At 70.3% G+C, this 57,671-nt stretch carries 40 protein-coding genes (1 of these 40 only partly in view); 9 read left to right on the plus strand and 31 right to left on the minus strand.

Going from position 1 to position 57,671, the window contains the following annotated elements; all coding sequences use genetic code 11:
- The coding region (locus tag WBN91_RS00360) for a CHAT domain-containing protein (protein ID WP_337721830.1) at nt 1-3,626 on the minus strand (3,626 nt) is incomplete at its 3' end.
- Nucleotides 3,627-3,861: 235 nt separating this feature from the next.
- Here WBN91_RS00360 and WBN91_RS00365 point away from each other — a divergent pair.
- The 3 genes from WBN91_RS00365 (at nt 3,862) to WBN91_RS00375 (ending at nt 10,209) form a co-directional block, all read left to right on the plus strand.
- Entirely contained in the window at nt 3,862-7,908 is a 4,047-nt protein-coding gene (locus tag WBN91_RS00365; protein ID WP_337729352.1) for a CHAT domain-containing protein, read from the plus strand.
- A gap of 96 nt (nt 7,909-8,004) precedes the next feature.
- The gene (locus tag WBN91_RS00370; protein ID WP_337721832.1) at nt 8,005-8,883 is read left to right on the plus strand and encodes a macro domain-containing protein; all 879 of its coding nucleotides are present in this window, start codon (nt 8,005-8,007) and stop codon (nt 8,881-8,883) included.
- 258 nt (nt 8,884-9,141) lie between these two features.
- A complete protein-coding gene (locus WBN91_RS00375) occupies nt 9,142-10,209 on the plus strand; it encodes an AraC family transcriptional regulator (protein WP_337721833.1) in 1,068 nt (355 codons plus the stop codon).
- Nucleotides 10,210-10,212: 3 nt separating this feature from the next.
- Here the strand turns inward: WBN91_RS00375 and WBN91_RS00380 are convergent, their stop codons facing one another.
- The 5 genes from WBN91_RS00380 to WBN91_RS00400 are packed head-to-tail and all read right to left on the minus strand — an operon-like array spanning nt 10,213 to nt 18,357.
- Nucleotides 10,213-11,616, minus strand: coding sequence for an aldehyde dehydrogenase family protein (locus tag WBN91_RS00380; protein ID WP_337721834.1), 1,404 nt, complete (start codon nt 11,614-11,616; stop codon nt 10,213-10,215).
- Complete coding sequence (locus WBN91_RS00385; protein ID WP_337721835.1) at nt 11,613-12,953, minus strand: flavin-containing monooxygenase; 1,341 nt, start codon at nt 12,951-12,953, stop codon at nt 11,613-11,615. Before WBN91_RS00385 ends, WBN91_RS00380 begins: the two co-directional genes overlap by 4 nt.
- Before the next feature lie 59 nt (nt 12,954-13,012).
- Complete coding sequence (locus tag WBN91_RS00390; RefSeq protein WP_337721836.1) at nt 13,013-14,185, minus strand: MFS transporter; 1,173 nt, start codon at nt 14,183-14,185, stop codon at nt 13,013-13,015.
- Between the two features lie 38 nt (nt 14,186-14,223).
- Nucleotides 14,224-17,421, minus strand: a complete 3,198-nt coding sequence (locus WBN91_RS00395) for a bifunctional cytochrome P450/NADPH--P450 reductase (protein ID WP_337721837.1) — start codon at nt 17,419-17,421, stop codon at nt 14,224-14,226.
- Between the two features lie 60 nt (nt 17,422-17,481).
- Nucleotides 17,482-18,357 (minus strand): SDR family NAD(P)-dependent oxidoreductase, encoded by an 876-nt coding sequence (locus WBN91_RS00400; RefSeq protein WP_337721838.1) that lies wholly within the window; start codon nt 18,355-18,357, stop codon nt 17,482-17,484.
- A gap of 392 nt (nt 18,358-18,749) precedes the next feature.
- Between WBN91_RS00400 and WBN91_RS00405 the strand changes: the two genes are divergently transcribed.
- The 3 genes from WBN91_RS00405 to WBN91_RS00415 all read left to right on the plus strand — a co-directional run bounded on the left by WBN91_RS00405 (nt 18,750) and on the right by WBN91_RS00415 (nt 23,220).
- Nucleotides 18,750-20,204, plus strand: coding sequence for a family 43 glycosylhydrolase (locus tag WBN91_RS00405; RefSeq protein WP_337721839.1), 1,455 nt, complete (start codon nt 18,750-18,752; stop codon nt 20,202-20,204).
- A gap of 110 nt (nt 20,205-20,314) precedes the next feature.
- Entirely contained in the window at nt 20,315-21,796 is a 1,482-nt protein-coding gene (locus WBN91_RS00410; RefSeq protein ID WP_337721840.1) for a family 43 glycosylhydrolase, read from the plus strand.
- A 38-nt stretch (nt 21,797-21,834) separates the two neighbouring features.
- Entirely contained in the window at nt 21,835-23,220 is a 1,386-nt protein-coding gene (locus WBN91_RS00415; RefSeq protein ID WP_337721841.1) for a glycoside hydrolase family 43 protein, read from the plus strand.
- Nucleotides 23,221-23,338: 118 nt separating this feature from the next.
- Here WBN91_RS00415 and WBN91_RS00420 read toward each other — a convergent pair whose 3' ends face one another.
- From WBN91_RS00420 to WBN91_RS00495, 16 genes are all read right to left on the minus strand, one after another.
- Nucleotides 23,339-24,691, minus strand: a complete 1,353-nt coding sequence (locus WBN91_RS00420) for a hypothetical protein (protein WP_337721842.1) — start codon at nt 24,689-24,691, stop codon at nt 23,339-23,341.
- A 213-nt stretch (nt 24,692-24,904) separates the two neighbouring features.
- Complete coding sequence (locus WBN91_RS00425; protein WP_337721843.1) at nt 24,905-26,050, minus strand: GTP-binding protein; 1,146 nt, start codon at nt 26,048-26,050, stop codon at nt 24,905-24,907.
- A gap of 150 nt (nt 26,051-26,200) precedes the next feature.
- Nucleotides 26,201-26,521: a hypothetical protein gene (locus WBN91_RS00430; RefSeq protein WP_337721844.1), complete on the minus strand. Its 321-nt coding sequence runs from the start codon at nt 26,519-26,521 to the stop codon at nt 26,201-26,203.
- A gap of 29 nt (nt 26,522-26,550) precedes the next feature.
- Nucleotides 26,551-27,348 carry an ABC transporter permease gene (locus tag WBN91_RS00435; RefSeq protein WP_337721845.1) on the minus strand — a complete coding sequence of 266 codons (798 nt, stop codon included), beginning with the start codon at nt 27,346-27,348 and terminating at the stop codon, nt 26,551-26,553.
- Nucleotides 27,345-28,109, minus strand: a complete 765-nt coding sequence (locus tag WBN91_RS00440) for an ABC transporter permease (protein ID WP_337721846.1) — start codon at nt 28,107-28,109, stop codon at nt 27,345-27,347. Before WBN91_RS00440 ends, WBN91_RS00435 begins: the two co-directional genes overlap by 4 nt.
- The gene (locus tag WBN91_RS00445; protein ID WP_337721847.1) at nt 28,109-29,053 is read right to left on the minus strand and encodes an ABC transporter ATP-binding protein; all 945 of its coding nucleotides are present in this window, start codon (nt 29,051-29,053) and stop codon (nt 28,109-28,111) included. Before WBN91_RS00445 ends, WBN91_RS00440 begins: the two co-directional genes overlap by 1 nt.
- Entirely contained in the window at nt 29,050-30,159 is a 1,110-nt protein-coding gene (locus WBN91_RS00450; protein ID WP_337721848.1) for a hypothetical protein, read from the minus strand. Before WBN91_RS00450 ends, WBN91_RS00445 begins: the two co-directional genes overlap by 4 nt.
- Nucleotides 30,156-31,325, minus strand: coding sequence for a M16 family metallopeptidase (locus tag WBN91_RS00455; RefSeq protein ID WP_337721849.1), 1,170 nt, complete (start codon nt 31,323-31,325; stop codon nt 30,156-30,158). The genes WBN91_RS00450 and WBN91_RS00455 overlap by 4 nt, the downstream gene beginning before the upstream one ends.
- Nucleotides 31,322-32,158, minus strand: coding sequence for a hypothetical protein (locus WBN91_RS00460; RefSeq protein ID WP_337721850.1), 837 nt, complete (start codon nt 32,156-32,158; stop codon nt 31,322-31,324). The genes WBN91_RS00455 and WBN91_RS00460 overlap by 4 nt, the downstream gene beginning before the upstream one ends.
- 368 nt (nt 32,159-32,526) lie before the next feature.
- Nucleotides 32,527-34,149 (minus strand): B12-binding domain-containing radical SAM protein, encoded by a 1,623-nt coding sequence (locus tag WBN91_RS00465; protein WP_337721851.1) that lies wholly within the window; start codon nt 34,147-34,149, stop codon nt 32,527-32,529.
- Nucleotides 34,150-34,205: 56 nt separating this feature from the next.
- Complete coding sequence (locus WBN91_RS00470) at nt 34,206-34,655, minus strand: GNAT family N-acetyltransferase (protein ID WP_337721852.1); 450 nt, start codon at nt 34,653-34,655, stop codon at nt 34,206-34,208.
- Nucleotides 34,648-35,301, minus strand: coding sequence for a dTMP kinase (locus tag WBN91_RS00475; RefSeq protein ID WP_337721853.1), 654 nt, complete (start codon nt 35,299-35,301; stop codon nt 34,648-34,650). The genes WBN91_RS00470 and WBN91_RS00475 overlap by 8 nt, the downstream gene beginning before the upstream one ends.
- A gap of 29 nt (nt 35,302-35,330) precedes the next feature.
- Complete coding sequence (locus WBN91_RS00480) at nt 35,331-36,341, minus strand: M20/M25/M40 family metallo-hydrolase (RefSeq protein WP_337721854.1); 1,011 nt, start codon at nt 36,339-36,341, stop codon at nt 35,331-35,333.
- Nucleotides 36,338-37,132, minus strand: coding sequence for a GNAT family N-acetyltransferase (locus tag WBN91_RS00485; protein WP_337721855.1), 795 nt, complete (start codon nt 37,130-37,132; stop codon nt 36,338-36,340). The genes WBN91_RS00480 and WBN91_RS00485 overlap by 4 nt, the downstream gene beginning before the upstream one ends.
- On the minus strand, nt 37,132-38,577 hold the full coding sequence (locus WBN91_RS00490; RefSeq protein ID WP_337721856.1) for a coproporphyrinogen-III oxidase family protein: 1,446 nt from the start codon (nt 38,575-38,577) through the stop codon (nt 37,132-37,134). Before WBN91_RS00490 ends, WBN91_RS00485 begins: the two co-directional genes overlap by 1 nt.
- Before the next feature lie 485 nt (nt 38,578-39,062).
- A complete protein-coding gene (locus tag WBN91_RS00495) occupies nt 39,063-39,371 on the minus strand; it encodes a hypothetical protein (protein ID WP_337721857.1) in 309 nt (102 codons plus the stop codon).
- A 15-nt stretch (nt 39,372-39,386) separates the two neighbouring features.
- Here WBN91_RS00495 and WBN91_RS00500 point away from each other — a divergent pair, with 15 nt between their 5' ends.
- A complete protein-coding gene (locus WBN91_RS00500; RefSeq protein ID WP_337721858.1) occupies nt 39,387-39,602 on the plus strand; it encodes a hypothetical protein in 216 nt (71 codons plus the stop codon).
- Between the two features lie 177 nt (nt 39,603-39,779).
- On the opposite strand, the gene WBN91_RS00505 is transcribed toward WBN91_RS00500, so the two are convergent.
- Both WBN91_RS00505 and WBN91_RS00510 read right to left on the minus strand, forming a co-directional pair.
- The gene (locus tag WBN91_RS00505) at nt 39,780-40,244 is read right to left on the minus strand and encodes a lysyl oxidase family protein (protein ID WP_337721859.1); all 465 of its coding nucleotides are present in this window, start codon (nt 40,242-40,244) and stop codon (nt 39,780-39,782) included.
- Nucleotides 40,245-40,496: 252 nt separating this feature from the next.
- Nucleotides 40,497-41,255, minus strand: coding sequence for a GAF and ANTAR domain-containing protein (locus WBN91_RS00510; RefSeq protein ID WP_337721860.1), 759 nt, complete (start codon nt 41,253-41,255; stop codon nt 40,497-40,499).
- Nucleotides 41,256-41,594: 339 nt separating this feature from the next.
- Here WBN91_RS00510 and WBN91_RS00515 point away from each other — a divergent pair, with 339 nt between their 5' ends.
- Nucleotides 41,595-43,304 carry an EAL domain-containing protein gene (locus WBN91_RS00515; protein WP_337721861.1) on the plus strand — a complete coding sequence of 570 codons (1,710 nt, stop codon included), beginning with the start codon at nt 41,595-41,597 and terminating at the stop codon, nt 43,302-43,304.
- A 55-nt stretch (nt 43,305-43,359) separates the two neighbouring features.
- Here WBN91_RS00515 and WBN91_RS00520 read toward each other — a convergent pair whose 3' ends face one another.
- The 5 genes from WBN91_RS00520 to WBN91_RS00540 form a co-directional block, all read right to left on the minus strand.
- Nucleotides 43,360-44,151, minus strand: coding sequence for a HEAT repeat domain-containing protein (locus WBN91_RS00520; RefSeq protein WP_337721862.1), 792 nt, complete (start codon nt 44,149-44,151; stop codon nt 43,360-43,362).
- Between the two features lie 153 nt (nt 44,152-44,304).
- A complete protein-coding gene (locus tag WBN91_RS00525; RefSeq protein ID WP_337721863.1) occupies nt 44,305-50,448 on the minus strand; it encodes an RHS repeat-associated core domain-containing protein in 6,144 nt (2,047 codons plus the stop codon).
- A 772-nt stretch (nt 50,449-51,220) separates the two neighbouring features.
- On the minus strand, nt 51,221-51,457 hold the full coding sequence (locus WBN91_RS00530) for a hypothetical protein (protein WP_337721864.1): 237 nt from the start codon (nt 51,455-51,457) through the stop codon (nt 51,221-51,223).
- The gene (locus WBN91_RS00535; protein ID WP_337721865.1) at nt 51,457-52,146 is read right to left on the minus strand and encodes a hypothetical protein; all 690 of its coding nucleotides are present in this window, start codon (nt 52,144-52,146) and stop codon (nt 51,457-51,459) included. Before WBN91_RS00535 ends, WBN91_RS00530 begins: the two co-directional genes overlap by 1 nt.
- A gap of 335 nt (nt 52,147-52,481) precedes the next feature.
- Nucleotides 52,482-52,997, minus strand: a complete 516-nt coding sequence (locus WBN91_RS00540) for an SgcJ/EcaC family oxidoreductase (RefSeq protein WP_337721866.1) — start codon at nt 52,995-52,997, stop codon at nt 52,482-52,484.
- 449 nt (nt 52,998-53,446) lie between these two features.
- On the opposite strand from WBN91_RS00540, the gene WBN91_RS00545 reads away from it, so the two are divergent.
- Nucleotides 53,447-53,641 carry a helix-turn-helix domain-containing protein gene (locus WBN91_RS00545; protein ID WP_443217637.1) on the plus strand — a complete coding sequence of 65 codons (195 nt, stop codon included), beginning with the start codon at nt 53,447-53,449 and terminating at the stop codon, nt 53,639-53,641.
- 123 nt (nt 53,642-53,764) lie between these two features.
- On the opposite strand, the gene WBN91_RS00550 is transcribed toward WBN91_RS00545, so the two are convergent.
- Nucleotides 53,765-54,472, minus strand: a complete 708-nt coding sequence (locus WBN91_RS00550) for a hypothetical protein (RefSeq protein WP_337721867.1) — start codon at nt 54,470-54,472, stop codon at nt 53,765-53,767.
- Between the two features lie 48 nt (nt 54,473-54,520).
- Nucleotides 54,521-57,671, minus strand: partial view of a protein kinase domain-containing protein gene (locus WBN91_RS00555; protein ID WP_337721868.1) — the 3' portion only. The gene runs 359 nt beyond the window's last position; the window shows 3,151 of its 3,510 coding nt (coding positions 360-3,510); its start codon lies beyond the right edge, outside the window; it ends in the stop codon at nt 54,521-54,523.

Here is a 57,671-nt window from a genome sequence, read left to right on the forward strand (position 1 = left end):
CCTCGCGCCACCGCCAGATCGCCGAGCTTGTTGTGGCTGATGCTGAGGTCGCGCTGGTATTCGGCGTTGTCGGGGTCAGCCGTGGCCAGGCGCTGGGCAATGCCCAGGCCGGTTTGGTAGTGCTGTTCGGCCTTGTTGGTGTCACCTCGCGCCACCGCCAGATCGCCGAGCTTGTTGTGGCTGATGCTGAGGTCGCGCTGGTATTCGGCGTTGTCGGGGTCGGCTGAGGTCAGGCGCTCGCGGATGTCCAAGCTGGCTTGGTAGTGCTGTTCAGCCTTGTTGGTGTCACCTCGCGCCACCGCCAGCTCACCCAGCCTGTCGTGGCTGATGCTGAGGTCACGCTGGTATTCGGCGTTGTCGGGGTCAGCCGTGACCAAGCGCTGGGCAATGCCCAGGCCGGTTTGGTAGTGCTGTTCGGCCTTGTTGGTGTCACCCCGCGCCACCGCCAGATCGCCAAGCCTGTCGTGGCTGATGCTGAGGTCACGCTGGTATCCGGCGTTGTCGGGATTGCCGACGGCACGTTGGACGGCAATGGTGTGGAGGTTGTGGAGGCGTTGGGCTGTGGCGGTCGCGAGTCCTAGTGCGATGAGTGCTTGGCATTCGCGGTCGGCGAGGGCGAGGTAGCCGGCATGGCTGGTGGGGATGAGAGGGGTGATCTCGGCGAGCAGGGCAGCGATAGCGACTTGTCCACGAAAGGTGTTACAAGCGGCGAAGGTCGTTGCGACGGCACGGTCGTAGTCGTGACTGCCGGCCAGGTGGCGGATGTATTCGGTGATGTCTGCCGGGCGACCGTGTGCCGTGTTGCTGAGGCGGTGCTTGCGCATGGCTGCGCCTCGTCGGTGGCGGTCGATCAGGTCGTTGTCGGTGTGGGTGAGTGAGGCGGCGACCCAGGGGTGCATGAGCAGTTCGTCGTCGGTGGTGGTGGCGAGGAGGGTGAGGTCGCGTAGACGTTCCACGTCCTGGTCGACGGTGTGGAGTTGTTGCGGGGTGGGGTCTGGGCCGTGGCGGGTGTGTGCCAGGTCGCGGAGGGTCAGTGAGGCTCGGGCGAGTGAGGCTTGCAGGGTGAGTTCGTGTTGGTCCGGGGTTAGTTGCGCCAAGAGGGCGCTGAGGAGGATGTCGCGGGTGCCCAGGCGGACCGTGTCGGCGATGCCGGTGGTGAGGTCGCGGTTCGGCCTGAGGTCGATGTGTTCGTGGCGTGCGAGGTCTCGGAGTTTTGTGGTGATGTGGCGGAAGTCCGCCGCGGTTCCTTTGCGCAGCAGCACGTCGAGGAACTCCAGCAGCCGGGGGTGGCCGCCGATGGTCGCGTTGACCAGTTGTCTGTCTTCTGTGGACAGTGTGCGCAGGGCGGGCAGTCGCAGGAACAGGCGTCGTTGCTCGGCCGGTGAGAGCGGTGGTAGGTCGACGCGGAGGAGGGTGTCGCCGTCGGGGACCGGGTGTCGGCAGGTGACCAGGAGGCGCCCGGCTCGGGTGTTGTCGCAGAGCAGGCCGAACAGTTCCGCGAAGCCGGGGTCGTGGAATCGGCCCTCGGGGTCGAGGTTCTGTTCGAAGTCGTCGAAGAGGAGCAGGAGTTTCGTCGTGGCCAGCAGCCGGACCACGACGCCGATCTTCGCGGTGGTGTCGACCTCGGGAGCGCGCAGGATGGCGGCGAAATCGCCGTGGTGTGCGGAGGTGAGGGCCTCGGCGACCGCGTCGGCCAGGGCGTCGGGGTTCCAGACACCGACGTGTTCGGCGACGGTCCAGCCCTGCTCGCGGGCGCGGGTGGCGATGCGGCCGGCGACCGCGGTTTTGCCGATGCCGCCGATGCCGGTGAGCACGACGCCTGCCCAGTCCCCGACCTTCTCCCTGTCGCGCGTGGTGCCGCGCAGTGCGGACATGGCAGTGCGGGTCTGGCGGCGTCGTCCGATGAGCCGTCCCAGGGGCAGTTCCCGCAGCCCGGTGCCGCCCGGCACGAGGGTGGGGCGCTCCAGTGGCTGCGGCTGGCCGGTGGTGGCGCGCAGGGGGCCGTCGACGCCGCTGTGGATCAAGGTCGGGATCGCGGACTCGGGTCGTGGCGGTGGGCCGCCGCTCTTGCGGGCGCGGTCGGCGAGGCGGTCGGAGGCTTGACGGCGGGCGGTGGCCAGAGCGGAGGAGGCGGTCGCGTCGGGGGTGCGGGCCAGGTGGGTGTAGAGGTCGCGAGCCAGTTCGGTGGCGTAGGTGTCGGTGATGGAGGTTTGCATGGCGATGACCCGTTCGGCGCCGTGTCGGACCAGCGCGGCGGCGAGACCGGCGGTGCCGCCCGCAGCGCCGCGGCAGCTGGACAACACGACCAGCGGCAGGGGACGTTCGCCGGCGCGCAGTGCGGCGACCAGGCGATCCGCGTCGGCTGGTACGGGGTCGCCGTCCTCGTCCTCGAGTTCGACGACGTTGTCCGAGCCGTGGGCGGACAGGTGCAGCACGTGGTACTGGTCGGCGGCCAGGGCTCGGCCGATCTCGTCCAGTGAGGCGACCTCCAGGATCTTGACCTGAGCCGCGGTGTCGCCGCCGTTGGACGCGGCCAGTCCGAGGTCGAGGTCGGTGACGGCGTCGAGCAGCGCCTGCATCTCCGCTTCCACGTCCAGCGGAGGGTTGGGCGTGGCGGTCTCCTCGGGTGCGGCGACCGCGGCGAGGATCTTCAGCGGTCCGGGCGGCGGCGGGGACGAGGCCTGCTCCACGGTGTCGAGCCGTCGGGCGACCCGGACTCCGGGGGTGGTGGCGGCCAGGCGGCCGTCGGGGAGCCTGAGCAGTTCGACCGGCATCGTCGACAGGTCCTCGGCCAGGTGCACGACGATGTCGATCACGCTGCCGACCGGGCTGTGGGCGATCAGGTCCACCAGGCGTCCGCTGGTGGGCTCGTCGAACATGGCCTCCCACAACGCCTGGCCCGTCGAGGTCAGCCGGTCGTGGCCGGAGGTGCTGTCCAGGTCCGCCCGCCACGATCCGAGGCCGGGTGGGAGGGCTGCCACCTTGTCGCCCACCAGCGCGCTGTCTGCCAGGACCTGGGTGTGCACCTGTCCGTCGATGGTGTCCATGCGCACGACCAGCGCGTGCCGCATCGGCTGCCGGCTCAACGTGGTCGAGAGCGTGTGCTCCCGGCTTCGCAGGTCGGGTCGTTGCTTGAGCGGGGGTTCGACTTCGGCAGGCGCGTCGAGCAGCAGGCGCAGCAGCCGCTCCACACCGCCGAGCGTGAACTCCGGGACGTGGTAGACGGTGGTCGTCGACGGCGTGAGGAAGTCGGGGACTCCGTCCACGGACTGGCCCGGCAGCACGACGGGCACGAACCGGTCCAACGCCCGTTGATCGCGGTGGAACGCGTCCCGGATCATGCGCGCTTCCCACTGCACGCCCTTGCCTTCATCGGGTCCGGTACGCCCTTCGGCGCGCTCGCGGTAGGCGGACGAGGCGATGACCAGGATGTGGTCGGCGTTGCGGATCTGGTCGCCGATCCACAGCGTCCAGTCCTGCCGGCGTTGCGCCGCGACGCGGTCGAGCTTGGCGTCCACGCCGTGACCGCGCAGGAACAACCACAGGTCACGCACGCGTTCGACATGCTCGTCCGACTCGTGCGCATAGGAGATGAACACCCTCGGCGCGCGCGAATCCTCGGCCATCTGAACACCCCGCCCTGGCAGGCCCGACGTCTCCCCCACCATCGTGCCCTGGGTCCGTTTCGTTCCACCGAGCGGGTAAACCCCGAAAATTGCGGAGACCTGAGGGCTCCGGCCGCAAGATTGCGTTGAGATCCAAGGAATCCTGTGCATCCCCGACACGGGTTCGCGGCGTTCTGCAACGCGCAGCGGAGTTTCTGCGATGGTGGGGTACCGCGAGGGGTGAGGGAGTGGATTAGTGGCGGCTCGACGGGTGTTCATCTCCTACGCGCAGGAGTCGGACGCGCATCGCGAAGCGGTGCGGGACCTGTGGGTGTTCCTGCGGCGCCACGGGGTGGACGCCAAGCTGGACTGGGAGGCGGCGCAGCGGCGGCAGGACTGGACGCTGTGGATGGGCGACCAGGTCCGCGAGGCGGACGTCGTCCTGTGCGTCGCGTCCGAGCAGTACCGCAAACGCGCCGAAGGCCGCGAGGGTCCCGATGTGGGGCGCGGTGTGCAGTGGGAGGCGCGGTTGATCCGCGACGCCTTCCACGCGGCCCAGGACGACCTCCAGAAGTTCGTCCCCGTGGTGTTGCCGGGTCAGTCGCCCGACGGAATACCGGACTTCCTCGCGCCGTCGACCTCGACGGTGTACTTCGTCGAGGGCTACACCGTCCACGGCGCGGAGAAGCTGCTGCGGTTCCTGCTCCAACAGCCGGAGGTCGTCGAGCCGCCCTTGGGTCCGGTACCGGACCTCGGGCAGTGGAACCCCGACGACCCAGTCCCACCAGCGCCGGTCATCCCGTCGAAGCCGGTGGTCGGCTTGCGGCACGCGGTCGTCATGCGGGTCGAACTGCACGAAGGTGCACTGCGGACCCGCACCGAGCTGGCGGGGACCCCGCTCGGTGAGCACGAGGCGCCCCTCCCGAGGAACCTGCGCGACTGGCAGCGGGAGTCCGCCGAAGGCCTGGCCCGCCTCGGGCACGCGTTGCGGGACGCGCTCGTCGACGACGTGACCGTGCGCAGACTGGTGGAGCTGATCGACAACGGTCCGCTCGACCACACGGTCGACCTGGTGGTGTGGCTGACCGACGACGTGTCGTGGCTGCCCGTGGAACTCCTGCGGCTGCCCGACCACAGGCTGTTGGCCACCGTCCCGGGTGTGTCGCTGTCCCGGGGACTGGCCGGCGTCGAGCGGCCCGCCACCCCGCCGTTGGCCGGACCGCTGAAGATCCTGGCCGCCGTGGCCGCGCCGGCGGAGACCCGCACCGCGAACGTGCCGCTGGACGTCGAAGCGGAGATGCAGGCCGTGGTGGACGTCGTCACCCCACTGGACTCTTCGCGGGCGGTGCAGGTGCGGGTGCTGGAAGTGGCTTCGCTGGAGGAGATCGGCCGCGCGCTCAACACCGACCAGTACCACGTCCTGCACCTGTCCGCGCACGGCTCGGCCGACGGCGTGGAGCTGGAGGACGAGGACGGCAACCCCGTGTTCGCCGACGCCGTGCGCCTGGTCGGGGCACTGCGCGCGGGGGCACGGCCGTTGCCGTTGGTGGTGCTGTCGAGCTGTCGCGGCGCGGAAACCGGTTCGGCGGGGCTGGCTGCGGCCCTGGTTCGCCACGGCGCCGACCGCGTGATCGCCATGCAGGCGGCCGTCACCGACGTCTTCGCCACCGACCTGGCTCGCGAGCTGTACCGCGTGCTCGCCACCGAGCCGGACACCACCGTGGCCTCGGCGCTGGCAGCGGCCCGCCGACACGCGGCAGACGCCGAGATCCGCCGCAACAAGGCATCGGGAACCTCGCGGCTGGAAACGGTGGTGCCCACACTGATCCACTCCGGACAGGACACAGCGCTGCGCAACACCACGTTGCCCGAGGCCGCCCTTTCCCGCGCGACCGTCGAAGGCACCGGGTCGGGCGTGCGCGAGCTGAGGATCGGCCGGTTGATCGGTCGCCGGGAGCAGGTCCGCCGCGCGATGGGAGTACTGCGCGGCACCCCCAGTGACCCCAACGGCTACGGCACCCCCGCCGGAGCGGTCTTCACCGGAGTGGGCGGCATCGGCAAGACCGCCATCGCCGGACGGGTCCTGGCCCGCGCCCGGGAGGAAGGCTGGGCGATCGCCGAACACGAGGGCGTCTGGAACCCCGCAGCCCTCATCGAGGCCGTCGCGAACGCCACCACCGACCCCGCCCACCACACCACCGCCGCCGTCCTGCACTCACCCGACCGGACCGACGACGACAAGCTGCGCGCGATCTTCCGCCTGCTCGCCCGAACCCGGCTGCTGATCCTCTTCGACGACTTCGAGCAGAACCTGACCACCGACGGCGCGTTCCGCGACGAGGGCGTCGCCTCGATCTTCACCGAACTGTGCGAAGCCGCGAACAAGGGCAGGATCCTGGTCACCTGCCGCTACCCCGTGCCCGACACCGACCACCTCCTACTGCACCTGAACGTCCCACCCCTCACACCAGCCGAACTGAGCAGACTCCTGCTGCGGCTACCCGCGCTCCGCGAACAATCACCCCAAAATCGGCAGCTGATCGCCGACACCATCGGCGGCCACCCGCGACTTGTCGAATTCCTCGACATCCTGCTGCGCCAACGCCCGGACCCCACCACGACGCTGCGTCACGTCACCACCAAACTCCGTGCCCTGGCACGCAGGGAATCACTCGACCCCGGACCGGGCCGTCCCCTCAACCGCGGAATCGACGACGCCATCCGGCTGGGCAGCCGCGACATCCTCCTCGACACCCTGCTGACCCACCTCACCGCCCCGCAACTGGAACTGGCCCTCCAAACCAGCCTGTTCCGCGCGACAACCACCACCCAGGACCTCGTCCACACCCGGCACGGTGCCACCCCCACCGACGACCAGATGCTCGACCTCGACCGCGACATCACCCGGCTCCAAGACCTCACACTGCTCACCACCGTCGACGGCGAACTGGTCATGCACCCCTGGATCGCATCGTCCCTCCAACGCGACCAGGCCCCAGCCGACCTCGAATCCCGCCACCGACGAGGCGCCGCCATGCGCCACCACCGCATCACCACCGGCCAACCCCGCCTCGACGACTACATCGACCACATCCGCCACCTGGCGTCCTGCGGCGACTACGACGAGGCCGCCGACGCAGCACTCACCGCCTGCCACCTCGTCGACGGCGAGGTCACCGTTGCCGCACTACTCGCCGAAATCGTTCCGCTCATACCCACGTCTCATCGGCACTACACCTGGCTCTCTGAGCGCGAGTGCGACGCAATGCAGACCATCGGCCTCACCACCGCCACCGCACACAAACGCCATCAGATTCACGAGCTTCTGCAAGAACGACTCGCCACCAACCCCGACAACGCCGAATACCAACGCGACCTCAGCATCAGCCACGACAAGCTCGGCGACCTGGCGATGGCACGGGGCGACACCGGCACGGCCGAACAGCACTACCAAGCCAGCCTGGATATCGCCCAGCGCCTGGCCACGGCCGACCCCGACAACGCCGAATACCAGCGCGACCTCAGCGTCAGCCAAAACAAGCTCGGCGACCTGGCGATGGCACGGGGCGACACCGGCACGGCCGAACAGCACTACCAAGCCAGCCTGGCCATCCGCGAGCGCCTGGCCACGGCCGACCCCGACAACGCCGAATACCAGCGCGACCTCAGCGTCAGCCACGACAAGCTCGGCGACCTGGCGATGGCACGGGGCGACACCGGCACGGCCGAACAGCACTACCAAGCCAGCCTGGCCATCCGCGAGCGCCTGGCCACGGCCGACCCCGACAACACCCAATACCAACGCGACCTCGGCGTCAGCCACAACAAGCTGGGCGATCTGGAGGTGGCGCGGGGCGACACCGGCACAGCCGAACAGCACTACCAAACCAGCCTGGCCATAGCCCAGCGCCTGGCCGCAGCCGACCCCGACAACGCCCAATACCAACGCGACCTCAGCATCAGCTACGACAGGCTGGGCGACATGGCGGCGGCGCGGGGCGACACCGGCACAGCCGAACAGCACTACCAAGCCGACCTGGCCATAGCCCAGCGCCTGGCCGCAGCCGACCCCGACAACGCCCAATACCAACGCGACCTCAGCATCAGCTATGAGAGGCTGGGCGATCTGGAGGTGGCGCGGGGTGACACGGGCACGGCCGGACAGCACTACCGGGCCGGCCTGTCCATCCTCGAGCGCCTGGCCGCGACCGACCCCGACAACGCCCAATACCAACGCGGCCTCATCTTCTTGCGCGACCGGATAGATAATCTCGACCCGGGCGCAGGAGAAACGGTGGCATAGATCAGGACTGCCCACCGCAAGCAACACGTACTACCCTTTATTCAGATTGACAGACTCGCCCAGCTCATTGCGAACCCCTGAACCAAACTGCCCAAGATGCGCGACGAGGTGTTCATGTCGAGGCTGCGTTATGGCTTGCGATCGATCTTCACCAGCGGTCGAGGCTGGTCCATTCTCGCCGGCAGTTCGCTGGCGACGTTTGGCGTTCTCGGCGGCGCCATGCAGGTCTACGACATTCTCACACCCAGTGCTACGTACCATCCCCTCGTCATGGTGGCAGTACTAGGCTTGGCACCTATAGCCGTGGGCATGAGCCGGGCGTGGCCCAAGCGAACGCTGTCCCGCCATTTCGGCCAACCCGACACGACCCTCACGATCACCGTCGGGGACTTGTTCGACCAGAACACGCATCTCGTCGTCGGCTACACCGATACGTTCGACACGGACACCAGTGATACCCGAATCATCCACCCCAGGAGCGTGCAATCGCAATTCCAGCGCCGCTTCCAGCCCGACACCGCGGCACTCGACCAGGCACTTGCCACCGCCCTATCAGGCACGAGCCCGTCACCCGACAGCGACAAGACGATCGGCAAAAACGCCCGATACCCCATAGGCACTGTGGCCGTCTTGGATGCCGGCGAGCATCGCGCGTTCTGCACCGCCTACGCCACTATGGGCAACGACTTGGTCGCCCGTGCCACCGTTGACGACATCTGGAACAGCCTCGGCAAGCTCTGGGATGCAGTCCACGTCCATGCCTCACGCGAACCGGTGTCCATAGCTGTCATCGGCTCGGAGCTTGCCAAGGTCGACGCCCTCGACCGCTCCAGCATCATCCGCTTGATCGCGTTGTCCTTCATCGCACGCTCACGGACGACGGTCGTGACACGACACCTCACCATCGTCATCCACCCGAATGACGTCGACAAGGTCGACATGCTCGAACTGGCGGCCTTCATCACGTCCATCTGACACCTCGCGGCCAACGAGCGATCCTCGACGGCCTCCTCGACAATGCCGACAGCCGGTACCCGACCGACGTGCTCCCCCCGGCTTGTCACGGCCTTGATCGCCCCGGGCCAGTGGCGTCAGCGCCTCGCCGAGGCGGGGCCGCTGGGGCCACCGGCGCCGCAAGCTCCACAAGGGATGTGCGAGGCTCGCCGCCGAACCACCGACCAGGCGACCTGGCCGGTCGTGTGCGCGGTGGAGCGAGGAGAAGGGAGCTGTGCGATGGCCGACCGTCCGGAGAGGACCGCCGCACGTCCCACCAACCGCAGCACCTCGGCGACGATCCCGCCGATCATCCTGCGCCACCTCACCGCGGTCGCCGACGAGCTCGGTGCCGATCTGCGTCCCGCGCTCGCCCACGTCGGCCTGGACGAGGCGGTGTTGGGGTCCGTCGAGTTGCGGGTGTCCTACCGCCAAGGCAGCGAGGTCGTCCGTCGGGCACTGGGGCTGACCGGGGAGGAGCACCTGGGGCTGCGGGTGGGTGCCAGGCAGCACCCGACCTCGTGGGGGCTGGTGGGGTTGGCGCTGATGGCCGCCGACACCCTGCGGGACGCCGTCGAGGCGGGTGTGCGGTTCCAGAACCTGTCCGGGGCGATGGTGGTGTGGTCGGCCGGGGAGGGTGACGCGGGCTTCACGTTGTGGGCCGACCTGCCCGATCCGGCTCTGGACCCCGCGGTCGGCGCCTTCCTGGTCGAAGAGGCGTTCAGCAGTGTCGTGACGGTCACGCGGCTGGCGCTCGGTCCGGACTTCCGGCCGCGGCTGGTGGAGTTCACCTTTCCCGCCCCGCGCGACACCCGCCCGTTCGACGAGCTGTTCGGGTGTCCGGTCCGCTTCTCCGCCCCGCGCAACGGGCTGGTCTTCCCGGCCTCGTGGGTCCGGGCCGGGATGCCGGGGCGCGACCCGGTCACCCACGCGTCGTTGCTGGAGGTGCTGGACGCGCAGCTGGCCTCCCGCCGCACCCGCCAGGACCTGCTGGAGGTGCTGGAGGTCTCGATCGCGCAGAGCCTGCCGGCCGTCCCCACCTTCGCGGAGCAGGCCCGCAAGCACGCGGCCGGGGAACGCACGCTGCGCCGCCGCCTGGCCGAGTGCGGCACCACCTACGAGGCGCTCGTCGACGGCGTTCGCCGGGAACGCGTCGAACAGCTCCTGCGCCGGCCGGAGCTGACGCTGACCGACATCACCCGCCGCGTCGGCTTCTCCGACGTGCGGGCGCTCCGGCGTGCGATCCGCCGATGGCACGGCGTGACGCCGCTGGAGCTGCGCGGCACGGTGCTCGACCGGGACGGCTGAGGGTCACCGCGTCCGGATCCACACGGTCTTCTCCCTCGTCCACTGGTCGAAAGCGGTCGTGGACTTCTCCGCGCCGCCGTACCCGGACTGCTTCCAGCCGCCGAAGGGCGTGGTGATGTCGCCCTCGCTGTAGGAGTTGACGGACACGACGCCGGCCTGGACACCGCGAGCCACCCGCCAGGCGACGTCGAGGTCCCTGGTCCACACCGACGCGGCCAGCCCGTACTCGGTGGCGTTGGCCATGCGGACCGCCTCCGCCTCGTCGGTGAAGGTCTGGACGCTGACGACCGGGCCGAACAGCTCGTCGGTGAGCAGCCGCGCCCCCGCCGGAACGTCGGTGACCACGGTCGGGGGGTAGTACGCGCCGCCGGGGTGGAGGCCTTCGGGGAGGTCGGGGGCGTGGATGCGCGCACCGCCCGCGCGAGCTTCCGCCACGGCGGTGGCGACGCGGTCCCTGGCGTCGTGGTCGATCAGCGGACCGATCCGGGTGTCGGGCTCGGCGGGATCGCCGACGACCAGGGCGCCGGCCGCCGCGACGAACCGGGTCACGACCTCGTCGGCGATGTCCCGGTGGACCAGGACGCGGGAACCGGCGGTGCAGTTCTGCCCCGAGGTGAGGAACGCGGCGTCGATCATGTCGGCGACGAGGTCGTCACCGAAGTCGAGCGCGTCCGCCATCAGCACCTGCGGGCTCTTCCCGCCCATCTCCAGCGACACGCGCTTGAAGTTCGTCCGCGCGGCGGCGGTGAGGACGGCGCGGCCGGTCGCGGTCGAACCGGTGAACGACAGCGCTCCCACCACCGGATCACGCGCGAGCGCCGCGCCCGCCACCGCGCCGTGGCCCGGCAGCACGGTCAGCACACCCTCGGGCAACCCCGCTTCCCCGGCCAGGCGGGCCAGGTGCAGGGCCGACCGCGGCGTCGCCTCGGCGGGTTTGAGCAGCAGGCAGTTCCCGGCGGCGAGCGCGGGACCGACCTTCCAAGCCGACATGGCGAGCGGGTAGTTCCACGGCAGGATCGCGGCCACCACGCCCACTGGCTCGCGGGTGATCACGGCGAGGTGGTCGGGGCCGGTGGGCGCGACGCGGCCGAAGACCTTGTCGGCCGCCTCGGCGAACCAGCGCACCGACTCGATCGCGCCGGGCACGTCGCCGGTGCGGCACTCGGAGATCGGCTTGCCCGCGTCCTCGCTGTCCAGCCGCGCCAGGAGTTCCGCGTCCCGCCGCATCAGGTCGACGAGGCGCACCAGGACCGCCGCCCGCTCGCGCGGCGGCACCCGCGACCAGGTCCCGGCCTCGTGCACCTGCCGGGCCCGCCGGGCCGCCTCCGCGACCTCGGCCGCGGAGGTGGCGGGCAGCGTGGTGATCAGCCCGCCGGTCGCGGGGTTGCGGACTTCCAGCGCGGTCACGACACCGCCTCCACGCGCGCGGCCACCGACGGGGGCCTGCCCTCGGTCGGCCACCCCATCGCCTTGGCGACCTTCTCGACGTACCTCCGGTACGCGCCGCTGTCGACGTAGCCGGTGTGCCGGGGTGAGGAGACGAACCTCAGCCCCGCGGTGAGGTCCGGGTGGTCGTCGCGGATCATGCGGGCGAACCGCTCGGCGGCGGGCAGTCCGCGCCGGCTGTCCCCGATGAAGCCCGCGATCAGCTGCGCCTGGGTGTCGAAGAGCCGGTACGCCCCGGAGTTGGTCTCCAGGAAGCCGACTCCGAACAGGCCCTCGTGCCGGCGGGAGAACGCCGACAGGTACAGCTCGGGGTGCTGTTCGTCGCCGAAGTACTCCTGCGCCACCGGCACCGCGTGCCGGTAGCCGGTCGCCAGCAGGACCAGGTCGAACTCGTCCGAGGTGCCGTCGGTGAAGTGCACGGTCCCGCCCTCGGCGCGGGCGATGCCCGGCTTGGCCGTGATGTCCCCGTGCCGCAGGTGGTGCAGCAGCATGGAGTTGATGGCGGGGTGCGTCTCGAACAGCTTGTGGTCGGGATCGGGCAACCCGAGGCGCGCGGTGTCGCCGTTGAGCAGCCTCAGCAGCGCGCCGAACACCTTCTGCTCCAACCACATCGGCAGCTTCGGCCCGGCGCCGGCGAGCGTGTCCACCGGGCGGCCGAACACGTGCTTGGGGATGAACCAGTAGCCCCGGCGCATGCTGATCACGGCGTGGTCGGCCGCGCGGGCCGCGTCGCAGGCGATGTCGCACCCCGAGTTGCCCGCGCCCACGACGAGCACCCGCTTGCCGCGCAATTCCCGCTCGTCGCGGTAGCCGATCGTGTGCCGGACCTCCCCGGTGAACCGCCCCGGCAGCTCCGGGACGTTGGGGTGCCACTGCGCGCCGGTGCACACCACCACCTGCCCGTGCACGCTCTCCCGCCCGTCGTCCCTGGTGACCGTCCACGAGCCATCGGCGTTCTTGGCGACGGTCCGCACCGCCGTGCCGAACTCGATGCGGCCCGTGAGCCCGTAGGCGTCGGCGAACGACTTCAAGTAGGCCAGCACGTGCCGGTGCGAGGGGTAGTCGGGGAAGTCGTCGGGCATCGGCCAGCCACCGAAACCCGACCGGGTCCGGCTGGAGATGAAGTGGGCGGACTCGTACATCGGGCTTCCGGGGTTGTCGATGTCCCAGATGCCGCCGGGAGCCGTGTGCCGTTCGACGTGCGTGTACGGCAGCCCCCGTGCCGCCAGGGCCCGCGCGACCGCGAGCCCGGCCGGGCCGGCTCCGATCACGCAGGTGTCGTACTGGTCGTCGTCCACGAGCCCGCCTTTCTGGTCGAGGGTTCGGCCTTCTTCACAGGACCGTATGGACCCGGGGTTCACCGGGGACTGGCCTCACCGGCCACGGACGGGACCGCAGCGGCCGGCACGCCGTCGGCGGCCGTGGTCATGCGCAGCAGGGGCACCGACGCGGCCACCACGCCGATCGCGAGCACCACGCCGAGGACGGGCGGACCCGCGCCTTCCAGCAGCACGCCCACCACCAACGGGCCGACGCCGGTGCCCAGGGCCGAGGCCCCCGCGAGGGAGGCGACCCACCGGCCGGTCGGGTCGAGCACCGCCGCCGCGGCCACCATCTGGACCAGGACGGCCAACTGGCACGCCTGCCAGATCACCGCGGCGACGACGAACGGCACCGGTCCCCCGCCGATCACGACGACCGCCATCGCCACGGCCTCGACGGCGACGAACACCGCCATCGACCCGAGCCGCCCGAACCGGCGGGCGGCCGGCGCTCCCGCCACCGCCCCGGCTAGCGCCGCGACGCTCGACACGGCCAGGACCACCGAGACCGCCGCGGCCGACATCCCGGTGTGCAGCCGGCCGAGGACGGAGGCGTAGGCCCACGTGCCCTGGGTGATGGCCCAGAGCACCGCCGTCCCGCCCAGCAGCACGACCGAGGGGCGGCGCGGCACCACGGCGACGGGCGGCCCGTGCCGGCTGTCCGGCAGCCCGCGCACCAGGAACCACGCGGGCACGCAGCACACCGCCACCAGGAGGAACCCGGCACCACCCCGGTGCTCGTTGACGGCGGGCACGGCCACGATCAGCAGCGCGGCGGTGACCACGGTTCCGGTGATGGTGATCGCGGATGCCCTGTCGGCGTCCGCCACCGCCGCCAGCGCCGCCGTGGCCGCCGCCGAGACGACACCCAACCCGGCGCCGACCAGGAGGTTCGCCAGCACGAGCGTGACGGGTTCCCGGGCGGCGAAAACGCCCACGGACCCGAACAGCGCCACCACCAGACCGACTCGCGCCATCGAGACCCGGTGCGCTGTGGCGGCGATCCCGGCGACCGACAGCGTCACGACCGCGGTGGCCGTCAACTGGGCCGCCCCGACCAGTCCCGCGCCCGCCCCGGACAACCCGAAGCGGTCCGCGAAGTCCTCCACGAGCACCGGCATCACGTTCGTGCCCGCGCTGCCCATCGTGAAGCCGGTGATCAACGCCGCCACGACGCCGAGGGACAACACCGCGCCGCCCTCCTTCACGCGACGCCCCTGCTCATCCGCACGACCTCGGCCACCGCTCAGCCCGCCCAGACGTCTTCGACGTACCGGTCGGCGTCCTGCAACCCCGCCAGCCACGCAGCCGCCGCGTCCTCGTCACCGCCGGTGTGCGCGCGGTACAGCTCCTTGAACGCCTCGCGCACCGCGGGCGCCATGCGCCGGCCGTCTCCGCAGACGTACACCCGGCCGCCGCCGCGCAGCAGCTCCCAGATCTCGTCGCCTTCCGCGGCGATGCGGTCCTGCACGAAGGTGACACCGTTCTCCGGGGCGTGCATGAAGGCGGGCCGCATGCTGACCGCTCCGGCGTCCTCGGCCGCTTCCATCTCGGCGCGGTGCAGGTAGTCGACGTCGGGGTGGTCGCAGCCGAAGTAGCACAGCAACGGTCCACGTTCCCCGGTGTGCACCCGGTCGAGAACCGCGCCGCGGAAGGGCGCGACGCCGGTGCCGGCGCTGACCATGATCACCGGGACCGCCGGGTCGGACGGCAGGCGGAAGGCGTCACCGGCGGCGAGCACCCTGGCCTGGAGCACATCACCCGCGTCGACGGTGTTCAGGTAGTGCGACGCGATGCCGTGGAACGCGCCCTCCCCGCCGCGGTGCGGGGCCGACAGCAGCGACACCATCAGGTCCACCTCGCACGGCGAGGCCGACGCGGAGGACGAGATCGAGTAGTGGCGGGCCCGCATCACCGGCAGCATCTCCAGGTACCGCTCGAAGGGCAGTTCGCAAGCGCGGTACCGCTCCAGCAGGTCCAGAACGCTGCGGTGCCCGAGCCGGTCGTGGACCTCGTCGGCCGGCGCGGCGGCGAGTTCGGTCAACGGCCGGCGCTCCGGCGGGCACGCGGTGTGCTCGGCCAGCACGGCGACCTGCTCGGGCGTGGCCGGGTCCTGGAGTTCGACGAAGTCGGTCAGCAGGCGGCGCAGGGTCAGCGGCCGGTCGACGGGCAGCGCGTTGCGGCTGCGGCGACGCGCCTTGACCCGGACCGTGCGGTCGAGGTCGAGGCCGAACCGGTCGGCGACCCGCCGCACCAGGTGCTCGGGGTTGCGCGGGAGCACCGCGAAGTGGTCGCCGGTGCGGTAGGTGACCCCCTCCGGCAGGCGCACCCGCAGGAAGCGCTTGGACCGGCCGAGCGGGTGGTCCACGTCCACCAGTTCGCGGGCTTCGAGCACCCGCATGGGCCGCACCCCGTGCCGGGCGGCCAGCTCACCGGTGACCGACTCCCCCGCGTCTTCCAGCTCGTACAGCGCCGCGGCCGGGTCCGACCCCGGTTCCGTCCCGCCGCCGGCGGCGCCGTAGCGCTCCAGCAGCGCGTGCCACAGGTCGGCCGTCCACCGGTCGACCGTTCCGCCGAAGTCCCCCGCCGCGTCGGCCGCGCCGCGGGCCAGCAGCGGCGTGGCGCCCGCCGCCGCCAGCCGCTCGTCGAGCAGTGCGGGGACGCGCTGGTAGGTGGCGGCCCAGTTGCGGTCCCCGACACCGAGGACGGCGTAGTGGACACCCTCCAGCGAACCGGCCTCCAGCCCTTCCGCCCACGCCACGAACCGCGCCGCGTCGTCGGTGGGTCGGCCGTTGTACGAAGCCGCCACGATCACCAGCGGGCCGCCGTCCGCGCTGATCCGGCCCGCGAACTCGTCGAGTGGAGCCACTGTCGTGGCGAAACCGCGTTCGTCGCCATCGACGGCCAGGTCGCGGGCGATGCCGGTGCACGTGCCGAGGTTGGAACCGTGCAGCAGGGTCAGCGCGGTGCCGGCGGCGCGGCGGGAGGCGGTGGTCGTGGCGGTCGTGGGGTGGGCGCTCGCGGCGACGGGCAGCCGCCGCTCGGCGCCGGTCCGCCGGGCCAACCGGAGCGTGAAGCCGTCCGGCTTGAGGGTCAGCGACTGCTTGATCTTCAACTGGTAGTCGGTGTGGTCGATCAGCCGGTACCGGTGCACCAGCAGCGCGAGCACCAGGGTCGCCTCGTGCAGCGCGAACTGGCGGCCGATGCACGCGCGTTCACCGCTGCCGAACGGCTTGAACAGGTGGACCGGCCGGGCCGCCTCCCGCTCGGGGGAGAACCGCTCGGGGTCGAACAACTCGACGTTGTCGCCCCAGGCGGGATCGCGGTGCAACTGCGGGATCAGCACCAGCAGGCTTTCGCCCGCGCTCACCGCGTACTTGCCGCCGATGACCGTGTCCTCCAACGGTTCCACCGCGTACACCGGGGCGGTCGGCCACAGCCGCAGGCCCTCGTTGAGCACCTGGCGGAGGTAGGAGAGCTTCCCGATGTCGCCGTACTCCGGCCGCGGGTCGTCGACATCGCCCCACAGCGCGTCCACCTCGGCCTGGGCCCGCGCGAGCACCTCCGGGTGCTTCGTCAGGTAGTGCAGTGCGAACGACAGCGCGCCGCTGGTCGTCTCGTGGCCCGCGATGAGGAACGTGATGGCCTGGTGGCGGATGTTGACGTCGTCCAGCGGCTCACCGGTCCGCTCGTGGCGGGTGTGCAGCATCCGTCCGAGCAGGTCGTCGGCGCCGGTGTCGCCCTCGGCGCGGCGGCGGCGGATCACGTCGTCGACGAGGTCCTTCATGCAGGCCAGGTCCTCCTGGTACTGCTCCGCCTTCTTCCACTGGAACAAACCCGTCCACGGCAGGGCCTCGCCCTTGGCCTGGGCGAAGTCCAGCGCCCGCGACAGCGCGGTCACGAACGGGTGCGGCTGCGCGCGGCGGAAGGACTCGAAGTCGTAGCCGAAGCCGCACAGCCCGATCGTGTCGAAGGTCAACCGCGTCATGTCCTCGGCCACGTCCACGGCGCTCGTCCCGACCGCGTCGTCCCACTTGGCGATCAAGGTCTTGGCGACGTCGAGCATCGTCCCGTGGTAGCCGCGCATGGCGCCCAGCGAGAACGCGGGCATCAGGATGTCGTGCGCCTTCTGCCAGTTCGGCTCGTCGTTGTACGCGGTGAAGAGCCCGTCCCCGCCGATGTCCCGCAGCAGCACGAGGTCGGGGTGCAGGTTCTTGCGGAACCGGGTCTCGTCGGACAGCTCGGTGACCAGGTCGACGCCCGAGACGAAGTTGATCTCCCGGTCGAAGATGCGCAGCTTGAACAACGGCCCCAGTTCCCTGGCCTCGGCCATGACGTGGAGCAGGCCGTCGGCGCCGCCGGGCACGTCCAGGGCGTGGCCGATCAGCGGCCAGGACGGGCGCTCGGGAATCGGTTCGGTCGTAGGGGTGCGCTTGGTCGTCATGTGGTTCATGCCTTTCGTTCGAGCGGCGCGGTGAAAGGGCGTTCGGTCCATTGAGGACGATCAGCGCTCGTCCACCAGCACCCAGCGACCGTCCACGCGGCGCGCGAGTCCTCGGCGGCGCAGGTCTTCCAGGTAACGGGCCATGCCGCGGTCACCGCGCTTGCGGAACAAGGGGAGGATCTTCGGCAGCAGGTTGGGCACCACCATCGCCAGTCGGGCGCCGAAGGACTCGCTCGGCCGGGCGTAGACCTCCAGCCGGGGCTTGTCCAGCATGCCGACCACGGCCGCGACGACGTCCGACGGCTGCTGCGGGGGTTCCAGGAACTGCATGGAGTTCCCGCCCTCGACGGCCTCCCGGCGCAGCATCGGCGTGTCGGTGGCCGACGGCAGGACCGAGCCGGCCAGGATGCCCTTCTCCCGCAGGTCGAGCCCGATCGACAGCATCGCGCCGCGCAGCCCGAACTTGGAGGCGCAGTACACCGGCGTCTCGCCCTGCGGGAACAGCCCGGCGAGCGACACCGTGCTGATCACCCGGGGGTCCTTCGAGGCGCGCAGCAGCGGGATCGCGAGCCGCGTGGTGACCAGCGGCGACACGAAGTTGAGGCCGATCTCCCGTTCGATGCTGGGGACGTCGCGCACGTCGAACCGCTCGGTGCTGGTCACGCCGACGTTGTTGATCAGCACGTCCAGCCGGCCGTGCGCGGTGGCGATCCGCTCGAAGAGCCGCCCGACCTGCGCCCAGTCCATGAGGTCGCACCCGACGCCGAGGTGCCCGTTGCCCGGCAACCCACCCGCGACCTCCTCCGCGCGCCTCGTGTCGATGTCGACCACCACGCACCGGGCGCCACCGGCGGCGAACTTCCGGCACATCGCGCTCCCGATGCCGCCCGCACCTCCCGTGACCGCGATGACCTTGTCCCGGAAGTCGTAGTTCATGTGTGCCGTCCTTCGGATCACGTGGCGCCTTCGCGGTTTCCGACGCGCCCGCCTCTGCTCGCCTGTCGGGTTCGACGTAACCGACGGTATGCAGCCGGCGGACGCCGCGAACTGGCCGACGCGGCCACAGAGGGGACCGCAGCGGCCACGCCGGCAGCGACCTCCACGACCGAAGGCGCGGCGCGCTGTGTTATCGCTAACAACGTCATTGTTCAGACAGGACGTGGGTGACCAGCCCGTTTGCATCGCTGATGTGAACGCGCCGGACAGCAACAATCAGTCGACGCCGACCCCGGAAGCGCAACTTCTCGAAAGTAGGTCTTGAGCTGCCGGGACGGTCGCTGTTAGCGTTCACACCCCCGCGTCACCTCGACCCACGATGGAGTGGACCGATGAACGCTGCTGTTCCCAAGCGGTTCGTCCGCAGACTGGCCGTAGTCGCGTTGGCAGTCGCGACCGCGTTCTCGGGCCTGGTGGTGGTGATGCCCGCGGCGCACGCGTCGCCCGCCGTCCGGTTCACGAACCCGTTGGCGGAGCAGCGGGCGGACCCGCACGTCTTCAAGCACACCGATGGCTTCTACTACTTCACCGCGACGGTGCCGGAGTACGACCGGATCGTGCTGCGCCGTGCGACCACGATCCAGGGACTGGCGAGCGCGCCGGAGACGGTGATCTGGCGCAAGCACGCCACCGGTGAGATGGGCGCGCACATCTGGGCGCCGGAGATCCACTTCATCAACGGCAAGTGGTACGTCTACTTCACCGCCGGGCGGTCCGACGACAAGTGGCGCATCCGGATGTATGTGCTGGAGACCGCCGACCCCAACCCGATCACCGGCACCTGGGTGGAGCGCGGGCGGATCGTCACGCCGTGGGACACGTTCTCGCTCGACGAGACCACGTTCGTGGTGAACGGCGTGCGGTACCTGAGTTGGGCGCAGGCCGAGCCCGGCGGCGACTCCAGCATCTACCTCGCGCGGATGGGCGCCGACCCGTGGACGATCACCGGGACGGTGACGAAGCTGACCTCGCCGACGTTGACCTGGGAGACCCGCGGGGTCAGGGTCAACGAGGGACCGGCGGTGATCCAGCGCGGCGGCCGGGTCTTCCTGACCTACTCCGCCAGCGCCACCGACGCGAACTACTGCCTCGGCATGCTTTCCGCGTCGTCGACGGCCGACCTGCTCAACCCCTCGTCGTGGACCAAGAGTCAAACCCCGGTGTTCGCCAGCAATTCCGCGACGAGCCAGTACGGCCCCGGCCACAACTCGTTCACCGTCTCCGAGGACGGGCAGAGCGACATCCTCGTCTACCACGACCGCAGCTACCGCGACATCGTCGGTGACCCGCTCGCCAACCCCGACCGCCGCACCCGCGTGCAGAAGATCTACTGGAACGCCGACGGCACACCGAACTTCGGCATCCCGGTCGCCGACGGCGTCACCCCGGTGCGGCTCAAGTCGTACAACTTCCCTGACCGGTTCGTGCGGCACTGGGAGTACCGCGCCAGGGTCGAGGCCGGCGTCAATCCGTTGGCGGACTCGCAGTTCCGGATCGTGACCGGCCTCAACGGCGCCGGCACGGTGTCGCTGGAGTCGACCAACTTCCCGGGTTACTACCTGCGGCACCGCAACTACGAGTTCTGGGTGCAGCGCGACGACGGCACGGCCTTGTTCAAGAAGGACGCCAGCTTCTTCCAGCGCGCCGGCCTGGCCGACAGCTCGGCGGTGTCGTTCGAGTCGCAGAACTTCCCCGGCCGCTACCTGCGCCACAACGGCACCACCGTCAACCTGACCACCGCGACCGACACGGTCGCCCGCGCCGACTCCACGTTCATCCTGGAGTGATGCTCGCCGCTCCACCCGACCGTCGAGCCGGTCACGCCTGTCCCTGTGTCGTGCAACGTGGCCGTGCGCGCCCGCACGTGTCCGAACCCTGTGGCACCCCTGGAGTGGTCATGCTGCCTTCCCGGTCCCGTCCATCCCCGCGACGCCTGCTGTCGCTCGTCGCGGCCTGTCTCGTGGCGCTGTCGTCAGTGCTGATCGGCCAGAACGTGGCGGTCGCGGCGCCCGGCCCGTCGTTCGTCAACCCCGTCGTGCCGCTGCCGAACAGTGCGGACCCCACGCTGGTCACCTACAACGGCGCGTACTACTACGTGGCGACGACGTGGACCTCCGACATCGTGATGCGGAAGTCGACCACGATCGCCGCCCTGCGCAGCGCCCCGGAGCAGCGGGTCTTCACGGCGACCCAGAACGAGGGTTGCTGCACGATGTGGGCGCCGCACCTGGAGCAGATCAACAACCGTTGGTACATCTACTACTCGGTGCAGCCGAAGGAAGGGTTCGGCGAGCGCCGCACGCACGTCCTGGAGAGCGCGGGCAGTGACCCGCTGGGGCCGTACACCTACCGCGGCATCCTCAACCTGATGCCCAACGGCGGCTGGGCGATCGACGGCGCGGTGCTCAAGCTCAACGGCGCCAACTACTTCCACTTCTCCGCGTTCGGCTCGGACGGCCTCCAGTCGCTGTTCATCGCGCCGATGGACACGCCGTGGTCGGTCTCCGCGTTCGGCACCCGCATCTCCGCGCCCACGCTGGCCTGGGAGCGCCAGGAGGGCAACGTCAACGAAGGCTCGTTCGCGTTGCAGCGCAACGGCCGCACGTTCCTGACCTACTCGGCCAGCGCCTGCTGGGGCCCCAACTACAAGCTGGGCATGCTGGAGTACAAGGGCGGCAACCCGCTGGCGGCGAGCTCGTGGACGAAGTTCCAGGACCCGATCTTCCAGCGCAACGACGCGAACGGCGTGTTCGGCCCCGGCCACCACTCGTTCTTCACCTCGCCCGACGGCACCGAGACGTGGATCGCCTACCACGCCAACGATTCCGCGTCGCAGGGCTGCGGCACGACCCGCACCACCCGCGTCCAGAAGATCTCGTGGAACGCCGACGGCACGCCGAACCTGGGCACCCCGGTCTCCACTTCCACCGTGCTCCAAGGCCCCTCGGGTGAGACCGGCGGCCCGGTGGCACGCGTGCACATCAAGAACCGGCACAGCGCCCTCTGCCTGGACGACTACAACTTCGGCCTCAAGCCCGGCTCCGAGGTCCGCCAGTGGACCTGCAACACCGCGTCCGTCCAGGACTGGTACCTCACCCCGAAGGGCGACGGCTACTACGAGATCTTCAACGGCTACAGCGGTTTGTGCCTGGACAACAAGGACTTCGCCACCGCACCGGGTTCGCCGGTGCACCAGTGGACGTGCAACGGCCTCGCCGTCCAGCAGTGGCGGCTGACCACCACCAACGGCCGCACCACGCTGGTCAACAAGCACAGCGGGTTGTGCCTGGACAACTACAACTGGGGCACCCAGCCCGGCGCCGAGATCCGGCAGTGGACCTGCAACGGCCTGGCCGTCCAGCAGTGGGACCTGGCCTGATGCGCACACAGCGGCACGGATCGCGGAAGGTGACGACGATGGTACGACTCGCGCGACTGGCCCTCTGCTGGCTCGCCACCGCAGCGCTAGCGGTGGGCGTCGGCAGTGCTCCCGCGCACGCCCAGGCAGCCGACGCCGCCTACGTCATGGGGTACTTCAAAGAATCCCCGAACGGCTCGGGCAACGTCAACGCCGTCCACCTCGCCGTCAGCAACGACGGTCTGGAGTGGACACCGCTCAACGACAACAACCCCGTCCTCACCCCGACCGCCGGGACCAAGGGCATCCGCGACCCGTTCATCACCCGGCTCAGCAACGGCACGTGGGTCGTGCTGGCCACCGACATCCCGGTGGGCGGCTCGTTCACCAGGCCCAACCAGAACATCCACGTCTGGACCTCGCCCGACCTGGTGACCTGGTCGGCCGACCGGCTGCTCAACGTCAACTCGACCAACACCACCTCCTTCAGCTGGGCGCCCGCGCTCCACTGGGACCCGTCGCGCAACGCCTACGGCATCACGTTCTCCACCATCCCGCCGGGCCGCTCGCACGCGGTGATCTCCGTCGCCTACACGACCGATTTCGTCACCGCGACCGCGCCGGTCGTGTTCTTCGACCCCGGCACCGCCGTCATCGACTCCCACGTGATCACAGGCGTCAACGGGACGAACTACCTGTACTACCGCAACGACGCCACGACCGGGATCTTCGGGGCCAGGTCCACGTCGCTCCAGCCGGGCAGCTTCACCCCGTACGGCTCGGCCATCGGCGACAACCGGTGCACCGAGGCGCCGACGCTGGTCAAGTCGCTGACCGCGAACAAGTGGTGGCTGTGGGCCGACACCTATTGCCCCAACGCCAAGTTCGACCTGTGGGAGGGCGACCTGGCCGCGCCGACGTGGACCAAGGTCGGTCGCCAGTCCTACACCGCGCCACTGAACGGCAAGCACAACACCATCCACCCGATCACCACCGCCGACCGCGACCGCCTGCTGGCCCGCTACGGCGGCACGAGCTGGAACCGGCTCAAGTCCCTCAACTTCCCGGGCCACTACGTCCGCCACGCGAACTCCATCGGCCGCATCGACGAGCAACCGTTCGAGCCCTACCAGGACTCCCAGTGGCGGCTGCGGCCCGGCCTGTCCGACCCGAACGCCGTGTCGTTCGAGTCGGTCAACAGGCCCGGCTACTTCCTGCGGCACCAGGGCTTCGAGGTCAAGCTCATGCAGAACGACGGAACGCCCGGCTTCGCCGCAGACGCCACGTTCACCCGGACCGCGGGCCTAGCAGACGCCTCTTGGTCGTCATTCCGCTCGGTCAACTACCCGACCCGCTACCTACGGCACTGGGCCTTCGCACTACGCATCGACGAAATCACAACCACAACCAGCCGCGCCGACGCAACCTTCCGCGTCGTCTACTGACCCCCGGCAACAGGCAGGTTTCCGCTCACCACGAGGACCGCATCAGCGCCGCCGCCATCCGGCGGCGGCGCTGGATCCTGGTTCGAGTCTCAGCGCGGCTACGGGTAGCCGGCGGTGGTCACTTCCAGCGATGCCACTGGGCGGTGGCGTCGGACTGGTAGAGCACGACGTTGGAGTCGTTCTGGACGACCAGGCGGTCGCAAGTGGTGTTCCAAGTGTTGGTGTGCCACTTGGCCACGCCGTCGGCGGTGTAGAGGACGAAGTTGCCGTCGTGTTGGAGGACCGCGTGAGTGGCGCCGGAGCCGTTGGTGTGGGTGTGCCACAGCGCCTCGCCGGTCGCGGTGTAGAGCACCAGGTTGCCGTCCGACTGCATGACCAGCCGGAACCTGCCGTCCCGCGAGGTCCGGTACTGGCCGGCGGTCAGCTTCTCGCCGCGCACCACCCGGTCGCCGCCGGGCGCGGGCTCGCCGGTCGTGTCGTGGATCGAGATGTACTGGCCCGCGCTGTGGATCATGTAGAACTCGGTGCCGTCCGGCGTGAAGGCCACGTGCGTCGGGTAGCTGTCGGCCGGTTCGGTGGCGGCGATCGTGTTGGTGGCCACGTCGATCGCCAGCAGGGTCCTCCCGTAGAAGCTGGTGACGAGGACCTGGCGACCATTCGGCGCGGCGGCCAGACTGCTGGGCGACCCGGCCACGTCGATGGTGGCTCCGACGTAGTGGCCCGCCGTGGCGATCATGTACACCTTGTTGTCCATGTAGCTGGTGGCGTACACGCGTCGGCCGTCCGGCATGACGACGATCCGGCTGGGGGTGGTGGGCAGCGGCACGGTGGCGATCACGCTGTCGGTCGCGGTGCTGAGCACCACGATGCTGCTGGTGCGGTAGTCCGTGAAGTACGCGCGGGAGCCGTCGGGCGTGACCGCCACGTCCGACAAGGTGACGTAGCCGATGTCGACCGCGCGGGCGACGTTGGTCGCGGTGTCGATCACCGACAGGTAGTTGGCGCCGGCGACGTAGGCCTTCTTCCCGTCCGGGGTGACGGCGACGGCGCTCGGACCGACCAGCGGCAGCACCGAGATCCTGGTGACCGCCCTGGTCGCGGTGTCGATCGCCAGCACCGAGCCCTTGTCGGTGTTGAGGTCGCCGTGATCGGCGAGGTAGGCGGTGCGGCTGTCCGGGGTGAACGCGATGCCACCGACCCTCGCGCCGGCGTCGATGACACCGCTGATCGTCCTGCTCGCGGTGTCGATGACCGTCACCGTGCGGTCCTCCGCGCTGGTGGCGTACGCGAAGGCCCCGTTCGGGCTGACCTCGACCGCGACCGGGTACTTCCCGACGCTGAGGTACGCCGGCCGGTCGGAGCCCACCGCCACGGCCGGCACCGGCGCGACCAGACCCCCGACCAGACCCGCGACCGCGAGCAGGCCGACCGCCGCCGATCTCGACCGGATTCTTCGGGTGTGACTGTGCATGCCGCATCTCCCCCTTGGCCCGTTGTTCGCAGGCAACCGCAGTCGTCGACCACACACGCCGCTGCGTCCTTTTCGCCCGGATCCTGCCAGATGGGCATGCCCTCCTGGGGGAGTTGTGCTGTCGAGCAACGACAGGCCGTCCACGGCGGCTGATGTGGAGGCGGTGCAGGCGCACCCACGGCGGCTGACCGGCGCGGTGCGGGTCCGGACCCCTCAGCGCGCCGGGCCGGGGAGGACGTGCTCGTGGTCGTGCGGCTCCAGGTCGTCCCACGGCGGCAGCGGGTCGTCCAGCAGGCGCCACGCGGCGGGACCGGCGGCCAGTTCGGTGTCGGTGAGCAGCGCGGGGTCCAGGCGGCGGCGCGGTTCGTCGGGATCGAGGCCGATGCCGATGAACACCAGTTCCTGGCGGGCGGTGTGGCCGTCGAGCAGTTCGCCCGGCTCGATGGTCAGGTTCGGTCCGGCCTGGGACCACACGGCGAGGGTGTGCGGGCGGCTGGCGATGTGGCAGAAGCCCTTGCTGCGCACCACGCCCCGCCAGTCGGCCAGAGCGGTGGCCAGGCGGGCGGGGTGGAAGGGCCGGTCGGCGCGGTAGGTGACCGAGCGGATGCCGTACTCCTCGGTCTCGGGGGTGTGCGAGCCGGCCAGTTCCTGGGCCCACCCCGGTGCGGTGGCGGCGGTGACCGGGTCGTAGCGGCCGGTGTCGAGCACCTCGGCCAGGTCGACCACGCCCCGGTGCGCGCGGACAAGCCGGGCGTTCGGGTTGAGCTCGCGCAGCAGGCCCTCGGTGGTGGCCACCTGCTCCGGCGTGGCGAGGTCGGTCTTGTTGAGCACCAGCACGTCGGCGAACTCGACCTGGTCGACCAGCAGGTCGGAGATGCCGCGTTCGTCGTCCTCGGCGGCTTCGAGGCCGCGTTGGCCGAGCCGGTCGCCGCGGTCGATCTCGGGCAGGAAGGTCGAGGCGTCGACCACGGTGACCATCGTGTCGAGGCGGGCGTGGTCGGACAGGCTCGTGCCGTCCTCGAAGGTCCACTCGAACGTGGCGGCCACGGGCATCGGTTCGGAGATCCCGGTGGACTCGATGAGGATGGTGTCGAAGCGGCCCTCCCGGGCCAGTTCGCCGACGCTGTCGAGCAGGTCCTCGCGCAGGGTGCAGCAGATGCAGCCGTTGGTCAGCTCGACCAGTCGTTCACCGCCTCGTCCGGAGACCAGCGAGGCGTCGATGTTGACCTCGCTCATGTCGTTGACCACGACTGCCACCCGGCGTCCCTCGCGGTTGGCCAGGACGTGGTTGAGCAGCGTGGTCTTGCCCGCTCCCAGGAAGCCGGACAGCACGGTGACGGGAACACGTGGAGAGGACATAACGCAAACGATAACCGTATTCATCTGCGCTCGGCGACCAGGAGGTCGATCTCGCCTTGGTCCGACATCGCGGGCGGACACCGGTCAAAGCCGCGGACAGGTGCACGTCCGAAAAACCGTGGTCCACAGCGGTTCTCATCGCCCATCGCGTCACGACCGCCGCGTCGACCAAAGGTCGCTGAGGTAGAGCACCGGCGCGGCGGCAAGTTCCGGCTCCGCCTTGAGGTGGTCGAAGAACTCCACGCCGAACGCCTGCTCGAACGTGGTGCGCCCGGTGCGCACGGCCTCGTCGAGCCGGTGCCACGCCGTCACCATCACCGGATCGGTGAACACCCGCGCGAAAGCGCTCAACGACCCCGCGCCCGTCGACCGCAGCAGCAACCCGGCCTCCGTGAGCGCGAACCGACCCGCCCCTCGTTCGACCACCAGTCCCATCGCCGTGGCCGCGCGCAGCACGGCCGCCCTGGGCACCGTCGCCCGCTGACCCCCACCATCGGGCGCTACTCGCCGTACTCGATGGACCCGTCGGCACGCCCGCTCTCGGCCAGCCACCGGAACGTCGACGCGGCGACCAGCAGCCACCCGACGAGGACGCACAGCTCCCACCCGACCGACACCAGCACCCGGTCCGCGGCAGCACCGGCGAGCAAGTCGCGCACGGCGTGCAACCCGTGTGTCAGTGGCAGCACGGACGTGACGGCCTGCACCGGCTCCGGCCAGAAGGACGTCGGGACCTGCACGCCGCAGAACACCATGAGGCTGAGGCCGGCGAGGTTGCCCACCAGGTTGCGCAGTTCCATCTTCCTCAGCACGAGGCCCGCGAGGGCCAGGCCGAAGCAGTACGCGGACACCGAGATCAGCAAGATCACCGGTACGGCGGTGAGCACCCGGGACAGCGGCACGCCCAAGCCGAACAGCGGTCCGAGCACCAGCAGCGACACCGAGGAGCACACCGTGCCGTCCACGATCCACTGCGCGCTGCGCCCCGCGAACACCACGAACGGGTGACTCGGTGAGGCGATGAGCAACGGCAGCGTGCCCGTCTGCCGCTCCCACGACGTCGACGCGCACACGAGCATGGACACCATCACGGCGATGAAGACCGCGTTGCCCACCAGCAGGAAACGCGTCTTCTCCGGGGAGTCGAGCAGTCGGCCGATGATCGCGAAGAAGGCGACCTGCACGATGATCCGCGCCAACCAGGCGAACCCCCAGGTCCGCCACGTGTAGATGGTCCGGAAGTCCGCCAGGGCGCTGACGAGCGCACCCCGCATCACGCGGGCGTGGTCCCTGATCACGCGAATCCCATCGTTCCGTCGGCGCGCACCCGGTTCACGATGCGGGAGAGCGCGTACAAGCCGGCGACGTGGGCGGCCACGCCGAGTCCGAGCACGACCGCGATGCGCGCAGCCGCGTCGGGGACGGGCGCCTGGCCCAGGCTGTCCCGGATCAGGTCGGTCGTCCACGACAGGAAGACGACCCTGGCCAGGGGCTGCACCCACTCCGGCAGCAGCGCCACCGGCACGACGGCCCCGCTCAGCAGGTAGAACGGGTAGGACAGCGAGTTCTGGAACGTGCGCGCGGAGCGGGCGAGCACGAACAGGCCCGCGAACGCGGTCGCCGTGCCCACCATCGCGACGACCGTGGCGGCCAGGGTGCACGCGAAGACGCCGACGTGGTGGACCTGGGGGCGGACGCCGAACACGAGCCACGCCACCAGCGCGCTCTCCCCCAACGAGAGCAGGCTGACGACCGTCGTCGTCACCGTCCGGCCCACGACCACCGCCGTCAGCGAGCCGGGCGCGGCGACGAGCGCCTCCAGGGAACCGTTCTCCCGTTCACCGGAGACGACCTCCCCGGAGACGAGCAGTGCCATGTTCCACACGGCGATCACCGTGGCGGCGAGAACGGCGTGGGCCGCGAGGTCCGCCCGGCCGGCCGCGACCATGATGGAGACCAGTGCGAGCGTGAACAGGGGTGCGGTGATGAGCGCGTGCAAGTCGGCGAGGCGTCGCAGCACCAGCGCCTGGAAGACCACCGCGGCGAAGAAGGTCCGCATCACCGCACCCGGCTGCCGCGGTCGCCGATGACGTGCAGGTAGACCTCGGTGAGCGAGGGTCGGCCGGTGCTGACGGCGGTCACCCCCGCCTCGACGAGCGCGCGCAGCACGCCGGCGGTCGCGCCCTCCGCGCCCGTCTCGACGGTGACCTCGTCCCCCACGGCGGTCACCGAAGTGACACCGGGCAACTCGCGGATCGCCGTCAACGTCGGTTCGGGCACACCTCGGGCGACCACGCGTTCGTAAGTGCCCAACCAGCGCCCGATGGTGCGGGGGTCCTCCGTGGTGACGATCCTGCCATTGTCCACAAGGGACACCCGGTCACACACCGCCTCGGCCTCGGCCATGTCGTGGGTGGTCATCAACACCGTTCTGCCCTCGGTGCGCAGTTCGTCGACGAGGGCGCGGAAGTCGTGCGCGGCCACGGGGTCCATGCCCACCGTCGGCTCGTCGAGGATGACCACGCGGGGATCGCCGATGAGCCCGCGCGCCAGGTGCAGGCGCTGCTTCATGCCGCGGGAGAAGCGCTCGACCCGTTCGTCGGCCCGGTCGGCGAGCCCCACCCGGGCCAGCAGCCGCTCGGTCCGTTCCCGGCCCACAGCGGTGGGTTGGCGGTACAGGGCCGCCCAATAGCGCAGGTTCTGCCGTGCGGTCAGCCGCCCGTACAAGCCGCGCTCGCCGCCGAAGACGATGCCGATCAGGCCGCGCACGGCACGGGTGTCGGCGACGACGTCGTGGCCCAGCACGCGCGCGGACCCCGATGTCGGCAGGAGGACCGTCGAGAGGATCTTGCACAGCGTGGTCTTGCCGGCGCCGTTGGGGCCGAGCAGCCCGTGCACCTCGCCTTCCCCGACCGACAGCGACAGCCCGTCGAGCGCGACTCGCGGCGGTGTGCGCTTGGACTCGTAGACCCTGCGCAGCTCGACGACCTCCACGGCGTTCACGGACGTGCCCCCCGCGCGTCGAGCCGGTCCAGTTCGGCCAGCGCGGCGTGGTAGTCGTCCTCGTCGACCAGCGGGGTGTCGACGGCCATGAAGTCGCCCACGGGGGTGATCAGCAGAGCGCCGCCGGCGTAGCGGTGGACCCGGATGCCGGGCAGGTCCGAGCGCCATGCGGTGCGCCGCAACAACAATCCCCCCACGAACCGGCCCGATTCGAGCGCGTCGCCGATCCGGTCCTCGTCACCGGGCGGAGGCGGTGGTGTCCACGCCGCACGGCGCGCGCGTTCGACCTCGGCCGCGTCGCGCAGACCGGGCAACGCGGGCGCCAGCGCTCCGAGCACACCGGCCTCGTCCGCGAGGTCGAACAGCTCGACCAGTTCGGGGGCCAGCAGCAGACGGCGGGCCGCGTCGACGAGGTCGTCCACGGCGAACCGCTCGACGCCGCCCACGACGGCGATGTCGAGCACGTCCTTGGCGGAGAACGGGCGCTGGAACCGCTCCTCGCCCAGCGCCAGCAGGTCGGCCACCGAGCGGTCCGCGGGCAGGCCCGACCGGACCGGGACGGCCCCGCCGTCGCCCGCGAACGGGGTCGTGCAGATCTCCACCTTGAAGTCGTTGTCCAGCACGGGATCGCCGGCCGGCCACTCGAGCACGACGAGCACGGCGCGCTCGTCCCGCCCGAACACCGAGAGGTTGATCGTCTCCACCGGGTGCCGGTCGAGCACGACGGCCGCGGCCCGCCACAGCGTGGCCTCGTCGGGCACGATGAAGTCGATGTCGCCCACCGCGCGCTCCACGCCGTCCGGGTAGAACTCCGCCAGCGAGGGACCCTTCACCACCCGGCCCCCGGTCGCGGCGACCATCGCTTCGACCGTGCCGGCGTACGTGGCCCTGCGCGTCCTCGCGCGGCGCAGTTCGTCGCCGGATCCGCTGCCGAGCGCCAACCCGTCGCGTGCCAACAACGACAGCACCGTCACGGGCAACGCCCAGCCTTGCGCCCTCGCCGCGCGCAGGAGCAGGCGCGGGTGCTCGTCCAGGTCCACGCCGAGCACCCGGGCGCACAGCGCCAGGTCGAGCGTGACGGGTTCGGTCCTCGTCGAGGCTGTCATTGGGTGCCCTCCGGACGGACGACGGCCAGTAGTTCCTCGCGCACGTGCGCGGCTGCGGCGGCGACTTCGTCGGCGGTGACCGCGCGCAACCGTTCCAGTTCGACCTCCGGCGACCAGTCACCCGTGCCGTCCAGGACGCGGTCCGCGGTCATCCGGGCGAGCTGCCCGGGGTCCTCCGCCTCCAGCAGCAGGCCGGTGCCGACACGGCGCACGGCGGCAGCGAGCGCACGAGCTCCGACGGCGCCGCCGGCCACCCGGTCGAGCACGTCGGTGACCGCCTGCGCCACGCGCGGCGCCGTGCCGGGCTCGACGCCCACCAGCACCCGCCAAGCGCCCGCTTCCCCGTACCCGCGGTCCCACGTCTCGAACGAGTGCCCCAGTCCCAGCACCCCGCGCAGCTCCCGGAACAGCAGCGACGCGGAGGACGTGCCGAGCAGGTGGGCGAGCAGGTCGAACGCCGGTCTGCGGGGGTCGTGCGCGGCCGGGGAGCGCGCGCCCAGGCACAGCCAGCCGAAGGCGTCCGGCCAGCGCGGCTCCGAGCGCCGCGGCGGGCCGAGCGGGGCCGGTGGCCGCACGAGAGCGGGTCGCCCGCCCGGGTCGGGGACGTCGGGGCTCGTGGGTCCGACCACGACGAGGACCGCGCGGCGGCGCGCGAAGACCTCGGCGTGGTGGGCGCGGAGGTCGGCGAGGTCGGTGCCGGTGATGCCGGCGGGAGTGCCGCCCACCGGCCTGCTCAACGGGTGGTCGGGGAACAGCGCGTCGAGCACCGCGTGCTGCGCGGCCTCCACGGGGTCCGCGTCGACGCCCGCCAGTTCGGTCGACACGACCGCCCGTTCCGTGCGCAGGGTGTCGGCGTCGAACCGAGGCCTGAGCACGGCGTCCACCAGCCGCTCGACGGCGTCGGCGGTGTCGTCGGCCGCCACCCGGACCAGGAACCGGAGGCGGTCCAGCCCGGTCTCCGCCACCACCGTTCCGCCGTGCTGCTCGACGTGGTCGAGGAACGGGACGCCGTCGGCGGTCGGCGTGGTCATCAGCAGGTGTTCCAGCAGGTGCGCGAGACCACCGCGCTCGCCCGGGTCGTCCCGCGAGCCGCAGTCCACGGTCAGGCAGATCGCGGACGTGCGCAGCCGCGGGTCGGGCACCGGGTGGTAGCTCGACCGGGTCACCGGACACCCCCGCCGGGCCGGGCCGGCGGCAGCGACCAGTAGCCCACGTCGGGCAGCCAGCCCTTGGCCAGCAGCGCGGCGTGCACGGCGTCGGCGGAAGCACCCCCGCCGGAAACGTGACCGCGCAGGGGCAGCCCGAGTTCCCGGGCGACCCGGACCGCCGCCGAGGTCAGCGCCGAGCCACCGCCCGCGCCCTCCGGGAGCAGGTAGAGGTCGAACAGCTCCAAGCGCTCCTCGCCGGTCAGTTCGTCCACATCGGACAGGAGCGTGAGGTGGCCGGCGAACGCCCCGTCGCGGTGCGCGAGGAAGACGGCCCCCGTGTCGACGGCCGCCTCGTAGACCGCCCTGGCGTGCTCGCCGAACACGTCCTCGCCGACCGCGGCCCCGGGGTACCCGCGGACCAGTGCGCGGACCAGCAGGTCTTCGACGTCGGCGCGGTCCGCGGGCCGCGCCCGCCGCACCGACCACCCCGGTGGCGGGGCGGTCACCGCGACCTCCGGCCCGGCGACGACGTACCGCATGTGCGGTCGTGCGTCCGGGTGCGCCGGCGTGTGGCGTACCGCGAGGAGCAGTTCGTCGCAATCGGGGTGCCGGTCACGGGCCACGCGCAGCACCTCGTCCACCACCTCGGCCGGGAGCGGGACGTCCGGCCGGACCGGGACGACCAGCACGCGCGAGGTCCCGGTGATCTCGTCGTCCGCCCGGGTCATCACCATCGGCACCCCGCCGACCAGCGGCACGAGGTCGGCCGCCACGAGCGTCGCCGCGACGTCCGGGAGGACCCGCGCCCGGGCCAGGTCCGCGATCAGGGTGGGGGAATCGGTCGAGGACATCGCTCTCCACGGTGGGCGTGGGGGGCGGGAATGCGCGCCCGCCCCCCACGGGGAATCACTTCTTCTTGACAACGACCTTCGGACGCAGCGTGGCAACCATTGTTTTCCTCCTCGTCGTGACGAACCGGAACCGGCGCACCGGGATCCGGTGACAGAACGGGGACCGGCGCACCGAGCGACGAAATCCCCCCTGGTGAAGCCGGCGGACTCGGAATAACGCCCCCCGACACCGCCGATATTAGAGGAGACCCTTGTGGCCGGCAAGGGAAAAATAGTTCGGACCGACTTCGACCCGACAATTTCCACGGGCAACACGAATACCACCCCGAACCCATTCGGGGTGGTATTCGCATTCCGCGACGGGCAGGCTAGTCGGTGCACCTGTTCGAGCCGCCCGCCCCACGCAGCGACAACGCGTAGTTCCGCTGCCGCTTCAGGGCGATGTCCTTCCAGTCCGACCGGACCTCGTAACCGCCGATCATCGCCTTGTACGCGTCCGTCGGCGCCGGCACCCAGAAGAACGAGAACTCGTCCTTGAGGTACCCCAAGGCCTCGTCACGCCGGTCGTAGCGGCTGATGACGTCGAGGAGGAAGAACGGATCGGTGCCCGCGAACCCGATCCCCAGTTCCGCGCAATGTTCGACGACCCGCTTCACCCGCCGCACCACCGCGTCCGCGTCCGGTTCGCCCCCGTCGGCGTCCCGGTACTTCCACCACCCCGAGTCGAAGCCGGTGAGCTGGATGCCGAACGACCCGGGGTCGCGCGCGATCGGCGTGTCGGGCGGCAGGTAGAACGGGTTGACCCGCACGGAGTGGATGGTGGCCGCGTTGCGGTCGAGGAAGCGGATCGTCTCGTCGATGTCGGACTCCTCCTCGCCGGGGAAGCCCACCAGGAAGTTCACGTGGTTCCAGATGTCGGCGTCGGCGGCTGCCCGCAGCGTCTGCTCCATCGTGGGCACGTGGTAGTCCTTGCGCATCAGGTCCAACAGGCGTTGGGACCCGGATTCCACCCCGTAGCGGGCGAGCCTGCCGCCCACCGCGCGCATCCGCACGAGGTCGTCGGGCTCCAGCCGGTCGGCGCGCACGTAGGTGAACCAGTCGGTGCCGACGCAGCCCGCGTCCTCCATCGCGTCCAGGAACCGCAGCATGTACTTCCGCGACGGGTTCAGCTCGTTGGTCATGAAGTTCAGCTGCCGGACCCCGTGCCCGATCAGGCCTTCGAACGAGGCCACCGCGGTCTGCGGCGGCGTCAGCACCGCCTTGCTGCCGGTGGCGACCCGGCAGAAGGCGCACCGGAAGTTGCACTGCTTGTCCCACACGTACAGGTGGGCACGGCGGACGGGTCGCGAGTCGCGGTACGTGGCGACGCCGAAAGCCTCGTAGCGGTCCCACCGGACCCACGAGTAGTCCGGTTGCGGCGGGAGGCTCTTCGCCGCCACGACCGGACCGGCCACCGTGCCACCGGCGGTGGTGGTCACGCCGTTGGGGATCCGCTCGGGCGAAGCGCGCCGGGCGAACGCCTCGACCGCGTCCCACCCGTCGCCCACGACCACCGTCACCGCACCGAACGGCGCGAGCGCCTCACCCACCTCGCGCGCGGAGGCCGGGGTGAAGAACTGGCCGCCGAAGGCCACCCGGCACCCGTGCGCCAACGCGACCCTGGCTAGCAGCAGCGCGGAGGCGACCTGCTCGTACCCCATCACCGAGATCGCGACGTCCTGGTCGGCGCCGCCCCCGATCGCCCGCCACAGCTGCGCGCCGTACTCCGCGACCTCGTCGGACAACTCCTCCCGCAGCACGGCGTCGCTGTCCACGCCGCTCTCGTAGAGCAGGCAGCTCCGACCGGCGAGGCGCTCCCACGCCAGTTCCATCTCCAGGTCGTAGGCCTCGACATCTATTCCCGCGCGCTCCAACTGCGCCGACAGCACGGCGATCCCCACGGGTGGGTAAGGCACGATCCGGCGCGCCGACGGCGCATAGACGAGACGCATTTTCCCCCCAAGTCATCAGCAGGACGGCACCCGCGGCGCACGACTCCCGTGCGCTTCTACAGGTAGCGCCGATAGCCGCGTGCGGACGGCACGAAGCCGTGCTTCTCGTAGAACGAATGAGCTTCTTCCCGCCTGGCGTTGGACAACAGTTGCACCTTGTAACAACCGCATTCCGCGGCCCAGGCGAGTGCGCTGTCGAGCAGTGCCGACCCCAATCCGCGCCGGCGCGCGCCGGGATCGACCACCATGTTCTCCACGAGCATGAATGGCCGTGCCCCGCGGGTCAGGTTGGGCACGACGATCGTGTCGATCGTGCCCACGAGATCCCCGCCCACCTCGACCAGCAACACGCGCCGGCCTTCCTGGGCCATCGCCGCGCTCCACGCGGAGCGCAGCCTGCCCGGCTCGGGCCGGTCGTCTTCGGGCGCCAAGGTCCACAGCAGGTCGAACAAGCGCTCCGGGTCGTCGTCGGCGGTCGCGGCCCGGATCCGGACGTCCTCAGCCACCGACCACCTCCGGAACCAGGTGCGGAAAAGCCCTCAGCACGGTCCGCCGCAGGCTCTCCGCGACCTCTTCGGGGGACCGGCCGCCGTCGACCACGGTGAACGTCCCGAACTCCGGCAACGACCGGTAGGCGGCCCGGAACGCGCGCAGGAAGTCCATGCTCTCGCTGTCGATCCCGCGCGCCTCGATCCGCCGGTGCGCCTCCACCGGGTCCACGTCGAGGAAGACGGTGAGGTCCGGGACGGGCAGCGCGGCGTTCATCCTCCGGAGGAAGTCCTCGTTGTCCGCGCCCTGGGCACGCGCGGCGGCGTACTGGCAGTAGGTGTAGCGGTCGACCACCACGACGGAGTCCGAGGTGTCCAGCGTCCTGCCCAGCCGGGACAGGTACGCCAGCTTGGCGCACGCCGAGATCAGGCGCATGGTGCCCACGCCCAGCATGTCGTAGTGGTCGGCGAAGCCGTCCTCCCGCGCGATCCGGGTGAGGACCGCGCGCACGGGTGCCAGCGACTGGTTCGGCAGGACCTCCACCGGGACGGCCCGTGCGCGCAGCCACTCCCCCAGCCCTTCGACCTGGGTGGTCTTGCCGGCCCCGTCGAGGCCGACCACCGCGACGAGGACGCCGCGCCTGCCGTCATGCCGGGTGTTCACCGCCGCGCTCCTGCCGTTGTGCCGGGTGTTCACCGCCGTGCCCCCTCGTCCTCGCCGAGCCGAGCCAGGACCTGTTCCAGCCGGCGCCGGTAGTGCCCGAGCTGGCCGACCCGCACGAACTCGTTCGGCTGGTGGTTGCGGTTGTCGGGCAGGCCACCCGCCACCACCACGCACCGCTCCGGGGGCGTCCAGCGGGCGCCGCCGAAGCGCGACGAGAACGGCGCGGGGTCCGGCGAGCACCCGGCGTCGAGGACGACCGTCCGCCGACCCCACACCGGGTGCAGGACCGAGTGCCGCAGCCGGTGCGGCCGGCGGGCCAGGAACCGGTCGACGTGCTCGGCCGCGGGGCCGGTGAACCGCCAGTCGAAGCGCACGTCCATGCTTTGCAGGCTGAGCGAGCGCACCGAGTCCTCCGCCGAGATCCCGGTCACGGTGAACCGGCCGGGCAGCTCGGCCACCTCGGCGGCGAGACCGCTGAGCAGGCCGAGCACGTCGGTGGTCGACCGCGCGGGGTGGCTGCGGGGCGAGCCCGTGTCGAGGGTGAGGAACCCGTCCACCTGGCCCACCATGCCGTTGAACACGTCGTGGCCGTCCCGGGCCGAACCGTCGCACACCACGAGCGTCCGCGGCCGGTGCTGTTCGATCAACGCCGCCGCGTCCGCGCAGCCGTCGGTCTCCTCGCAGGTGTCGACGACGACGCAGTGCCGCCGGGGGTCGGCGACCGCGAGCGCCGTCAGGAGTTGGAACTTCGAGTCGGACACGCCGAGACCGACGAGGGTGTCGTCGACGGGCGTCAGCCGCCACGGATCCGTCCGCCACCGCGCCAACGGCTCCGCGGGCTTGGTGTCCACGTGGGTGTACAGCCAGGTCGGCGACGTGGTGTCACCGACGACGAAAACACCCTCCCGGACCCTCCTGGCGCCCGAACGGCCGAGGAACTCCTCGCACCGGTCCAGCGCCTCGGCCGACATCGGGCTCACCGTGTCCAGCGACACGAGTTCGGCGAGCGATGTCAGCAGCTCCGTCGTCGACCCGGTCATGCGGAGCGCTCCTTCACCGGAAGGCTGAACGACGCGCCCGGTGGCGTCACCAGGACGACCGGACGGGCCGACAGACCTTCGACGTACGCGCGGTTGCGCACCTGGTAGCAGTGGTGCCACCACCCGGTGCGCCGATCGAGGTCCACCCCCGCGCACACCAGCGCGCCGTGCCGCACCGCCCGCTCGCGGTCGTGTTCGCCGACCAGCACGTCGACGTACCAGTCGTCCGCGACGTCACCGCTCGCCAGCAGTTCGGTGAGGGAAGCCAACCCCACGGCTCGGGCCCGCCTGCGCCGCTCGTCGAGGCGGACGCCCGCCGCGTGCGGCTCGCGCACCTCGGTGCGGCAGTTCGTGAAGACGACCGAACTGCCCCAAGCGCCCACACCGCTGACCCCTCGCCGGTACCCGATGCGCAGGGCGGTCGGCCGCAACCCCAGCCGGAGCTTGAGCCGCTGGCTGCGCGCGTCCTCGCACACGCAGCTGCTGTAGCCGGCGAGGCCGGCCGCACTCGCGTGGTTGAGCCGCCACTGGTCCAGCACCGCGCCGACACCCCGGCCGCGCCAGTCCTCGCCCACCAGGAAGTTGGACAGGTGGGCGACTCCGGCGACGGGCTCGTAGGCCGCGTAACCCACCACCCGATCGTCCCGCACCACGAGGAACCTGGCCAGCCGGGCGTCACCGAGGGACGACGCGTAGTGGTACTCCGCGTAGCTGTCGGCGAACAGGCGGCGGACCGATCGCAGGCGGTCGGGCGGGAGCACCTCGCCGCACTCGTGAGCCTCGAACAGCATCAGGCGTACTGGTCCTGGTCGAAGAACATGCCGTACTTCATCCCGATCTCGGCCAGCTCCGCCCGCACCGAGGGCGAGTAGAAGTGCACGCTCAACTCGTCGCCGAAGAAGTAACCCAGCTCCGTGGGCCGCACGGCGGTGTCCGTGACCTCCAGCAAGCCGTGGCGGACCGCGACGGAGATCTCCTGCGCGTACTGGTCCATGCAGTCCACGCCGAACTTGGCGAGGAACGCCTGCCGGTCGATACCACCGCTGGTGTGCACGCCGAGGACGAACGACTTGCGCATGATCTCGTCCTTGTCGAGCACCCGTCCCATCCACACGGGGATCTCCCCGTCGCGCATCCGGGCGCCCCACTCGCCGAGCGACTTGGTGTTCCAGTAGAAGGTCGAGTTGAGGAAGCCGTACGCGCCGCAGCCGGCGCTGAGCAGCTGGGCGCTGGAGACACCGCGCTTCTGCTCCGGCTGCCGCTGGGTCTTCTTGCGGTCGCTGACGTACTTCTGGCTGGTGACCCGGAGGTACCCGGCGTCCTGCATGAGCATCGAGTGCGCCAGCTGCATCTTCAGACCGTCCTCATAGGACGGGTACAGCTCGGCTTCGAGCTTGGAGATGCGCTTCATCGGGTGCAGGCGCAGCCGGTAGACGGTCACGGACTCCAACTGCCACTTGGCGATCTCGTTGAGCGTGTCGGCCCAGGACGCCAGGGTCTGCGCGGGCAGGGCGTAGATCAGGTCGGCGTTGACGTTGTCGAACCCGGCGGCCCGCACGTTCTCCAGCGACCGCAACGTCATGTCCGACCCGTGCCGCCGCGCCATCACCTTGAGGACCCGGTCGTCGAGGCTCTCCACGCCGACGCTGATGCGGTTCACGCCGCTGTCGCGCATCGCCTTCAGCTTGTCCAGGTCGTCGTGGACGGTCTCCGGCGCGCACTCGACCGTGATCTCCAGGTCCGGAGCCGTGTTCAGGGTGAACAGGTACTTGAGGATCTTGTCCATCTGGTGGTTCTCCAGGATGGACGGCGTGCCACCGCCGATGTGGACGTTGGCGATGACGGCGTTCGGGTTGTACCGCGCCATCTTCTGCTCCAGCTCCCGGATCAGCAGGTCCGGGTAGTCCTCCTTGGCGATCGGCGAGTTGCCGTTGTCCACCACCTTCGCGAAGTAGCAGTACGAGCAGATGCCGCTGCAATACGGGATGTGCAGGTAGAGGCTGACGCGGTCGCGAACCGGCTCCCACTCCGACGGCCGGAAGATGTCCTCGGTGGTGATCGGCTTCAGGGTGCGCACCGGCGGGTAGCTGTAGATGAAGCAGTAGTCACCGCGCTTGTCGAACCCGGCCTCCGACAACGCCGCCCAGTCGATCGCACCGTACGCGGCTTCGATCCGGTCGCTCGTGACGGGATCGAGGACCAGCCGGTCGTTGTCCTCCTTGATCCGCCGACGCAAGTCCTTAGCTGGAATGTACGAAACCATCTCGGCCCCCCTATGGCTGGACAGCTCGGTATGACGCGGCACCCCTGTCGAGCCGCGCAAGAAGTAATTTCGGTTCAGCAGGCACGCCAAAGAAACCCGTGCGCACCACGCACACGACCGCCTACCACCGTGTTTCGACAGCCTGAAATCCCCGGCCCCCGGGTCAGCGCCGGCGAACCTCCCAATACGAGGCCCCACCGAACAACGCTCCGCCGCCCACGGCTGCGCTCAAACGCCCAGCTCCACCGGACAGCACAAAATAGACAAGCAACTTGGCCCCCCAAGATGCCACCGCGGCCCACGCCGAACGCCCCGACGCAGTGCCCTGGCCTCACGATTAGTGGCGCAAGCCCCCTCGCGCCCTCTCACCGGAAGCTAGCAGCAGCCGCGCGCCACCGGCAAGGATCTTCCCAACGACCGGACACCAACGCGCCAAACCCGCTGTTCACCATCACACATCACCGATTCGGCCCAACCACACACCCTTCGCCAATGCAGAAGTTTCGCAACATGCCCAAAGCCAACTTCTCAACGGCCAAACCAGACTTCCCCGCGCCGCCCTCATGATCGGAACCGCCGTGCAGCTGCCCGCTGCACGGCAGTCGCAAACCGACGCTGCCCAGTCGGACACTCGGCAGCCAGCCCGCGCGGTACTCGCGCTTGAGGTGCTCGAACCGACGACTGGCGATGTAGAGCTTGCCGTCCGGACCGAACCGCAACCGGCCGCCGTTGTGGTGCTTGCGACGTTGTCGGTGGACCGCACCCACCGCACCCTGATCGCCGTGCCCCACTCGCTCGCACTCGTCCCGACCGGCACGGTGGGCGGCTCGGTGTCGGCCTCGCACGGGGGCACGGTCACGGTCACCGTCGGACTGGCCGGCGAGACGTTGCCCGCCGCGTCCCGGGCGTTGACGTACAAGCCCCGCACCGCGCCCGGCACGACGGTCAGGTCGGCCGATGTCCCGGCGACGGAAGTCATGTGCTGCCCGTCGTGGTAGACGTCGTATGACGCCACACGCACGTCGTCCGTGGCCGCCGTCCACGACAGCGTCAGCCGCTCGCACGTCAGGCCGCTCACGCGGGGATCGCCCGGCGCGGTGGGCGGGGTGGTGTCGGAGGCCGCCCCGACGCTCGCGGCGACGAGGACGGCTACCAGCGACACCGGGAGCCGCATGTCACCGCACCGGGGGTAGCGACTGGAGGGCGCAACGCTCCCGCCCCGGACAACTGCGGATCAGCTCGACGCGGGGCGGCTCGGTGATCTCCGCCGGCGGACTCTTCGCCCCTTGCGGCCACCGCAGGAAGATCGCGATGGAGGAAGCGTTGTTGTCGTACCTCTTCTCGACCAGGCTGCGGTCGGGGTTGACCACGTTCACCACGTCGTACAGCCCCGACGGCACGTGGGTGAGGTCGAGCCACTGGAAGTCGACCTTGTAGGGGTAGTCGTCGCCCGACCCGACTGAGATCCCCTGCTTCACGGCCGTCGCCGAGGGGTTGCGCATCTCGCACATGTTGCGGCGCAGGAACTTCGCGGCGTCCGCGACCATGCACACGTCCCAGTCCTGGCACTGCGCGGGTTCCGCGGTCGTGCCACCGGGGCAGCCGACGGGCGTCCGCGCGAGCGCCCGCACCCCGATCATGTGGGGTGGACCGTTGCGACCCAACGCACTTCCCCCGACAGCGGAAGTGGTCGGTGTCCGGGTCCGCAGCGTGACCGTGGCCGACCTCGAAGCGCTGCGGTGCCCGCGCACGCGAGCCGCGTTGGACGAGGCCGTGGCGCGCGCGGTGGCTGCGCGCCGACGGGGACGGCGTTGTCCGACCTGCTGCACCCGGAGGAGCATCGCACGGGGTCGGCACCACGGGCCCTGGACGATCAAGGCAGCCGGTGGGTGTCAGTGGTCGGCGTCGAGGATGCCGTGTCGGATGAGGGTGCTGGTCAGGTCTCCTGCTTCCTGGGCGGCGACGAGCTCGCGTGCCACGTCCCGCAGTTTGGCGTTGCCGTGCTGGGACGCTCTTCGCAGCACCGCGAACGCCTTCTCGACGTCGATGTCGAAGCGGTGCATGAGGATGCCTTGAGCCTGGCCGATGACATGCCTGCTGTGCAGTGCGGCGGTCAGGTTGTCGACCAGTTTGCGGCTGTCGTGGTAGACGTGGACGTTGTCGAAAGCGACGCCGGCGTGCAAGGTCAACAGGAGCACGACGTCGTAGCCGCTGTCGTCGAACCGATGCGGTTTTCGGGACAACAGGGTCAGCACCGCCGCCGGCGAATGTTCGGTGGGCACCGGCAGCACCAAGGCGGATCGGTACCCCCGCACCGCCAAGGCCCCGGTGAACGCGGTCCAGCGGCTTTCGGTTTCGGTGTCCACGATCCGGCGGGGTTCCCGGAACCGCAGCGCCTCACCGACCGGATCCGCCGCCGAAATCTCCAAGGCGGTGTGCGTTCCGTCTTCCACCGTGGCTCCGAGCCTGGAGGCCACGGTCTCGCCGGCGCCGTCGCGACCCGCCACGGTGATCATCGCGTGGTCGCAGTCCGGCACGGTCCGGACCAGCCGGTCGAGGAAACGTCCGGTGACCGCTTCGACGTCGTCGTCCTCGACCAGCCGGGACAGCTCGACCAGGTCTTGAGCCAAGGTCAGCACCGATTCGACCACGAGCACCCTCCCCGTCGCCGGCCGTCGGACCGGTCCGTCGTGAGTGGGATGCTGCGCTGCTGAACACCCTGTGGCTGGAGACTCTACGACATGGCCGAGCACCGGCGGCACCCTGTCGCCCCGCTACCGGGCAACGAAAGTGAAAACCCTTTCAATTCTCCGACGCTCAGTACGCCGCACACCGCACACCGCACAAAGAACGTATCGAATCCGGGCAGCCGCCGCCCGATAGCGTCTTCACGAACCAGCAATAGCCCAAACGGCGGTTGTCAGAATACCGGCCCGCCAGAATAGTGCGTTCCCGGCGATTCGAATGCACTTCCCCCGAGGAGCGTGGCCGTGCTGACCCGCTCGGTACTCCGCTGGAAACCGTCGACGCCGCGGACCGCTCCCGACCGCATGTCGCAGGTGCAGCGGCTCACGCTGGTCTTCGCCTGGCTGGGCGCGATCGGCCTGGTCGTCCAGTCGGTCACCGCGGGTCCGCTCGGGCCGGCAGCCGCCGTGCTCGCGGTGGTCGTCATGGGCTCGTGGGTTCGCGGCGGCAACGACCGGTGGTGGGTGGCCGTGGTGGAAGGCGTCTGCGCCGCGGTCGCGTGCCTTGCTCTGCCCGATCCGCAGAGGACGCTGGGATTCGTCTTCGGCACGACCGTGCGCCGAACCCTGGTGCACAGCGGTGAACGCCTGCCGGTGAAAGCCGTGGGCGTGGTGCTGGGGTATCTGATCGGCACCGGGATCGTGCTGTCGTCCCGGCTGTGGGGTGGAACCGCCGCATTCGACATCGGCGCGATCTCGGCTGCTCTGCTACCGCTGGTCGGCCTGGTGATCGGTTCGATGGCCCTGCACGCGATGGTCCACTCGGGGCGGCTGGCACGGACGGCGGCTCTGCGCGCCGAGGACGAACGCCGGGCGGCAGCGGCTGTGCTGGAGGCCAGCCCGATCGGACTGCTCCTCCTCGACCACACCGGCACCCCGCAGCTGTACAACCGACGTGCGCTTCCGCTGCTGCGCGACGGCACGGTCACGACGTTGCCGGGCTTGTCGCGCGACCACCGCGGTGGCGAGGGCTACGAGATCCCGATCATCCGAGACGACGGCACGACCGGCCACCTGGAACTGCGCTCGATCACCGTGGAGCGGTCCGAAGGCCCCGACTACCTCCTGCTCACCGCCACCGAACGGGAAGCCCCGGACAGCGGCGACGCACCGGCCGCCGGTGGCCCCATCGTGCCGCCGATGCGTTCCCCACTCGACACACCGGTTCGTCGGACACGCCCGCTCGGCACCCAACGGTCCGGCGCGGCGGCCGAGCTGCTGACCGCACTCGCGGACGGCCAGTTCGTCGTCCACTACCAGCCGATCGTGGAGCTCGGCACGGGCGAGGTCACCGGCACGGAAGCCCTGGTCCGGTGGCAACGCCCCGGCTACGGGCTGGTGAGTCCCGGCGAGTTCGTCGAGACGGCCGAGAAGACCGGCGTCATCGTCCCTTTAGGACACCACGTGCTCACCACCGCGTGCGAGCAGGCGGCGCGGTGGCACGCCGAGGGGCGCTCGTGGGGAGTCACGGTCAACGTGTCCACCAAGCAGCTGTGGGACCCCGGCTTCACCGCGGCCGTGTCCGACCTGGTCAGCCGCGTCGGGTTGCCTCCCGCCGCGTTGACCCTGGAGGTCACCGAGTCCGCCTGGGCCGACGAGAACGCCCTCGACACCCTGACGGACCTGCGGGGGCTCGGCGTGCGAGTCGCGCTCGACGACTTCGGGACCGGCTTCTCCTCCCTGGGCTACCTGCTGAGGCACCCGTTCGACGTGATCAAGGTCGACCGGTCGTTCACCGCCGAACTGCGCCACAACGCACGCGCGGCCGGCGTCGTTCGCTGCGTCCTGGGCCTCGCCGACACCCTGGGCGCCCGTACCGTCGCGGAAGGCGTCGAACACCGGGAGCAAGCCGACTGGCTGCGGCTGGCGGGCTGCACACATGCCCAGGGATACCTCTACGGCCGACCACAACCCGCCGACGCGCTCACCGAAGGTCCCTCCGACCAGGCGTGCTGACCCGCGTGTCGGGTCAGCGACCGACGGCACCGTGCTCGAGCTTGATCACCATCCATCACCCGCCGGGTATCACCATTCCCGCAACACGTCGAGCTTCCAGGTCGTCAGCGATCTGCATCCCCACACGGTCAGTACCCGAGCGCATGATCCGCACTGCCTCCTGCCACGCACCGGAGGCACCGGCCAGCCGCATGATGTGGACCAGTGCTCGCCGACTGATCGAGCGCTTCTCGTCCCGCAACGCCTTCAACAACACGTCCACCGACCGCGCGCCGAACTCACCAAGCACCTGAACCGCTTGGTAGCGAACGTTCGACGCAGGGTCCACCAAGGCCGACATCTCGATCAGCCGAACGCTTTCCCGGGACGGGTTTTCCAGGGCGCCCAGCTCGTACACGGCCAGAGCCCGCTCCGCTTCGTCAGCGCTCGACAGCAGCGCGAGCAGTGCTTCTTCGGATCGCGGCGCGGCAACGGAAGCATTCGCCGACTGGGCCCAGCCGAGGTACCAGTGCGGGAAATCCGGTTCAGGGCGCAACTCCGGCGGACTTCCGACACCGGCTTCCCGGCGATCCACCAGCCTGCCCCGGTTGGGGCCGGTGACGAGGAGCACCGTGGCCTCGGTGCCTCCCCACTCCACCACCCGCAGGCCTCGGTGCACCCGTCCGTCCAGTTCCACCTCGGCCAGGTTCCCGGGCAGTTCGACACTCCGCCAGGTGCTCAAGGGGCACAAGCCGTATCCGGGACCCAACCCGCCGTCACCCACCTCGGTCAGGAACGCCCGGTAGCCCTCGGGGATCTCGACGCCGTGCACGGTCTCGAAGATCGCGATCCGCTCATCGGACAGCACGTCGCCGAACCTCCGCCCCCGGGGCGCCCGGAGGTACCCCGGGGGGCGGAACAACGGCTCGGTCCAACGCCGCGCCACCGTCGACCTGATCTCGTCGACGAGTGACGAGGAGTCATCGAGGTGCACTTCGAGCGTCCTCCGCCGGTGTGTACGTCATTGGTTCAAGTACTCGAACAGGTCCCGACACGCCGGGCACGGTTCACGCGGGGCGCCGTGGCGGTCCCAACCGTACCCCTCGCTGCCGCCTTGGACGTCTACCGACTGCGGCGTGCTCCCGTAGATCGAGTGGCCTCGGCTCTCCAGGTCGCACAGGGCGCCGATCTCACCGCAGCCGCGGTGGTGCCCGGTGATCTGGGTCGCCGTGCGCACTTCGGGGGTCAGGTCGTCCAAGGACCTGCGTTGGCTGATGCCGTAACCCTTGGCCCCGTCCCTGGCCGTCACCTCGCACGCCACGTTCGTTCGACCGACGTTGACGTCGGCGTAGTCGAGCAGGTCGTCGCTGGGCTCCCCGTCGTTGTGGACCAGCACGCCCGAGGTGCCGACGACGATGTGGTACGTGTGGATGCCGTCGACCGTCAGGTCGAAGGTGAGTTGGCGGTTGTGGTGCGGTCGGGCGCCGGTGACCTCCGCACGCGTCCCCGTCGGGGTGCGGAGCAGGTCACCCGACCGGAGCTCGCCCGCCTCGACCCACCGGCCCGCGGTCACCGACCAGAAGGGGTGATCGGCGGTGGTGGTGACGGTGTGCGACGCGCCGCCGCCTTCGCGGACGCCGAGGTCGACGTAGTCCTTGTCATGACTGGTGCGGATGGTTCGGACGACGCTTCGCGCCCCACTCCACCCGGTCGTGGGATCGACGGCGAGGACGACGTCACCCGGCTCGACGCGCTCGATCGGCACGCGGGAGCCGTCGCCCAGCAGCACCAGTGTGCCCGCCGCGAAGCTGTGCTTCGACTTCCGGCGCACCGGGCAGGCGCCGTCGGCGTTGTCCGCCTTCTTCTTGGTCGCCGCTTTCGCCTTGGCGGCAACCGCTTTGGCGCGCTCGGCCGCCTTCGCCGCGGCCTTCTTGGCCGCCTCCTCCGCTACCGCCCGCGCCTTGGCCGCCTTCTCCGCCGCGGCCTTGGCCGCTGCCGCGGCGGCTGCCTTGGCCGCTTCGGCGGCTTTCTCCGCGCCCTGGATGATGGCGCGGGCCCACTTGATCTCCTGGAAGAAGGTGACGACGGCCTTGCCGGCGCGGAAGATGGCTTCGGCGATCTTCTTGGCCTTGAAGATCTTGCCCCAGGGCAGGGCGCCGATGACCATCGAGACGCAGGCGCCGATGTCGCCCTTGAGGCAGTTGATGATGTCGTTGATCCCCAGGAACTCCATGAGGATCTGGCCGCCGGCCTCGAGGATGACGTCGAGCAGGCTCTTGCTCTGGATCTGCTGCGCCTTGGCGATGTCCTCGGGGCTGGGGCCGGTCGGTTGCGTAGCCCCTGTCTCGGAGGGTGAGCCGCTGCCGCCGCCCGCGTCCACTACCGCGCCGGTGGGGTCGGTGTAGGAGAGCGGGTTGTTCTCGGCGTAGGCGTAGGCGGAGATCGCGGGCCCCGGTTGGGGCATCGGGTCGGTGCTGGTGAACCTGCCTGTGTCGGGGTTGTAGTTGCGGGCCCGGAGGTAGTAGTTGCCCTCGCCCGACGTCGAGTCCTGGTAGGCGCCGGTGTACTTCAGCGGGTTGGCGGGGCCGGTCGGGTCGCCCGGTTCGAGGGTTTCGCCTTGGCGGGGGCTGCCGAAGGGGTCGTAGTCGTAGCCCGCTTCGGGGACGCCGTTGGGGCTGAGCATGTTGGCCACGCCGCCGAGCCAGTCGTGGGTGTAGGCGTGGGCGCCGGTGGCGGGGTCGAGCAGGGCCAGAGGTTCGTCGTCGGGGCCGTAGGTGAATCCGCGGCGCTCGGTGGTGGCGCCGGTGGCGTTGGTGGTGGTGTCGAGGGCGATCTGGGGCAGGGTGCCGTTGACGTCCCAGGTCCAGCGCTGCGTGGTGGCGGTCGCGCCTTCGCCGGAGGTGGCGGTCAGGCGCAGGCCGGTGGCGTCGTAGGCGAACGCCGTGGTGCGACCGCCGGTGGTCGCGGTGGCCAGGGTGTTGTCGAGGTTGTAGGTGGAGGTGTCGCGACCGGCCTTGGTCTGGTTGCCGTTGAGGTCGTAGTCGTAGTGGGTGACCGTGCTGGGCCACCCGTTGGTCTCGCCGTCGGGGCGGTTGCCGGTGTGCTTCTGCGTGACGACGCGCTTGGTGAGCTGGTCGGCGGCGTCGTAGTGGTAGCGGGTGGTGTCGCTGCCGGCGTTGCCGGTGCGCTTCTGGGTCAGGCGGTTGCCGACCAGGTCGTAGGTGTAGTCGATGCGGCCGGCGTTGGCGGCGTGCTGGTCGCAGCTGGTGGCGGCGTAGCAGGCGGAGGTGACGCGGTCGGCCGGGTCGTAGGCGTAGGAAACCGCCTCGGACACCCCGCCGCGGGTGGTGGTGACCTTGATCGGGTTGCCGACCGGGTCGAGGTCGAGACGGTAAGCAGAGACGGGGTCCTGCACGTCTGCCGGTGGACCGGTGCCCGGTGTGCGTTCGGTGCCGATGGCGGTCAGGCGGCCCGCGTCGTCGTAGGTGCGTCGCTCGACCAGGCCGGTGGGCGGGGGCAGGGTGGTGCTGGTGCGGCGGCCGGCGACGTCGTAGCCGAACCGCCAGGTGGCGGCCCTGGTGCCGGCGGCGCCACCGGAGACGGTGAGCTCGGTCATGCGGCTGTCGGCGTCGTAACCGCTGGTGACGCGGGTGCCGTCGGGGTAGTCGCGGCCGGTGATGTTGCCGCGCACGTCGTGGTGGTACTCGAAGGTATCGCTGCGCCCGGCCTCCGCGCGGGTGATCTTGGTGATCTGGTCCTCGTCGTCGTAGTCCACGTTGCGCACGCCGAGGGGGTCGCCGTAGGAGGTGATGCGGTCCTTGGCGTCGTAACCCCACTTGTACTTCGGCCCGCCGTCGCCCAGAGCACGATCGGTGCGGCGGCCGACGATGTCGTAGGTGTCGACGATGGTGCGCTTGGCGCGTTCAGCGTCGCTGAGACGTTCGTGCTCGCCGCGGGTGATCGCGGAGATGAGGTTGTTCTCGACGTCGTAGGTCGCTTCGACGCGGCGACCGAGCGGGTCGGTGGTGCTGGTGGGGCGGCCGGCGCGGTCGTAGTCGATGCGGCGGACGTGGTGGTTGGGATCGCGGATGGCCGCCAGCAGGCCGTCGGCGTGGTAGCTGTAGACGGTGGCGTCGTTGTGCGGCGCGTGCGGGTGGTATCGGGCGTCGGGAGCGTGGACGCTCTCGATCTGGTTGTCCTCCCGGTAGCTGTAGTGGGTGGTGTGGTTGTTGGCGTCCGTGACCGACGTGAGCCGGTTGTTGGCGTCGTAGGTCGAGACGGTGGTGTGGTCGAGCGGGTCGACGACCTTGGTGCGGTTGCCCGCCAGGTCGTACTCGAAGTGGGTGGTGAACCGCTCGCGGTCGGCGCCCTCGATGTTGCCGCGCGGCTCGGTGACGCCGGCGAGCAGTCCGTCGTCGGTGTAGGTCCAGGTGGTGACGCCGCCGGTGGCGTTCTCCTGGCGGACCTTGTTGCCGGCCTTGTCGTACGTGGTCTTCGTGGTGTTGCGGCCGGCGTCGGTGGTGGAGGTCTGGCGGCCGTTGCGGTCGTAGCCCATCGACAGCTTGCGGTTGAGGGTGTCGGTGGTCTCGGTGACCTGACCGGTGTTGTCCCGCTGGAAGCTGGAGGGCTTGTTGAACTCGTCCACTGTGGACGTCGTGCGGTCCAGATCGTCTACCTTGACGTCCTTGTGCACGATCTGCCCGTTCGGGTACGGGCGTGAGATGCGCACGAGGTTGTCGTTGGCGTCGTAGCGGTACGTGGTGGTGAAGTCGGCCGCGTTCGCACCCGGCACGTTGCCGCGCGGCGAGATCGTCTGGTGCAGCAGGCCCTTGGCGTTGTAGCGGTAGGCGGTGACGATGTCGGTTTCGCCGTGGCCCATCTCGATGCGCACGGCGGCGCGGCGCCCGGCGTTGGTGTAGGTGACCGAAGTGGTCTTGCGCGGGTCGGTGACCGAGGCCAGGCGGCCGTTGTCGAGGTAGCGGTACTCGACCTTCACGTGCTCGGGGTTGACGGTGCTGCTGACGCGTCCGACCTCGTCGTAGTTCGTGCGCCACAGGTGCCGCTTGCCCGGCTCGGACACCTCGACCACGCGGTCCTGCGGGTCGAAGCGGTAATCGGTGGTGAACGCCCGCCGATCGGCGCCCGGCGCCGTTCCACGCGGATCGGTCGAGGCGGTCCGGCGGCCGGTGAGGTCGTAGCGGGCCTCGGTGCGACGTCCTTCCGGCGAGATCACCGCTTCGAGCAGACCGGAGTTGGGCTGCCCCGGTGGGATGTGCTCGTAGCGGGTGACCTTGTCGCGCTGGTCGGTCGTGGTGGTGCGCAGGCCCCGCTCGTCGTAGGTGTGGCTGATCGAGTTGTTCTCGGCGTCGGTGCTGCGGACGAGTTCGTTGAACTCGTTGTAGGTGTTCTTCCAGACCTGGCCGTTGGCGTCGACGAACTCGATCGGGTTGTTGCGCTCGTCGTACTTCGTCTTCTCGTCGAAGCCCTGTGGCGCAACGCGCCTGGTCGGGTTGCCGTTGGCGTCGTGCTCGCTCTCGTGCTGGTTGTGGTTGCCGTTGACCAGCAGGTTGCGGTTGAGCGAGCCGTCGTAGCGGTGGTTGTCGGTGTCACCCGCGCCGCGCCTGGTGTGGACCAGCACGTTGCCGCGGTAGCCGTCGCGGACCACCACGTCGTCCGCGTCGGTGGTGATCGCCTCCTGCCGGTCGGCGTTCCACTCGAACTTCGTGCCGTTGCCCAGCGCGTCGAACTGGCGCGCCATCCGCCCGGAGGCGTCGTACTCGTTGCGGACCAGCGTGGTGCGGTGCGGTTGCGGGTCCACGACCTCGGTCAGCCGACCCTCGGCCGAGTAGCCGTACCGCCATTGCCCGGCGCGGGCGTCCTTGTACACCGCGAGCCGACCGGCCTGGTCGTACTCGTACTGGACCTTGCGGTGGTCGGGCAGGGTGATCGAACGGATCAGACCACCTTCGACACGCGCACGCACCACCCGACCCGACGGGTCGGTGATCGTGATCTCCGTGTCGCTGTAGGCGAGGGTCACGCCGATCCCGCGCGGTGTGCGGATGGACACCAGGCGGCCTTCACCGTCGAAGCCGTACTTCAACTGGCTCCGGGTGACCAGTTCCCACCCTGTGTCGGTCTTGCGCAGTGTCGAGCGCACACCCGCCGGACGCTTGTAGGCACCGTCCACGAGGCGGTACAGCACGCTCGCGCCGTCGTCCGCCAGCACGATCGCGCCCTGATCGGTCTCCGTGACCCGCATCCCGTACGACCACGCCCAGCCCGGCCCGAACAGGCCCGCGACGGTCAGGGTCGAGGAGTAGACCCGCGTCGAGGAGAACGGCACACCGAACGACGCCATCGCCAAGTCCGGCTCGACGCGGGTGAACGCCCCGGTCGCCGTGTTCACCCCGTCACCGCGGAACGCCTGCCGCACGCCGGTCAGGCTCAACGCCGTGCCACAACCGCAGCCGGACGTCTGCTCGACCGGGATCTCGGGCGGCATGATCGTCGTGCGCGGGCGGGTGTCCGGCCCAGGTGCGGAGACGACCTCGCCACCCTCGTCCAGGATGGCCGCCAGCGTGACGAAGTACTCCTTGCCCGGGTCGAGCACCCACCCTTCGAGCACGCCGAACGTGCGGCAGAACTGCCGCACCGCGCCACACGGGGTCTGCAACTCCGACCGCGGCAACACCGCCGAGACCTGCTCGGTGCCCGTCGACTTCTCGAAGACCCTGGCACGCCAGGACGACCAGGCCCGAGCGTCGTCCCGCACGTCGAAGTAGGCCATCAAGGAGGTGTCGCCCAGCGCGAACCCGGGACGCGTCACAACCCCGGCGAAGATCTCCTCGTCCGCTGCTCCGGCTTCACCGGGTTTGCGCACCCGCGCCCAGTCCTCAGCCGACAACCGCACCGGCTCCCCGCCGGCCTTGACGCCTGCCGGGACCTCCGGTGGCCACTGCTCCGGCGGCACCGCCTCATCCGGACGCGCCGACGCGGGCGCCGGTCTGTCCACCGGCCCCGCTCCCGCGGTCACCCCGGGCACCTCGCCCGCCGCCGCGCGCGCCCACGTCACCGGCTGCAACAAACTCGCCGCCACCAACAACACGCACACCGACGCCAACCAGCGAACCCGGCTCGTCCACGTCACGCCGATTTCCGTCACCACTCCCCCAAACCGAATCCGATCAGTACGCGAACAACGCGCAACACAAATCCGGACATGAAGGAGCTGACCGAATCGGCGACAGCACATGCCAAATCAGCCGATACATGCCAGGACGGCACAGTACGAAGTACCCGAGGCCGCTCGGACGATTGCTTGCGTCCAACACCAAGGGTTACAAGATCAGAAATCCCCCACAGGCAGCATGAAAATCCCCCCGGACGTCGAGTCGGCAGCGTCGCCGACGATCCAGCGACGCCGTGCCATTGAAGCGGAAAACCGGTAACAGAGACACATCCGACCGGGTGAACCCGAGACCAGGATTCGCAATAACCCAGAATATTCCGGCCGACCACGTCAACCGCTTTAGGTCCGCCCCAACGGGGCATTCGGTTCACGCTCAACCGGCCGCCCTTGTCTTCGCGACAAGTGCGATCAGTGCCGGCCTGCGGCGATACGGCCTGTGGTCGCATACGGCAGACGCTCGTGAGGCCACCGGCAAGCAAACTCGGCGCCCGGCACGGACGGTGGACCTTTGCCGTCGACGTACCCTCACTGGACGGACGACAAGGCGCCGGCGCTCAAACCGACCACCATCGCCCGCTCCCACGACTACGTCGCCTGGTCCGAAACCGACCAGACCCTGGTCAACCGCTGCACTCGCGGGCTTCCGGCGCCGAGGACGGGACTGCAAGACGAGTGGCTCTGACCCGTGGTCGGCGGTGACGTCGAGTATCTGTCAGGGGCGCGCGCCTCGTCGAAGGAGCTCCCGTCAAGCCTGCTCGCCGGGAGGTGAGTGGACGGTGACCGTGCCGACGTTGCGGGCCTGTACCACGCTCCCGGCGGTACCGGACAGGTCGTTGGTCGATGAGCCCGGCGAGCCCGTTGCGGTGGCCACGTCGGAAGGGCTACCGATGTGGATCTCCTCGACCTCCGCGTGCGCGTCGTCGCCGACGACAGCGGTGCCGATGGTGACGTTGCCGCCGTGTACCTGGAAACCCTTGTTCATCAGCGTGTCGTCCTTTCCTGGTCGTCGCGGGTGCTCGCCTTGGCTCGATCTCCGACTGCGAGCGCGCCGATGTTGCTCGTACCGCCGGTCTGGATGACGCCCTGGTTGAGGATCGCCGTCTGCCTGCTGTGCAACTCGCTGGAGTCCACGCCGCGGTCGTCGAGGAAAGCGATGAGCGCCTCCAGGACGTGACGCTCCACGACTTTCAGGTCCCGGTCGAGATCGGTGAGCTGGAGGCTGTTGTCGAACGGACCGGAGGCGGCCAGTTCCCGGATGGTGACGTCGACGCCGTAGTCGTGCAACAGCGCCCTCCGAACGACACGGGCTTCACGGCGGTGGGAGAGGTTGGTGCGCGCTTTGAGGGACAGGCTGTGGATCAGCCTGAACGGAGCGCTGAAGAAGGTGCCGATCCACCCGACCGACGACGTGAGCACCTCCGCGTCTGTGAAGTCGCGGAACCCGAAGCGGTCCGACGTCCGTTCCTGCATGCGCAACTCGCGCAACAGCGGCGGCAACACCGTCCGGTCGCACTCGACGAAGAGCGTGTGGTCGTCCACGACGAAACGCAGGAAAGTCGTGGCGGCCTGCATGCCGTACGGCGACCTCCGGTGGGCCACCAGGTAGCTGCGGACGGCGTCGTCCTGGTCGTTGGCGATGGCCGTGACGGCATCGTCGTCGAGGTCGGTCACCGGACCCGCCTGCCTGTCGGGCAGCAGGACGTGGCGTCCGACCGGGAGGTGACCGCTGGCGAAGACCCTGCGGTTCTCGGCGCAATGGTCTCGGGGAGGTCCGCTGATCTCCGGACGGTGTTGACGGCAACCGACGTGCGGTTGAGAGGTGTGCGGTAGGAGCGCGGGCGCGCCGAACAGGTGTCGCGGGCCGTCCACCAGGGCCACCGGTTGGGCGTCCTCACCAGGCGCGAAGGCCCGAAGGCGGTGCTCGAGGTGGTCGACCGGGGCCCGGGTCTGCCCGCCGCCGATCGGCGGCGGGTTGTGCGTCCGGATCGTGCTGCGCGCCGGGTGGGTCAGGGCTTCTCGGGCATGGCGGAGGAGTGGTGGTTGACGATCAGCCACTTGCCGTCGACCCGCTCGTAGGCGTAGGTATAGCGGGCGTCGACCGTGCTGCCGTCCTTGCCGAGGGTGAACCGGTAGATGCCGGCGTCGATCGCGGCGTTCGGGCCGAGCACCTTCACGTGGCGCTCCAGGATCCGGCCGCTGGGCTTGTTCGCGAGGAAGTGCTCGAAGTAGTCGACGATCTCGGCCCGGTCGGAGCGGACGTTGTTGGACAGCGTGGGCAGCAGCACCCCGTCGGGGGCGTAGAGGTCGGCGACCTTCCCGGGGTCGCCGGTGGCCAGCGCCTGGTTCCAGGTGTCGAACAGCGCCCCGATCTCCTGCTCGCTCAGCACGGCGGCGGCGGGCGTGGCGGCGGGCGCGGCGGCCGGCTTGTCGTTCCCGGCGGCGGTGCCACACGCGGTGAGCGCGAGGACGGCGGCCGACGCGATGGCGACGGCTCCGAAACGAACACGTCCGACGTTGCGCATTGGTGTCTCCCTGTAGTTGGTGACGTTGTCGCGTTCCACTTTCGTGTGACGTGTGGAAGCAACAGCCCAAGGGAGAGACAGCGCTGGGTAATGGTTTCTCCAATACGGCGAACGGTACGAACTCGCGCCTTGGCCGTTCGGCTACGTGATCGCGCAGGCGCGCGGCGCGCACTACGCGGCTGCGGGATTCGAGGGACGAAGGGTTCCCGGGATCGTCGCCGGTGTGGCCGGGACACGGCCCGCTCGACTCGAAGGGAACCACGTTGACCCACATCACAACCTCGGACGGCACGCGGATCTTCTACAGGACTGGGGCGCGGGTCGCCCGGTCGTGCTCAGCCACGGCTGGCCGTTGAACTCCGACAGTTGGGAGGCCCAGGCCCTGTTCCTCGGCGCACAACGCCTCGCTGCGCCACCTCTACAAGATCTGCGCGCAAGCCGGCTTCAGCCTGGAACAGTGGATCATCAGCGAACGACTCCGAGGCGCCCGCGAGGACCTCATCCGACGAACCGACCGCAGCCGCACCATCGCCACGATCGCCCGCCGATGGGGATTCGGCGACCCCACCCACTTCACCCGCCGTTTTCGCGCCGCGTACGGCATCACACCAAGCGAATGGCGCCGCGCCGGGACCGAACCCTGAGACCGGCCGCTCCACGTCCGTCGCGCCGGCGAGGGAGGCGGCTTGTGCGGCGATGCGAAGGACGTGCCCGGGCGGTCGGTGAGGAGGGCTCCACCGCGTTCACTGCTGACCCGAGGGGCCGTGTCAGGTGCCCCGCAGATGTTCCACGAGCTGGAAGAACTCGTCCGGCGGGAATATCCGATCCAGTTCTCCGTTGTTCCCATCGGCGTGCAACGGATGCAGACGGCCCTTGTGGTACCAGAACACGTCCAGGCTGAGCCGGTCGGAGGCCTGTGAGCCGACCTGGTGGACGAGCTTCAGCAGCGGCTGCATGGTGTTGATGTCGCGGTGCTTTCGGATCGGCACCGCGACGATCTGGTGCTCGCGCGGGATGCCGATGAGCGCTCCGTACGGGAGGTCGGTGCCCAGCAGCTCCTCCAGCCGTACCAGCTGGGCGACGCCCGACACGCCCTGGTCGACGACGATGTGCAGCGGCGAGCTCTCGGGCTGGTCGTAGGTCTGGACCGACACGTTGTCGCCGCGCATGTTGTCCATCGCGCGGAAGAGCAGCTCCTGGTGGGCGATGCCCCACCGGGCCGCCAGGTGGCCGAGGACGGGGAACGCCCGCTGGTGCCTGCCGGACTCGCCCGGCCCCATCGCCACCAGGAGCGCGGCGAACTCGTCGTTGAGGTAGATGGTGATCGCGTCCGGGCCGAGGTCCGCGGTCCGGGCGATGATCAGGCGGAACAGAGAGTCGCGCTGCGCGGCGGGTATCGCCAGCAACTCGCGGCACGGGCTGTGCTTGGTGCAGTCCTCGGACGCGGTCGGTTTGCTCTGCCGGAAGATGGACATCGCCTCGGTCTCTCCCTGTGTGGTCGGGGCGGTGAACTCGTTGGTGTGTCAGGTCGTCATGCGCTTGAGCCGAGCCCGCACGCCGTCGGCGCGCAACCGGCCGTAGCCGACGTCTTGGAGCCGGCGCAGCAGCGCGTCGAGATCGGAGCTCGTCCACTGTGGACCGTGCCGGTGCAGGAACGCTTCGAGGAACGGGGTCGCGCCGTCGTCCCAGTCGGTGGCCTCGCGCGCGTCGAGTTCCCAGTCGAGTTCCCACAGGCGCAAGCCGTCGTGGTTGGCGGTCAGCAGGAAACGGCCGTCCGGCGTCAGCGTGAAATCGCGCACGCCGCGCTCGTGACCGTCGAGCACCCGCAGGGGTCGTCCGGTGCGGACGTCCCGCACCACCGGGTACGACCAGATGCCGCACGTGACCGCGAACCGCCCGTCCGCGGTCATCCGGACCGCGTTGAGCCTGGTCTCCGGCCCGTCGACGGTCCAGATGACGTCTCCGGTCGTGATGTCCCACAGTCGGAGGCCGTCCTGGCCGCCGGTCAACGCGAGACGGCCGTCCGCGCTGAGCGACACCCGTCCCGCTCTCCACCCGAAGCCGCTCGGCAGGTCACGGGTGACCCGCCCGCTGCGCAGATCCCACAGCCGCAGCCCGGAATACGTCGTCGTCACGGCCAGCCGGCCGTCGTCACCCACGGCCAGGTCGTCGTAACCGACACCCAGGTCTGCGGTGCTGCTGCCGTCCGGTACCGCCAGCTCCCGGATCAGGCCGCCGGTTCCCGGGTCCCACAAGGGCAGCCGGCCGATACCCACCACGGCATGCCTTCCGTCGGCGCTGAACCGCACCGGCAGCGACTCGCCCACCGACCACCGCGTCGCGGTCAGGACGCGCAAGCAGGTCGCGCTGCCGGTCTCCCACAGCCGGATCGTGCCGTCCCGGCTCGACGACAGCACCCATCGCCCCTCGGCGCTCAGGCAGACCGACCCGACCTCACCGCGGTGCCCGCGCAGCTCCCGCAGACAGGTGCCGGACCGGGTGTCCCACAACCGGATCGTCCCGTCGCCGTCGCCGGACACCGCGAGCCGTCCGTCACCGGTCAGGTCCACCGCGTGCACCGCCGTGCTCCCCGCGAACGGGGTGGACGACCAGGCCGCTCGGAGTCCTGTGCGCACAGCGCGGCGGCCGAGTGCCCACCAAGCCGTCATGACCCGCGACGCCCGCTCGTACCCGTCGACCGCGCGTGCCTGACGCAGCAGTTCGAGCGCCGCGGGCAAGCGGTCGGCCGCCATCGCCGCCTCCGCGTCGGCGAGCAGGGCGTCGACCCGGTTGCCCCGTTCGTTCAGCTCGCCGTGCGGACGTGGCCGGCTCAGCAACGCCGTGCCACGGTGGTCACCGGGCAGTCGCCACCGCCGGACGGTCCCGTCCTGGCCCGCCGAGAGCGCGAACCGGCCGTCGACGTGCACCACGGTGGTGCTGTTCCGGTGGGCCTGGAAGGTGCGCAGGCACCGGCCGCCACCCAGCTCCCACAACTGGATGGCGCTGTCGTACTTGCTGCCGGACAACAGGAAGTGCCCGCTCATCGACAGGGTGTCCGGCGTCGACTCGCTCGCCAGGACGTGCGCGAGCCGCCCGTCGGCCAGATCCCATACGTGGACGGGTTTCTCGTAGGAAGCAGTGGCCGCGAAACCGCCGTCCGCGCTGAAACACAGGGCGGTCACCATGAACCCGGGTACGGTCAGCTCGCGCTCGCACGAGCCGCTCTCCAGGTCCCACACCCGCACGACGGACGTGTGCGAGCCTTCCGAGTGCCGGCCGACCGACAGCGCTCGGCGGCCGTCGGCGCTCACCTCGATGGGCCCGTCGCCCGCGGACTCGTCGAGCGTCAGGTGCCGGTCGCGGTCGGTGCGCAGGACGCGGAGCCCGCCGTCCGGGCTCTTGTGGACCAGGCTGCGCCCGTCCGGGGTGAGCCGAACCGTGCCACGGCCACCGGTGCTCAGGCGGCGGCCGTGCGGCCCGGCCAGGTCCCAGAACCACAGGGCCCCGTCCTCGTAGACGGCGGCAGCGAACCGTCCGTCCGGGGTCAGGTCGACCGCGTGCACCTGGCCGTGCCGCGCCCCGACGGTGTGGACGCACTGCCCGGTCGCCACGTTGTAGAGCCGGATCCTGCCGTCCCGCTCCGCGGTCAGCATGAACCCGCCGTCGGGGGTGACGGCGAGCGGGACCACGTACCCGTCCTGGCGCCAGGGCACCCGCCGTTCGTGCACGAGGCCGGCGTCGGCGACCTCTCCGGACTCGACCACGCGCAGCGTCGCGAGCACCTCGGGTTCCCGCGACCGCTGCCCGGCCAACTCGTCGAGGAGCACGCGGGCGGCGCCGAGGTCGCCGCGTTCCAGGTGGATCCGGGCGAGCGCGAGCCGCACCTCCCAGTGGTCGCCGGTGTGCGCGCGGAACGCCTCCATCCCGGTGACCAGCTCGTCGTCGGTGATCTCGCCCCTGCGCCACTGCGCGAGCCCGGCGTTGAAGACGGCCCGGGTGTGCTGCGGATCGGCCGCCAAGGCCTGCTCGAACGCAGCCTCCGCCTCCACCGGACGGCCGAGGTCGAGCAGCGACAACGCCCGGTTGTTCAGTTCGTCGGCGAGCAGGTCGGCCATGACCGGCGCACGCCGGGGGTACGGCCGGCCGGTGACGGCCCGGTAGGTGTCGACCAGTTCGGCGGCGACGTCGGACATGGTGCCGGGCCGGCCGGCGGGGCGCTCGCGCAAGCACCGTTCGAGCAGGTCGCCGAGAGCCCGCGGGAGGACGACCGCGCCGGGCACGACGCCCGCGCGGTAGCCCGCCAGCGCGATGCCCGCGGTGGGTCCGTACTTCCAGGTGGCCCTGCCGACGCACATCTCCAGCACCGACACCGCGAAGCTGTAGATGTCGGTGCGCCGGCCCACCGGCACCCCGTCCGCTTGCTCGGGCGAGGCGTACCGCGGGGTCAACCCGCCGCCCCCGGGGACCGGGATACTGGCGCCCGGAGCGGAGGTGGGGCCGGTCAGGGCCAGGTCCCTGGCCCGGGCCAGTCCGAAGTCGGTGATCTTGGCGGTACCGTCGTCGTCGAGCAGCACGTTGGCGGGCTTGACGTCCCGGTGCACCAGGCCGTGGCCGTGCGCGTGGTCGATGCCCCACGCGGTCTGGATCGCGATGTCCAGGATCCGACCCAGCACC

This window comes from Saccharothrix sp. CCNWYY140, from assembly GCF_037401995.1.
Lineage (GTDB): Bacteria > Actinomycetota > Actinomycetes > Mycobacteriales > Pseudonocardiaceae > Actinosynnema.

What these genes read in the sequence shown, in the direction of transcription:
- WBN91_RS00485 (WP_337721855.1), bottom strand. Translation starts at nt 37,132, where the DNA reads ATGCTGTTCGAGGCTCACGAGTGCGGCGAGGTGCTCCCGCCCGACCGC.
- WBN91_RS00440 (WP_337721846.1), bottom strand. Translation starts at nt 28,109, where the DNA reads ATGCGGACCTTCTTCGCCGCGGTGGTCTTCCAGGCGCTGGTGCTGCGA.
- WBN91_RS00550 (WP_337721867.1), bottom strand. Translation starts at nt 54,472, where the DNA reads ATGTCCATCTTCCGGCAGAGCAAACCGACCGCGTCCGAGGACTGCACC.
- WBN91_RS00450 (WP_337721848.1), bottom strand. Translation starts at nt 30,159, where the DNA reads ATGACAGCCTCGACGAGGACCGAACCCGTCACGCTCGACCTGGCGCTG.
- WBN91_RS00420 (WP_337721842.1), bottom strand. Translation starts at nt 24,691, where the DNA reads ATGCACAGTCACACCCGAAGAATCCGGTCGAGATCGGCGGCGGTCGGC.
- WBN91_RS00460 (WP_337721850.1), bottom strand. Translation starts at nt 32,158, where the DNA reads ATGTCCTCGACCGATTCCCCCACCCTGATCGCGGACCTGGCCCGGGCG.
- WBN91_RS00395 (WP_337721837.1), bottom strand. Translation starts at nt 17,421, where the DNA reads ATGACGACCAAGCGCACCCCTACGACCGAACCGATTCCCGAGCGCCCG.
- WBN91_RS00400 (WP_337721838.1), bottom strand. Translation starts at nt 18,357, where the DNA reads ATGAACTACGACTTCCGGGACAAGGTCATCGCGGTCACGGGAGGTGCG.
- WBN91_RS00375 (WP_337721833.1), top strand. Translation starts at nt 9,142, where the DNA reads ATGGCCGACCGTCCGGAGAGGACCGCCGCACGTCCCACCAACCGCAGC.
- WBN91_RS00425 (WP_337721843.1), bottom strand. Translation starts at nt 26,050, where the DNA reads ATGTCCTCTCCACGTGTTCCCGTCACCGTGCTGTCCGGCTTCCTGGGA.
- WBN91_RS00370 (WP_337721832.1), top strand. Translation starts at nt 8,005, where the DNA reads ATGCGCGACGAGGTGTTCATGTCGAGGCTGCGTTATGGCTTGCGATCG.
- WBN91_RS00530 (WP_337721864.1), bottom strand. Translation starts at nt 51,457, where the DNA reads ATGAACAAGGGTTTCCAGGTACACGGCGGCAACGTCACCATCGGCACC.
- WBN91_RS00540 (WP_337721866.1), bottom strand. Translation starts at nt 52,997, where the DNA reads ATGCGCAACGTCGGACGTGTTCGTTTCGGAGCCGTCGCCATCGCGTCG.
- WBN91_RS00415 (WP_337721841.1), top strand. Translation starts at nt 21,835, where the DNA reads ATGGTACGACTCGCGCGACTGGCCCTCTGCTGGCTCGCCACCGCAGCG.
- WBN91_RS00480 (WP_337721854.1), bottom strand. Translation starts at nt 36,341, where the DNA reads ATGACCGGGTCGACGACGGAGCTGCTGACATCGCTCGCCGAACTCGTG.
- WBN91_RS00465 (WP_337721851.1), bottom strand. Translation starts at nt 34,149, where the DNA reads ATGCGTCTCGTCTATGCGCCGTCGGCGCGCCGGATCGTGCCTTACCCA.
- WBN91_RS00410 (WP_337721840.1), top strand. Translation starts at nt 20,315, where the DNA reads ATGCTGCCTTCCCGGTCCCGTCCATCCCCGCGACGCCTGCTGTCGCTC.
- WBN91_RS00505 (WP_337721859.1), bottom strand. Translation starts at nt 40,244, where the DNA reads ATGATCGGGGTGCGGGCGCTCGCGCGGACGCCCGTCGGCTGCCCCGGT.
- WBN91_RS00405 (WP_337721839.1), top strand. Translation starts at nt 18,750, where the DNA reads ATGAACGCTGCTGTTCCCAAGCGGTTCGTCCGCAGACTGGCCGTAGTC.